Source organism: Rhodococcus jostii NBRC 16295 (assembly GCF_001894825.1).
In the GTDB taxonomy this organism is placed as follows: domain Bacteria; phylum Actinomycetota; class Actinomycetes; order Mycobacteriales; family Mycobacteriaceae; genus Rhodococcus_F; species Rhodococcus_F jostii.
The window spans coordinates 1-57,671 of record NZ_BCWY01000055.1 but is presented as its reverse complement, the minus strand read 5'-3'; the positions used below and the strand labels follow the sequence as shown (position 1 = coordinate 57,671).

General features: G+C 65.9%; 45 protein-coding genes and 6 pseudogenes (1 of these 51 running past the window's edge). 30 read left to right on the top strand and 21 right to left on the bottom strand.

What is annotated here, in order from left to right; all coding sequences use genetic code 11:
• The 7 genes from mftE to eat form a co-directional block, all read left to right on the top strand.
• Positions 1-666, top strand: partial view of a mycofactocin biosynthesis peptidyl-dipeptidase MftE gene (gene mftE, locus RJ1_RS29045; protein ID WP_073365970.1) — the 3' portion only. 57 nt of this gene lie to the left of the window's left edge; 666 of the gene's 723 nt are visible here — the last part of the coding sequence; the start codon falls outside the window, past its left edge; it ends in the stop codon at positions 664-666.
• 106 nt (positions 667-772) lie between these two features.
• Entirely contained in the window at positions 773-2,173 is a 1,401-nt protein-coding gene (gene mftF, locus RJ1_RS29040) for a mycofactocin biosynthesis glycosyltransferase MftF (protein ID WP_073365969.1), read from the top strand.
• On the top strand, positions 2,173-3,645 hold the full coding sequence (gene mftG, locus RJ1_RS29035) for a mycofactocin dehydrogenase MftG (protein ID WP_073365968.1): 1,473 nt from the start codon (positions 2,173-2,175) through the stop codon (positions 3,643-3,645). The genes mftF and mftG overlap by 1 nt, the downstream gene beginning before the upstream one ends.
• Before the next feature lie 66 nt (positions 3,646-3,711).
• Positions 3,712-5,028 (top strand): sigma-54-dependent transcriptional regulator family protein, encoded by a 1,317-nt coding sequence (locus RJ1_RS29030; protein WP_073365967.1) that lies wholly within the window; start codon positions 3,712-3,714, stop codon positions 5,026-5,028.
• Between the two features lie 78 nt (positions 5,029-5,106).
• Entirely contained in the window at positions 5,107-6,630 is a 1,524-nt protein-coding gene (gene adh, locus RJ1_RS29025; protein WP_073365966.1) for an aldehyde dehydrogenase, read from the top strand.
• Positions 6,630-7,172 (top strand): DUF779 domain-containing protein, encoded by a 543-nt coding sequence (locus RJ1_RS29020; RefSeq protein ID WP_073365965.1) that lies wholly within the window; start codon positions 6,630-6,632, stop codon positions 7,170-7,172. The genes adh and RJ1_RS29020 overlap by 1 nt, the downstream gene beginning before the upstream one ends.
• A gap of 152 nt (positions 7,173-7,324) precedes the next feature.
• A complete protein-coding gene (gene eat, locus RJ1_RS29015; protein ID WP_073365964.1) occupies positions 7,325-8,779 on the top strand; it encodes an ethanolamine permease in 1,455 nt (484 codons plus the stop codon).
• 32 nt (positions 8,780-8,811) lie between these two features.
• Here the strand turns inward: eat and RJ1_RS47960 are convergent.
• A pseudogene (locus tag RJ1_RS47960) lies at positions 8,812-9,543 on the bottom strand (RNA-guided endonuclease InsQ/TnpB family protein); the annotation flags it as partial.
• Between the two features lie 27 nt (positions 9,544-9,570).
• The gene (locus RJ1_RS47955) at positions 9,571-9,969 is read right to left on the bottom strand and encodes a hypothetical protein (RefSeq protein WP_240319965.1); all 399 of its coding nucleotides are present in this window, start codon (positions 9,967-9,969) and stop codon (positions 9,571-9,573) included.
• 110 nt (positions 9,970-10,079) lie between these two features.
• Between RJ1_RS47955 and RJ1_RS29005 the strand changes: the two genes are divergently transcribed.
• The 6 genes from RJ1_RS29005 to RJ1_RS46115 all read left to right on the top strand — a co-directional run bounded on the left by RJ1_RS29005 (position 10,080) and on the right by RJ1_RS46115 (position 17,641).
• A complete protein-coding gene (locus tag RJ1_RS29005; RefSeq protein ID WP_073365963.1) occupies positions 10,080-11,492 on the top strand; it encodes an ethanolamine ammonia-lyase subunit EutB in 1,413 nt (470 codons plus the stop codon).
• Complete coding sequence (eutC, locus tag RJ1_RS29000) at positions 11,489-12,256, top strand: ethanolamine ammonia-lyase subunit EutC (RefSeq protein ID WP_073365962.1); 768 nt, start codon at positions 11,489-11,491, stop codon at positions 12,254-12,256. The genes RJ1_RS29005 and eutC overlap by 4 nt, the downstream gene beginning before the upstream one ends.
• Positions 12,257-12,334: 78 nt before the next feature.
• A complete protein-coding gene (locus RJ1_RS28995; RefSeq protein ID WP_073365961.1) occupies positions 12,335-12,880 on the top strand; it encodes a hypothetical protein in 546 nt (181 codons plus the stop codon).
• Between the two features lie 118 nt (positions 12,881-12,998).
• Positions 12,999-14,339, top strand: coding sequence for an MFS transporter (locus RJ1_RS28990; protein ID WP_073365960.1), 1,341 nt, complete (start codon positions 12,999-13,001; stop codon positions 14,337-14,339).
• Positions 14,340-14,501: 162 nt separating this feature from the next.
• On the top strand, positions 14,502-16,145 hold the full coding sequence (locus RJ1_RS28985) for an AMP-binding protein (protein WP_073365959.1): 1,644 nt from the start codon (positions 14,502-14,504) through the stop codon (positions 16,143-16,145).
• Positions 16,146-17,293: 1,148 nt separating this feature from the next.
• Positions 17,294-17,641, top strand: a complete 348-nt coding sequence (locus RJ1_RS46115) for a hypothetical protein (protein ID WP_143169568.1) — start codon at positions 17,294-17,296, stop codon at positions 17,639-17,641.
• 151 nt (positions 17,642-17,792) lie between these two features.
• Here the strand turns inward: RJ1_RS46115 and RJ1_RS28975 are convergent, their stop codons facing one another.
• The 5 genes from RJ1_RS28975 to RJ1_RS28955 all read right to left on the bottom strand — a co-directional run bounded on the left by RJ1_RS28975 (position 17,793) and on the right by RJ1_RS28955 (position 23,105).
• Entirely contained in the window at positions 17,793-19,184 is a 1,392-nt protein-coding gene (locus tag RJ1_RS28975; RefSeq protein ID WP_073365957.1) for an amidase, read from the bottom strand.
• On the bottom strand, positions 19,181-20,287 hold the full coding sequence (locus tag RJ1_RS28970) for an LLM class flavin-dependent oxidoreductase (protein ID WP_073365956.1): 1,107 nt from the start codon (positions 20,285-20,287) through the stop codon (positions 19,181-19,183). The genes RJ1_RS28975 and RJ1_RS28970 overlap by 4 nt, the downstream gene beginning before the upstream one ends.
• Positions 20,288-20,479: 192 nt before the next feature.
• Positions 20,480-21,739: an amidohydrolase gene (locus RJ1_RS28965; RefSeq protein WP_073365955.1), complete on the bottom strand. Its 1,260-nt coding sequence runs from the start codon at positions 21,737-21,739 to the stop codon at positions 20,480-20,482.
• 38 nt (positions 21,740-21,777) lie between these two features.
• Positions 21,778-22,107, bottom strand: coding sequence for a DUF3263 domain-containing protein (locus tag RJ1_RS47190; RefSeq protein ID WP_174695032.1), 330 nt, complete (start codon positions 22,105-22,107; stop codon positions 21,778-21,780).
• Positions 22,108-22,541: 434 nt separating this feature from the next.
• Entirely contained in the window at positions 22,542-23,105 is a 564-nt protein-coding gene (locus tag RJ1_RS28955) for a flavin reductase family protein (RefSeq protein WP_240319642.1), read from the bottom strand.
• Positions 23,106-23,433: 328 nt separating this feature from the next.
• Here RJ1_RS28955 and RJ1_RS28950 point away from each other — a divergent pair, with 328 nt between their 5' ends.
• The 3 genes and pseudogenes from RJ1_RS28950 to RJ1_RS49360 all read left to right on the top strand — a co-directional run.
• Positions 23,434-23,898, top strand: a complete 465-nt coding sequence (locus RJ1_RS28950) for a hypothetical protein (RefSeq protein ID WP_143048842.1) — start codon at positions 23,434-23,436, stop codon at positions 23,896-23,898.
• Positions 23,899-24,097: 199 nt separating this feature from the next.
• Positions 24,098-24,286 (top strand): annotated as a pseudogene (locus RJ1_RS48955) (serine dehydratase beta chain); the annotation flags it as partial.
• A 436-nt stretch (positions 24,287-24,722) separates the two neighbouring features.
• Positions 24,723-25,099: pseudogene (locus RJ1_RS49360) on the top strand (L-serine ammonia-lyase, iron-sulfur-dependent, subunit alpha); the annotation flags it as partial.
• Positions 25,100-25,548: 449 nt separating this feature from the next.
• Here the strand turns inward: RJ1_RS49360 and RJ1_RS28940 are convergent.
• A complete protein-coding gene (locus RJ1_RS28940) occupies positions 25,549-26,907 on the bottom strand; it encodes an MFS transporter (RefSeq protein ID WP_162850302.1) in 1,359 nt (452 codons plus the stop codon).
• Positions 26,908-27,519: 612 nt separating this feature from the next.
• Between RJ1_RS28940 and RJ1_RS28935 the strand changes: the two genes are divergently transcribed.
• The 4 genes from RJ1_RS28935 (at position 27,520) to RJ1_RS28920 (ending at position 34,558) form a co-directional block, all read left to right on the top strand.
• Positions 27,520-28,734: a benzoate/H(+) symporter BenE family transporter gene (locus tag RJ1_RS28935; RefSeq protein ID WP_073365951.1), complete on the top strand. Its 1,215-nt coding sequence runs from the start codon at positions 27,520-27,522 to the stop codon at positions 28,732-28,734.
• 634 nt (positions 28,735-29,368) lie between these two features.
• Positions 29,369-29,941, top strand: coding sequence for a dihydrodipicolinate synthase family protein (locus RJ1_RS28930; RefSeq protein ID WP_073365950.1), 573 nt, complete (start codon positions 29,369-29,371; stop codon positions 29,939-29,941).
• 25 nt (positions 29,942-29,966) lie between these two features.
• On the top strand, positions 29,967-30,860 hold the full coding sequence (locus tag RJ1_RS28925) for an IclR family transcriptional regulator (protein WP_073365949.1): 894 nt from the start codon (positions 29,967-29,969) through the stop codon (positions 30,858-30,860).
• 413 nt (positions 30,861-31,273) lie between these two features.
• On the top strand, positions 31,274-34,558 hold the full coding sequence (locus RJ1_RS28920) for a protein kinase domain-containing protein (RefSeq protein ID WP_073365980.1): 3,285 nt from the start codon (positions 31,274-31,276) through the stop codon (positions 34,556-34,558).
• A gap of 29 nt (positions 34,559-34,587) precedes the next feature.
• Here the strand turns inward: RJ1_RS28920 and RJ1_RS49355 are convergent, their stop codons facing one another.
• Positions 34,588-34,662 (bottom strand): hypothetical protein, encoded by a 75-nt coding sequence (locus tag RJ1_RS49355; protein WP_439958218.1) that lies wholly within the window; start codon positions 34,660-34,662, stop codon positions 34,588-34,590.
• A 739-nt stretch (positions 34,663-35,401) separates the two neighbouring features.
• A complete protein-coding gene (locus RJ1_RS46875) occupies positions 35,402-35,587 on the bottom strand; it encodes a hypothetical protein (RefSeq protein ID WP_162850286.1) in 186 nt (61 codons plus the stop codon).
• A 129-nt stretch (positions 35,588-35,716) separates the two neighbouring features.
• On the opposite strand from RJ1_RS46875, the pseudogene RJ1_RS47950 reads away from it, so the two are divergent.
• The 6 genes and pseudogenes from RJ1_RS47950 (at position 35,717) to RJ1_RS28865 (ending at position 41,604) form a co-directional block, all read left to right on the top strand.
• Positions 35,717-36,203, top strand: a pseudogene (locus RJ1_RS47950) (N-formylglutamate amidohydrolase).
• Between the two features lie 529 nt (positions 36,204-36,732).
• A complete protein-coding gene (locus tag RJ1_RS47945) occupies positions 36,733-37,245 on the top strand; it encodes a hypothetical protein (protein ID WP_240319643.1) in 513 nt (170 codons plus the stop codon).
• A gap of 135 nt (positions 37,246-37,380) precedes the next feature.
• Positions 37,381-37,554, top strand: a complete 174-nt coding sequence (locus RJ1_RS47940) for a hypothetical protein (protein WP_240319644.1) — start codon at positions 37,381-37,383, stop codon at positions 37,552-37,554.
• Between the two features lie 586 nt (positions 37,555-38,140).
• Positions 38,141-39,574, top strand: coding sequence for an IS1380 family transposase (locus RJ1_RS28885; protein ID WP_073365946.1), 1,434 nt, complete (start codon positions 38,141-38,143; stop codon positions 39,572-39,574).
• A gap of 786 nt (positions 39,575-40,360) precedes the next feature.
• Complete coding sequence (locus tag RJ1_RS48945) at positions 40,361-41,146, top strand: PucR family transcriptional regulator (protein WP_083400398.1); 786 nt, start codon at positions 40,361-40,363, stop codon at positions 41,144-41,146.
• Positions 41,147-41,265: 119 nt separating this feature from the next.
• Positions 41,266-41,604, top strand: a complete 339-nt coding sequence (locus RJ1_RS28865; RefSeq protein WP_074872737.1) for a hypothetical protein — start codon at positions 41,266-41,268, stop codon at positions 41,602-41,604.
• Between the two features lie 370 nt (positions 41,605-41,974).
• Here RJ1_RS28865 and RJ1_RS28860 read toward each other — a convergent pair whose 3' ends face one another.
• The 3 genes from RJ1_RS28860 to RJ1_RS28850 form a co-directional block, all read right to left on the bottom strand.
• The gene (locus tag RJ1_RS28860) at positions 41,975-42,346 is read right to left on the bottom strand and encodes a YybH family protein (protein WP_073365942.1); all 372 of its coding nucleotides are present in this window, start codon (positions 42,344-42,346) and stop codon (positions 41,975-41,977) included.
• A gap of 20 nt (positions 42,347-42,366) precedes the next feature.
• Entirely contained in the window at positions 42,367-43,080 is a 714-nt protein-coding gene (locus RJ1_RS28855; protein WP_073365941.1) for an SDR family NAD(P)-dependent oxidoreductase, read from the bottom strand.
• Between the two features lie 184 nt (positions 43,081-43,264).
• Positions 43,265-44,176 carry a LysR family transcriptional regulator gene (locus RJ1_RS28850; protein WP_073365940.1) on the bottom strand — a complete coding sequence of 304 codons (912 nt, stop codon included), beginning with the start codon at positions 44,174-44,176 and terminating at the stop codon, positions 43,265-43,267.
• An 87-nt stretch (positions 44,177-44,263) separates the two neighbouring features.
• Here RJ1_RS28850 and RJ1_RS28845 point away from each other — a divergent pair.
• From RJ1_RS28845 to RJ1_RS28835, 3 genes and pseudogenes are all read left to right on the top strand, one after another.
• Positions 44,264-44,482, top strand: a pseudogene (locus RJ1_RS28845) (muconolactone Delta-isomerase family protein); the annotation flags it as partial.
• Between the two features lie 701 nt (positions 44,483-45,183).
• Positions 45,184-45,524 (top strand): annotated as a pseudogene (locus tag RJ1_RS28840) (metallopeptidase family protein).
• Positions 45,525-46,083: 559 nt separating this feature from the next.
• The gene (locus RJ1_RS28835; RefSeq protein ID WP_073365939.1) at positions 46,084-46,833 is read left to right on the top strand and encodes an alpha/beta fold hydrolase; all 750 of its coding nucleotides are present in this window, start codon (positions 46,084-46,086) and stop codon (positions 46,831-46,833) included.
• Between the two features lie 301 nt (positions 46,834-47,134).
• Here RJ1_RS28835 and RJ1_RS28830 read toward each other — a convergent pair whose 3' ends face one another.
• From RJ1_RS28830 to RJ1_RS28805, 7 genes are all read right to left on the bottom strand, one after another.
• A complete protein-coding gene (locus RJ1_RS28830; RefSeq protein WP_143048844.1) occupies positions 47,135-47,665 on the bottom strand; it encodes a hypothetical protein in 531 nt (176 codons plus the stop codon).
• Complete coding sequence (locus RJ1_RS46870; RefSeq protein WP_162850304.1) at positions 47,662-47,832, bottom strand: hypothetical protein; 171 nt, start codon at positions 47,830-47,832, stop codon at positions 47,662-47,664. The genes RJ1_RS28830 and RJ1_RS46870 overlap by 4 nt, the downstream gene beginning before the upstream one ends.
• A gap of 31 nt (positions 47,833-47,863) precedes the next feature.
• Complete coding sequence (locus RJ1_RS28825) at positions 47,864-48,157, bottom strand: hypothetical protein (protein WP_073365937.1); 294 nt, start codon at positions 48,155-48,157, stop codon at positions 47,864-47,866.
• Positions 48,158-48,666: 509 nt separating this feature from the next.
• Positions 48,667-49,197 (bottom strand): pyridoxamine 5'-phosphate oxidase family protein, encoded by a 531-nt coding sequence (locus RJ1_RS28820; RefSeq protein ID WP_073365936.1) that lies wholly within the window; start codon positions 49,195-49,197, stop codon positions 48,667-48,669.
• 166 nt (positions 49,198-49,363) lie between these two features.
• On the bottom strand, positions 49,364-50,461 hold the full coding sequence (locus RJ1_RS28815) for a hypothetical protein (RefSeq protein ID WP_073365935.1): 1,098 nt from the start codon (positions 50,459-50,461) through the stop codon (positions 49,364-49,366).
• A gap of 304 nt (positions 50,462-50,765) precedes the next feature.
• Entirely contained in the window at positions 50,766-51,782 is a 1,017-nt protein-coding gene (locus RJ1_RS28810; protein WP_073365934.1) for a S1C family serine protease, read from the bottom strand.
• A gap of 205 nt (positions 51,783-51,987) precedes the next feature.
• Entirely contained in the window at positions 51,988-53,961 is a 1,974-nt protein-coding gene (locus RJ1_RS28805; RefSeq protein WP_073365933.1) for a potassium transporter Kup, read from the bottom strand.
• Positions 53,962-54,966: 1,005 nt separating this feature from the next.
• On the opposite strand from RJ1_RS28805, the gene RJ1_RS28795 reads away from it, so the two are divergent.
• Positions 54,967-56,445 carry an APC family permease gene (locus RJ1_RS28795; protein ID WP_073365932.1) on the top strand — a complete coding sequence of 493 codons (1,479 nt, stop codon included), beginning with the start codon at positions 54,967-54,969 and terminating at the stop codon, positions 56,443-56,445.
• 689 nt (positions 56,446-57,134) lie between these two features.
• Here the strand turns inward: RJ1_RS28795 and RJ1_RS28785 are convergent.
• Positions 57,135-57,671: transposase (locus RJ1_RS28785; protein ID WP_143169566.1), on the bottom strand; the 537-nt coding region annotated here is incomplete at its 5' end.

Below are 57,671 nucleotides of genomic sequence, written 5' to 3'. Positions count from 1 at the left end.
TCGACGGTGGTGGTCCCGGTCGGCTCCCTCGAACAGCACGGCCCGCACCTGCCGCTCGACACGGACACCGCCATCGCCGACGCCGTGTCCCGCGCGCTGCCCCACGTGCTGGTGGCGCCCCCGATCGCCTACGGTGCGAGCGGCGAGCACGAGGGATTTCCCGGGACCGTCTCGCTCGGCGCGGAGGCGCTGGAGACCGTTCTGGTCGAGTACGGGAGGTCCGCGTGCCGGTGGGCCGACCGGGTGCTCTTCGTCAACGGGCACGGAGGAAACGGGCCCGCGCTGGTCAAGGCTGTCGCCTTGCTTCGTTACGAGGCCCGTGATGTGGCCTGGGTGCCTTGCGCGGTCCCCGGCGCCGACGCCCATGCCGGACGTACGGAAACGTCCTTGTTGCTGCACCTTTCGCCCGGTCGGGTGAGGTTGTCCAGGGCCGAAGCCGGTAATACGGAACCTATCGCGAGGTTGATGCCAAGACTGCGCGAAGGCGGTATGGTCGCCGTGTCGGCCAACGGCGTGCTCGGTGACCCGACGGGCGCTACGGCCGCGGAGGGGGCGCAGCTCTTCGGCGTACTCGTCGACGCAGTCACCAAGGCACTGGCCCGGTGGGAATCGGGCCCCGATGGAAGGCTCCGGTGGGAACCGGGCGCCGATGGGAGGCTCCAATGACCCGTACGGGCGTCCTCGGGCTGCCGGGGGCGAATTTCCGGCATGCCTACGCGACTAATTTCCGGCATGCCCTGTCAGCGGCCACCGATCCGCATACGATCGACTGATGCGCCAAGCTCGACTTCCCGATGGATTCGGGATCCGAATCGACCCCAAGGTACGCGCATACTCCGGGGGTCGAGTGCTCATCGGCGGATCGCCGACTCGGATGTTGAAGCTGGCGCCCACTGCCGCGGCCATGATCGGTGACGGCTACCTCGAGGTCGTCGATCCGCAGTCCGCAGTGGTCGCGCGCCGCCTCCTCGACTCGGGTGTCGCGAATCCGCGGCCCATGAGCACCCCCTCGCCGCGGGATGTCACCGTCGTCATTCCGGTGAAGAACAACGCGTCCGGACTGCACCGGGTGCTGGCGTCGCTCCGCGGACTCGAAGTGGTCGTCGTCGACGACGGCTCCGACGTCCCGATCGTCGCCCCCGCGCTGCAGAACGGGTGTGGTGGCCGCGTCACCGTCCTGCGCCACGAGACGGCCAAGGGGCCGGCGGCGGCGCGGAACACCGGTCTGCGTTACGCCGCAACTCCGTTCGTGGCGTTCCTCGATTCCGACGTCCTGCCCCGCACGGGCTGGATCGAGGTCATGCTCGGTCACTTCAGCGATCCCGCGGTCGCGCTCGTCGCGCCGAGGATCGTGGCGCTCGAACCCGAGGCCAGCACCCTCGCGCGGTACGAGCACGCCCGATCGTCCCTCGACCTGGGACGTAAGGAGTCCGCCGTCGAGTCCGGCGGCCCGGTGTCGTACGTCCCGAGCGCCGCGATGATCGCCCGGCGCGAGGTCCTCGACGAGTTCGGCGGCTTCGACGAGTCCATGCACGTGGCCGAGGACGTCGACCTGTGCTGGCGACTCCAGGAATCCGGGTGGCGACTGCGCTACGAGCCTGTGGCCCACGTTGCGCATGATCACCGTGTGACGTTCGGAAAGTGGTTCGACCGCAAGCTGTTCTACGGCACCGGTGCGGCGCCGCTCGCGGCGAGGCATTCGGGAATGGTCCCGCCGCTGTCGATGTCGCCGTGGACGTTCTTCGCCTGCATCGCCGCCGCCACCTGCACCCGGCTGGGTCTCCTCGGTGCCGTCGCCACCCTCGCGATGATGGTGCTGCGCCTGCGCCGCATGTTCACCGGCCTCGACCAGCCGACCCGCATCGCGGCCATCCTCGCAGCCCAGGGTTTCGCCGGTGGAGCGTGGCAACTGGCCTCCGCGATGTGTCGCCACTACTGGCCCATCACGCTCCTGGCGGTGCTGCTCTCGAAACGGATCCGCCGCATCGCTCTCGCCATCGCCGTCGCCGAAGGCGTCGCCGACTGGGCGACGCACCGCGAGCCGGGCGGCCTGGGACCGGTGCGGCACACGGTGTTCAAGCGGTTGGACGACGTCGCATACGGCGCCGGACTCTGGAAAGGCGCCATCGTCGCTCGTGACCTCGACGCATTGAAGCCGCGGTTGAAGTCGTAGTGGCCGATCCGATTCGCGCCGCCGACGTCGTGGTCGTCGGCGGCGGTTCGAGTGGATGCGTGGTGGCCGCTCGGCTCAGTGAGGATCCCGGACGATCGGTTCTCCTCCTCGAGTCCGGACCCGGTTACCGGTCGGCCCTCGACTGTCCCGTCCTCGACTACCGGACGCTGCCGGTCGGTCCGGGCAGCGCGTTCACGGAGACGTACGGTGTGGAGTTGGCGCCGAGTGTGCCCTCGACCATGGTGCGCGGTCGTGTCCTCGGCGGTTCGGGCGCCGTCAACGGGGCGTACTTCGTCCGCGGGACGGAAGCGGACTTTCGGCACTGGCCCGCGTCGTGGTCGTACGAGAACGTGCTGCCCGCCTTCCGGGCACTCGAGCGTGACGCCGACTTCGACGATGACCGGCACGGCACCACCGGGCCGATGCCCGTTCGCAGGCAGCCCGTGGAGCAGTTGAGTGAGATCAGTGCGGCGTTCCGCGCCGCGGCGCTCGGGGCGGGACATCCGGAGGAACCCGACAAGAACGGTACCGGCGTCGGCGGCATCGGACCCGTCCCGCTCAATGTCGACGGCGGCCGCCGTGTCAGCACGGCCGCCGCGTATCTGCTGCCGGCGTCGGGGCGTCCCAATCTGACGGTCGAAACGAACTCGGACGTCGTCCGAATTCTGTTCTCCGGTAACGAGACCGTCGGGGTGGCGGTCGAGGCCGGCGGCGTGCGGCGCACGGTTCGCGCAGGCCGGGTCGTGCTGGCGGCCGGCCCCGTCGAAACTCCGGTGCTGCTGATGCTTTCGGGAATCGGACCGGAAGAACACCTGAGGAGCAACGATATTCCGGTGGTTCTCGACCTGCCGGGTGTCGGTACCGAATTCAGCGATCATCCGGAAGTCGCTCTGCCGTATCGTATCCGGGACTCCCTCCGTCGCAGCGACACGAGTCCAGTCGTCGAGACGGTGCTGAATGTCGGCGATCTCGAGATCCGGCCGTACACGGCACCGTTCGACGTGCTCGTCCCCGGGTCCGGGCAGCCCGACCCGATCCTCGGGATCGGGCTCATGGTGGCGGACAGCCGGGGCGACATCCGGCTGACGTCGAGCCACCGGCAGGACCGGCCGCGGATCGAATACCGCTACGCGCAATCCGCCTCCGACCGCCGGGCGCTGCGCGAAGGACAGGCCATCGGACTGGAACTGCTCCACTCGCCCGACCTGCGCCCGCTGCTCGTGCCGCTGTCCGAGGACGTATCCGACCGCTCGGTGCTCGCCCACCTGGGAACGTCGCTACACCTGTGCGGCAGTTGCAGGATGGGCGAGAGCGGAGACGCGGCTGCGGTCGTGGACGCGCGGTGCAACGTCCGGGGAGTGGAGGGGCTGACGATCGCCGACACCTCCGTGTTCCCGGTGGTCCCGAGCCGTGGGCCGCATGCCACGGCGGTCATGGTCGCGGAACGGGTCAGTACCTTCCTGAGGGAGTGACGGAGGGGACCACACAGCCCCGTGTGACCCGGGTTACAGTAGGCAGAGACGCCGTGGAGGAGTTCGATGCAAAGTCAACCGCCCACAGGGGGCAATCCGTGGGTCGCCGTGCGCCCGGGAGACGACGTGGCGATGCTGGCACGCAGGGTGTCTTCGGCGCATCAGTTGTTCGTCGACCGTCACGCACCCACGGGTCCTGCCACGGAGGGGGAGGGAAATTCCGTCCGTTCCGTCATCCTCGACTCGTGGATGCGCAGCACCAGCAAGGGAGTCAGTCCGGACGGGTCGGCCCGGGCGGTCGATCTGGCGGCCGCGGATCTCGCCACGTACCGGGCGTCGCATCCGATGTCGATCATCCGGCCGGTGGTGCGCAAACTTCTCGTCGAGGACGCCGCCGACACGGGACTGCTCGTCGCCATCACCGACGAGAAGGGCCAGTTGCTGTGGGTCGAGGGCGATTCGTCCGCCAAAGACCGGGCACTGGAGATGAACTTCGTCGAGGGCGCCGACTGGAGTGAGGACACCGTGGGCACCAACGCCCCGGGCACCGCGCTGGCACTCGATCACTGCGTGCAGATCTTCGGGGCGGAGCACTTCAGCCGGTCGGTGCACGACTGGAGCTGTTCGGCGGCGCCCGTTCACGACCCGGCGACCGGACTGATCGTCGGCGCTATCGACATCACCGGTGGTCCCCGGGTGGCGGTGCCCGAGGTGCTGTCGCTGATCAGGGCCACCGTCGCCGCCGCCGAGGCGGAGTTGCGCCTCCACCTGCTGCGGTCACCGCAACCGCTCGTCGAGACGGTGCTGCGGTTGGAGGTGCTGGGCTCGGGACGCCCGACTCTGGTGCGTGGTGCCGAACGCCTCCCGCTGTCGCAGCGGCACGCGGAGATCCTTCTGCTCCTCGCGGAGCATCCCGAGGGGTTGAGCTCCGACCGTCTCGCGGTCCTGCTCGACGAGAACGAACTCGACGCCGTCACGATTCGTGCCGAGATGTCGCGCCTGCGTAAGGTTTTCGGTCCCGCGAACCTCGGATCGCGGCCCTATCGACTGCTCGCCGAACTGACGTCGGACGTCCGGCAGGTGCGCAGCGCCCTGGATCGCGGTGAGCTCGCCGCCGCCCTCGACGTGTACTCGGGTCCGGTGCTCCCCGGATCGGAGGCGCCCGGGGTGGAGGACCTGCGCGACGAACTGCGGGCACGCGTTCAGGCGGCGCTGCTGAGGGAGGGCGATCAACGGTTGCTCGCCAAGTGGACCACGTCCGTCCACGGCCGCGAGGACGTCGCCGCATGGGAGGCGTATCTCGCCGGACTCGACCCGCGTTCGCCCCTGTACTCGCAGGTCAAGTCCAGGATCGATCTGTTCGATCAGCAGTACGCAACGTAGTTGCAACGGTACGGTCCCTAGTGTTGTGAGTCACACCCAGAAAGTTCACCCGAGTTTCACGACACCAGGGAGTTATCGATGACCGTGTATGCCCGCCCGGGTTCGCCCGACGCCGTCATGTCCTTCCAATCGCGTTACGACAACTGGATCGGCGGCCAGTGGGTTGCGCCCGTCAAGGGCCAGTACTTCGAGAATCCGACACCGGTCACCGGGCAGCCGTTCTGCGAGGTCGCGCGGTCGACGTCGGAGGACATCGAACTCGCACTCGACGCCGCCCACGCCGCGGCTCCCGCCTGGGGCAAGACGTCGGTCGCCGAGCGCGCCATCATCCTGAACAAGATCGCGGACCGCATCGAGGAGAACCTCGAATCCATCGCGCTCGCCGAATCCTGGGACAACGGCAAGCCGATCCGCGAGACCCTGAACGCCGACATTCCGTTGGCGATCGACCACTTCCGGTACTTCGCCGGCGCGATCCGCGCCCAGGAAGGCGCCCTGTCGGAGATCGACTCCGACACCGTCGCCTACCACTTCCACGAGCCGCTCGGCGTCGTCGGGCAGATCATCCCGTGGAACTTCCCGATCCTGATGGCCGTGTGGAAGCTTGCTCCCGCACTGGCCGCGGGTAACGCGGTCGTCCTCAAGCCGGCCGAGCAGACCCCCGCGTCGATCCTGCACCTGATCTCCGTCATCGGCGATCTGCTGCCGGCCGGTGTGCTGAACATCGTCAACGGTTTCGGTGTCGAGGCGGGCAAGCCGCTCGCGTCGAGCCCCCGGATCCGGAAGATCGCGTTCACCGGTGAGACCACCACGGGTCGGCTCATCATGCAGTACGCGTCGCAGAACCTGATCCCGGTCACCCTCGAGCTCGGTGGCAAGAGCCCCAACATCTTCTTCTCCGACGTCCTGTCCTCCAACGACGACTACCAGGACAAGGCGCTCGAGGGATTCACGATGTTCGCCCTCAACCAGGGTGAGGTGTGCACCTGCCCGTCGCGGTCGCTGATCCAGGAAGACATCTTCGACGAGTTCCTGGCGATGGCGGCGATCCGCACCAAGGCCGTCCGCCAGGGTGATCCGCTCGACACCGACACGATGATCGGCGCGCAGGCGTCGAACGACCAGCTCGAGAAGATCCTGTCGTACATCGAGATCGGCAAGGGTGAGGGCGCCAAGGTGATCACCGGGGGTGAGCGTGCCGAACTGGGCGGCGACCTGTCCGGCGGCTACTACGTGCAGCCGACCATCTTCACCGGTCAGAACAAGATGCGGATCTTCCAGGAGGAGATCTTCGGCCCCGTCGTCTCGGTGACGTCGTTCAAGGACTACGACCAGGCCATCGAGATCGCCAACGACACGCTGTACGGCCTCGGGGCCGGTGTGTGGTCGCGGGACGGTGGCGTCGCCTACCGGGCCGGTCGCGACATCCAGGCCGGGCGAGTGTGGACCAACACGTACCACCAGTACCCGGCGCACGCCGCGTTCGGTGGGTACAAGCAGTCCGGCATCGGCCGCGAGAACCACCTGATGATGCTCGAGCACTACCAGCAGACGAAGAACCTGCTGGTCAGCTACGCCCAGAAGGCTCAGGGCTTCTTCTGATGGACACAGCCCGGGCGCCTCAGCGCCTGAAGGCAACCGCCGGGGCGGTGGAGCTTCTCCGCCGCGTCGGCGGTACCCACGGGGCGCTGATGATGCACCAATCCGGCGGATGCTGCGACGGCTCCGCGCCGATGTGCTACCCCGACGGCGAATTCATCGTCGGCGACCGTGACGTACTGCTCGGTGTCCTCGACCTACGGCTCGGTGTCGGGGAAATCCCGTCCACCCGGCCCGAGGGCGCCGACGCAGTGCCCGTGTGGATCTCCGGTTCCCAGTTCGAGGCGTGGAAGCACACCCAGCTGGTGCTCGACGTGGTGCCGGGCCGCGGATCCGGATTCAGCCTCGAAACCCCGGAAGGCTTGCGGTTTCTCAGCCGCGCGCGCGCCTTCACCCCGGAGGAGAACAGCAGCCTCGCCGCAGAGGAGGTCATCGTGGGTCAACGGTGGGAGCAGGGCTGGAGGCCCGCACCGTCACCCGAACCGCAGGTGGTCGCCGAAGCCGTGGAGGCGTGTCCCGTGCCCGCCCGCCGCGAGGTTCCCTAGCACCGCAGGTGCCGCTCGACCTCCATTTTTACGTCACGGTCACGTTGTGCTGACACGACGTGTACACAGCTCGTTTAACGTTCGCCTCGGCGCCTGAAGCCCGCTCCTCGAGCGGTCGGCGAGGCAACACTCGGATCGATGTAGGGGACGGAATGTCACTCGTAGAACCATCCAAGAATTCCGGAACCGGGCAACATCACGATGCTGCCGACTTCCACTCGGAAGACAGTAGTTACCTGGAAAAACGCACGCTCCGAAAGGGTTCGGCGGGCTGGGTGCTGCTCGCCGGCCTCGGCGTCAGCTACGTGATCTCCGGTGATTACGCCGGATGGAACAACGGCCTGGCCGAAGGCGGATTCGGTGGCCTGCTGATCGCCGGTGTCGTCATCGCCGGCATGTACCTGGCGATGGTCCTGGGCATGGCCGAGATGTCGTCGGCGCTGCCCGCCGCGGGCGGTGGTTACACGTTCGCCCGCCGCGCGCTCGGCCCGTGGGGCGGATTCGCCACCGGCACCGCGATTCTCATCGAATACGCGATCGCTCCGGCGGCCATCGCGACATTCATCGGCAGCTACGTCGAATCGCTGAACCTCTTCGGGATCACCGACGGGTGGTGGGTGTACCTGGCGGTCTACGCCATCTTCATCGGAATCCATCTCACCGGTGCCGGCGAGGCCCTCAAGGCCATGTTCGTGATCACCGCGATCGCACTGGTGGGCCTCGTGATCTTCGCGGTCTCCGCGATCGGCCTGTTCGACGCGACCAACCTCACCGACATCGCCGCGACCGACGCGGCGGGGGCCTCGAGCTTCCTGCCGTTCGGCGCATTCGGCATCTGGGCGGCCGTCCCGTTCGCCATCTGGTTCTTCCTCGCCGTCGAAGGCGTGCCGCTGGCCGCGGAGGAGGCCCGCGAACCGGAGAAGAACGTTCCGCGCGGAATCATCATCAGCATGCTCCTCCTCATCGTCACGGGGGCCACCGTCCTGTTCCTCGCGACCGGTGCACTCGGTGCGGAGAGCCTGTCCACGTCGGGGAACCCGCTGGTCGAGGCGCTCGGTGACGGAACAGCGGCGAAGGTGGTCAACTACATCGGCCTGGCCGGCCTCGTCGCCAGCTTCTTCTCGATCATGTACGCCTACTCGCGGCAGACGTTCGCGCTGTCCCGGGCCGGCTACCTGCCGAAGAACCTGTCCGTCACCAACTCGCGGAAGGCACCCACGCTCGCGCTCATCGTGCCGGGTGTCATCGGCTTCGTGCTCTCGCTCACCGGTGAAGGCGCGATGCTGCTCAACATGGCCGTGTTCGGCGCGGCCGTCAGTTACGTGCTGATGATGGTCAGCCACATCGTCCTCCGCAGGCGCGAGCCGGAGATGAAGCGGCCCTACCGCACGCCCGGTGGCATCGTCACCACGTCGTTCGCGCTCGTCATCGCGGCCGCCGCCGTGATCGCCACCTTCCTCGTCGATCCGGTCGCCGCACTGTGGACCCTCATCGCGTTCGCCGCCTTCATGGCCTACTTCGGCCTGTACAGCCGGCATCACCTCGTTGCCAATTCGCCCGACGAGGAGTTTGCTGTTCTTGCGAAGGCAGAGGAAGAACTGGATTAACGGCTCCCCGCGAGAGGCGGAGGATTTCACGCTCAGACCGCATGCACATCCGACCCGAAAGGGGAAGACGCATGGCTGACGTCGTCAACACGAGTGTGGCCCCGTTCTGCCACAGCCAAGATCACCCTGGCAGCGTTCCTGTCTCGGCAGTCGATGAATCCGCACTCCCGACACTGGAAGGTTCGTTCCGCGAGCCCGAGTCGCTGCTTGGCTCTCGCAAAACAACTCGAACACGTCATCCTCGTGTACGCGGGCGCGACCAAAACCACCTTCCGGCCGGCCCGCGCGGCACACTCGATCAGTTCCTGCTTCGATACGCCGATCGCTGCATCGGTCGCCTTTCGGGCCATCGTGGATTTGGCGAGGAACTTAGGCGTGAAGTCCTCGACCGCGATCAGATGGTGATTGTCGACAACACTTTTCGCCCAGGCGCTCGCATCATGCCGGGCCTGCCGAGCAGCCTTCTTCTGCAAGGTCGCTGCGGCCTTGCGGGCCCGCTGGTATCCCTTCGACTGCGGCCCACGCTTGCCGCTGTGTCGTCGGGCCATCTTCCGCTGCGCCTTGCCCAGCTCGGCGGCGCAGCGCTTACGATGTCCCAGATACGGCAGGTCGAACCCTGGACTCGTGGTCGTAGCCGTGACGGATACCCCCCAGTCGATGCCGATCCCACTGCCCTCATCGGCAGCGGGGGTGGCGACGACTTCGCGTCGCACCACGAACGACGCGTACCAGTGCCCGAGCGAATCTCGATGCACTCGCACACTGGTCGGCTCGGCTGGGAGCTCCCGCGATCACACCACTGGAATCACGATGCCCTTCGCCAGACACAGTCGACCGCCGCGGCAGGAAAATCCTCTGGAGCTGTATTCGAGCGACGGAAGCGTGTCCCGGCGCGTCTTGAACCTCGGGCGCCCGCGGCCCTTCACTGTAAACGAGTGCTCCAGAGATTGCGCATACGTGCGCAAGATCTGCTGCTGAGGAACCTGCGCACCCTCCCGCAGCCATGCATTATGGCTGCGGGCATCGGTCAGAAGTTTTCCGAGCTTGGCGAACGTCGGCTTGCGACCGGTCTTCTGCTGGCGCACAGCCTCGTTCCACAGATACCGGCAGCGATGCCACTCCGACTCGAGCGCGCGCACGGCCAACGCGCCTGGCCGAAGCCGAAAGCTGTACCGCACGATTTCCTCCACAGCATTACCGTAGTCAGGAGCACCGACATGAACAGACGTCACACTCGCCGCATCTGCCTGAGGAGCTGCATCCAGATTCGAAAAGGTGGGGCACACACCCGTGAGTCCCAATGACCACCTACAGTCACGGCGTCGCAGGAACCGGGTACACGTTCGACGGTCTGGTCGACCTCATGGCCAAGGCGACACCGCTGCGGAGCGGTGACGAGCTGGCCGGGTGCGCGGCGTCCTCCGACGCCGAACGCGCCGCGGCGCAGTGGGCGCTGGCCGACGTCCCCCTCGGCACGTTTCTGAACGACCTCGTCGTGCCCTACGAGGACGACGAGGTCACCCGGCTCATCATCGATTCGCACGACCGGGTCGCGTTCGGTGAGATCTCCCACCTCACGGTGGGCGGCCTGCGCGACTGGCTGCTGGACGTCGCGGCGCGGGACGGAGCGGCCGAGACGTTCCGCCGCGTCGCCCCGGGTCTGACGCCGGAGATGGTCGCGGCGGTCAGCAAGATCATGCGCAACCAGGATCTCATCGCGGTCGCGCGGGCGGTCACCGTCACCGCGGGGTTCCGGACGACACTCGGCGTGCCCGGGCATCTGGGAACCCGGTTGCAGCCCAACCATCCCACCGACGACCCGCGCGGAATCGCGGCCGCCACGCTCGACGGCCTGCTGCTCGGCTGCGGTGACGCCGTCATCGGAATCAACCCGGCCACCGATTCGCCGCACGCCACGGCCGAACTGCTGCACCTGCTCGACGACATCCGGCAGCGCTTCGACATTCCCGCGCAGTCGTGCGTGCTGTCGCACGTGACCACCACGATGGGACTGATCGAGGAAGGCGTCCCCGTCGACCTGGTGTTCCAGTCCATCGCCGGGACTCAGGGCGCCAATTCCAGTTTCGGCGTGGATATCTCGTTGCTCCGTGAGGCCAACGAGGCCGGCCGGTCGCTGAAACGGGGCACCGTCGGCGACAACGTCATGTATCTCGAAACGGGTCAGGGTTCGGCGCTCAGCGCGGGCGCCCACCTCGGGACGGGCGGCCGCGCCGTCGACCAGCAGACACTCGAGACCAGGGCGTACGCGGTGGCCCGGGATCTCGAACCGCTGCTGATCAACACGGTGGTCGGGTTCATCGGTCCGGAGTACCTGTACGACGGCAAGCAGATCATCCGGGCCGGGCTCGAAGACCACTTCTGTGGCAAGTTGCTGGGCCTGCCGATGGGTGTCGACGTCTGCTACACCAATCACGCCGAGGCCGACCAAGACGACATGGACACGCTGCTCACCCTCCTCGGTGTGGCCGGCGCGGCCTTCGTCATCGCGGTACCCGGCGCCGACGACGTCATGCTCGGATACCAGAGTCTGTCGTTCCACGACGCCCTCTACGCCCGTCAGGTGCTCGGACTCAGGCCGGCACCGGAATTCGAGGACTGGATGCGCCGGCTCGGCATGGTCGACGACGCCGGCCGGGTCCTGCCCATCGATGCTGCCGCGTCGCCGCTGCGAGCACTGACGGTGGCACGATGACCGATCCTGTCGTGCACGACTTCTGGGCCGAACTGAGGGCCACGACACAGGCGCGTATCGGTCTCGGCCGTACCGGCGACGCCCTGCCCACGCAGCGCGTCCTCGAGTTCCGGTCGGCGCACGCCGCGGCACGCGACGCCGTCCACCAACCTCTCGACGCGGAGGCGCTGGCCGAGCAGGTCGAGGCCGTCGGCCTGGGCAGGCCCGTGGTCGTGACCAGCCAGGCGTCCGATCGGAGCGAATACCTGCGCCGGCCCGATCTGGGTCGCACACCCGCAGACCTGTCCGCCGTTCCCGCAGGGACGGCCGAGGTGGGGTTCGTCCTCGCCGACGGGTTGTCGCCGCGGGCACTCACCGATCACGGCGTCTCCCTCCTGTCCGCGCTGGTCGACGAGTTCGGCGGAACGTACACGCTGGCACCACCGGTGATCGCGACGCAGGCCCGGGTGGCGCTCGGCGACCACATCGCGCAGGCCATGGGCGTCCAGACGCTCGTCGTGCTGATCGGGGAACGGCCGGGACTGTCGGTCGCCGACAGCGTCGGCGTCTATCTCACCCATCTGCCGCGGCCGGGACGCACCGACGCGGACCGGAACTGTGTGTCCAACATTCACCCACCCGACGGGCTCGGGTACGAACTCGCCGCTCGCGTCGTCGCGGGCCTCGTGTCCGGCGCCCGGAAACTGGGCCGGTCCGGAGTGGACCTCAAGGACACTTCGCGCGCAGATGCGCTGGCAGCCCCCTCGGAGATCCTCGAACTGTAGTCGTGTTATCTAAAGGGCGGCAGGTCCGACCGGGCCTGCGGAGAACCGCCCTGGACGGGGTGTGACGAGGAGAGATCTATGGCCTTCGCTGGCAATGTGGACGAGTTGGCCCTGCTGCAGGCGGTCCGGTTGAAAGAGCAGGTCAGCGCCGCTGTTCTGGCCGAGCATCTCGGCGTGAGCGCCGCGTCCGCGCAGGCCGCGTACGACGCGCTGCTTACCCAGGGCAAGGCGCAGGAAGTCTCGGAGGGCCGGATCGGTCTGACCGATGCCGGACTGTCGGAGCTCGAAGACCAGCTCGACGCCGAGCGGGTGTCCATCGACGAGGACTCCATCGCGGAGGTGTACGAGAGCTTCGTGCCGTTCCACGAAGAGTTCGTCGGACTGATCGAATCGGCCGACGCCGAGCAGCTGGCCGATCTGGACCGCCGTGCGTCCGTCGTGTTCGACGATCTGTCGGCGTTCGTACCCCGGCTGTCCCGTTACCAGGACCTGTTCGCCGACGCGCTGGCGAAAGCGGCTGCGGGGGAGTCGAAGTGGATCTCCGAGCCCGTGATCGACTCGTACGCCACCGTGTGGACCGAGCTGCGCAGGGAGCTGCTGGGGGCGTCCGGCACCGCCGAATGACGTGACACGGGTCACCACCCCCCATTCGGGGGTGGTGACACAGTGAGCCGGATCACTACCTTTCCTCTCATCCCGGATACGCCCACCAGGGCGTTCCCACGGACCACGGAGGAATCGAGTGACCACAGTCTCCACGTCGGGCGGGGGCGTACCCCACGCCCCCACACCGGTGCGCCAGGGCGGTACCAGCGTCCGCAAGGTGGCCATCGCGAGTGGCATCGGCACGACCATCGAGTTCTACGACTTCTTCATCTACGGCACCGCCGCTGCCCTCGTGTTTCCCACGGTGTTCTTTCCCGCCCTCGGCTCCACCGCCGGGACGGTCGCTTCCTTCGCGACATTCGCCGTGGCGTTCATCGCCAGGCCGGTGGGCGCCATGCTGTTCGGGCACTACGGTGACCGGATCGGCCGCAAGAAGACGCTGATCTCCACGCTCATCCTGATGGGCGTGTCGACCTTCATGATCGGATTGCTGCCCGGGGCGGCGACGATCGGGGTCGCGGCACCGATCCTGCTGGTGCTGCTGCGTTTCGGCCAGGGATTCGCCGTCGGCGGCGAGTGGGCCGGTGCCACCCTGCTCACCGCGGAGTACGCGCCGCCCGGCAAACGCGGCCTCTACGCGATGTTCCCGCAACTCGGTCCCGCCGTGGCGTTCATCCTCTCCAGCGCCACGTTCCTCGTCACCGGCACCCTCCTCGGCGACACCAACGAGGCCTTCCTCGATTACGGGTGGCGTATTCCGTTCCTGTTCAGCGCCGTCCTGGTCGGCATCGGCCTCTACATGCGCCTGGCGATCGAAGAGACACCGGTATTCCGTGCGGCCCAGCAGGCCGACCGCGCCGACGCGGCACCGCGGACCCTCCCGCTCATGGACGCGTGGCGTTACCAGACCAAGGAGATCCTCCTCTCCGCCGGTGCGCTCGCCACACTGTTCGCGTTCTTCTACATGGGCACAGCATTTCTCACCAGCTACGGCACGAAGACGCTCGGGTTCAGCCGCCCGTTCGTGCTGACGGTCGGCATCGCATCGGCGGTCGTCTTCGGATTCACGATCGTCGTGTCCGCGCTGTACTCGGACCGGATCGGGCGCCGGCGCGTCATCATGATCTCCTGCGGACTGGCCGTCGTGTGGGCTCTCGCGCTGTTCCCGCTGCTCGACACCGGTTCGCCTGCCGCGTTCGTGATCGGAGTGATGGTCACGCTCGCGATCTTCGGAATCGCCTACGGCCCCTGTGGGGCCCTGCTGCCGGAGATGTTCCAGACGCGGTACCGCTACACCGGCGCCGGCCTCGGCTACAACCTCGCCGGCGTGCTCGGCGGCGCCGTGCCGCCGCTGATCGCCGCACCGCTGGCGTCGGCGTACGGCAGCGCCGCGATCGGCGTGCTGCTCGCAGTCCTCGGCATGGTGAGCCTGCTGTGCACGAAAGCCCTGGTGGAAACCAAGGACGACGCACTCTGACAGGGCCGGTGAGGGGTGTCCGAACTTCGCACAGTTATCGGCGCCCCTCACCGCGCACTATGCCCTGGATCACGTCAACGAAGAGTAAGTTCGACCGCGGAAGGGCCTTCGGGTCTGCCCGTCCCGTAGGCCGCCCGAAGGGGCGCCTGGAGAGGAAGAGCGATGACAACCCCGCTTCCCAGCTACACCCATGGCGTGTGGGACGCCCCGATGCTGGGCGACACCATCGGAGACAACTTCGATCGGACCGTGGCGGCCCACGCCGATCGTGACGCCCTCGTCGACCGCCCGTCGGGGCGGCGGTGGACGTACGCCGAACTGGCCCGCGACGTCGACGCCGTGGCGGTGGGGTTGCTGACGCGGGGCATCGGGAAGGGTGACCGGGTGGGGATCTGGGCGCCGAACTGCCCGGAGTGGACGCTGATCCAGTATGCGACGGCGAAGATCGGCGCGATCCTCGTCAACATCAACCCCGCCTACCGGGCGCACGAGTTGAAGTACGTGCTCGATCAGGCCGGTATCCGGCTGCTGGTGTCGGCGCCCCAGTTCAAGTCCTCCGACTACGCGGCGATGATCGAGGAGGTCCGGCCGGAGTGCCCCGACCTCGAGATGGTGGTGCTGCTCGGCAGTGCCGAGTGGAGCCGCCTGGCCTCGGACGGGATGGCCGCGCACGCCGCGGATCCGTCCCTGCTGCCCGCCGCGCAGGCCGCGCTGTCTGCGGACGACCCGATCAATATCCAATACACCTCGGGGACAACCGGTTTCCCCAAGGGCGCGACGCTCAGCCACCACAACATCCTCAACAACGGGTACTTCGTCGGCGAGTTGTGCCACTACACGGAGAACGACCGCGTCTGCATCCCGGTGCCGTTCTACCACTGCTTCGGCATGGTCATGGGCAACCTCGCGTGCACGACTCACGGCGCCACCATGGTGATCCCGGGGCCGTCGTTCGATCCGAAGACGACGCTGCAGGCCGTCGAGGCGGAGAAATGCACGTCGCTGTACGGGGTGCCGACGATGTTCATCGCCGAACTCGCCGACCCCGACTTCGAGTCCTTCGACCTGTCCAGCCTGCGGACGGGGATCATGGCTGGCTCGCCGTGCCCGGTGGAGGTGATGAAGCAGGTCATCGAGCAGATGGGCATGTCGGAGGTCTCGATCTGTTACGGCATGACCGAGACGGCGCCGGTGTCGCTGCAGACGCGGTCGGACGACACGATCGACCAGCGGGTGTCCACCGTCGGCCATGTCGGCCCGCATCTCGAGGTCAAGATCGTCGATCCGGCAACGGGATTGACCGTTCGGCGGGGTGAGCCGGGCGAGCTGTGCACCCGGGGGTACTCGGTGATGCTCGGGTATTGGAACAACGCGGAGAAGACGGCGGAGGCGATCGACGCCGGCCGGTGGATGCATACCGGCGACATCGGTGTGATGGATTCCGACGGGTACGTCGCGATCACCGGGCGGATCAAGGACATGGTGATCCGGGGCGGCGAGAACGTCTACCCGCGGGAGATCGAGGAGTTCCTCTACACCCATCCCGACATCCTCGACGCCCAGGTGATCGGTGTGCCCGACGCGAAGTACGGCGAGGAACTGATGGTGTGGGTGCGGATGAAGGACGGCGCGACTCCTCTCGATGCCGCGGCGGTGAAGGAGTTCTGCGCCGGGAAGCTCGCCCACTACAAGATCCCGAGGTACGTGCACGTCGTGGACGAGTTCCCGATGACGGTGACCGGCAAGGTGCGCAAGGTCGAGATGCGGGAAGCGTCGATGGCCTTGCTCAACGAGGTCGGCCGGTAGCGATCGAAGGGTGTTCCCATACCCGTACCACTTCATCTGCCTGCACCACTGATCTGTGGTCGAGTTCGTTCCTAAACTCAATGCCTGAGCGGGCGCGGCCGCGGAGATGCGGTGAGTCCGGTTGACCGCAAATGCAGCATCCGACCAGAGAGCCGACCGCGTGACACTGTTGCGTAGCGAGGTTCCCACGCCCGGCAGGTGGGTACCCGTGGACCGCCAGGCAGAAGGACGAACGCGGCGGCCGGAGACCTTCCGGTTGTCAATCGTCAAGCGGAAGCGGACTGGCGCACTCTTCGTGAAGCTGTTGCGGAGCTTGGCTATACGGTGTGGATGACGAGTTCTCGGAGCAGGGTCACGGCTAGCTTATCCGTACACTTGACGTCTGAGCATCTCTAGATTTAGAAAGTTGATGTGGTCTTCGACGGGGGCCCGAACTGTGGAACAGGTTCAGCCCTGTCGTGACGGCCCTCGATCGGCGGCACATCGATCGTCAACTCGAAGAATCACTTACGCGCGGTCCGGATCCACTCCGCCTCGCCGCAATCTTCGGTATCAGCCCGGGCACCGTGATCCCGTTATGCCGCCGCTTCCCGGCACCTCCTCGGGACCCCTGCAGAACACCACGATCTCCACAGTTGATTGCGAACCCACGCACCATGCTGGTTCTGAGTCCATTCTGCCCTTGAGTTCGTGCCGAGATTCCTTCAGTTTGACTAACTCCGGGCCTTCAGGCGGTGCCGTAGGCACTACTGGGGCGTATAGCGAAGTCGTCTGTGCCGCCGACGCTATCTCGTCGATCTTCGGATCGGCCTCAAGGCGCCCGCAGCAGGGCGTCGAGGCCGAGGCGGCCCGAGGCATACGGGCGGCCGGCAACCGATCCGGCCGGCCATGTCCCACCGATCGCTGCGATCATCGCGCCGAGCATGGGTGTGCGTCGTGACCATGATCGGGTCAGACCCGGTGTCTGGTCGTCGAAAGTCTTTGCCGCGCAGTCGGTGGTGTTGCAGGCGAATCCGAGGCACCCGAAGATCGATCGTCACGGCCGGACCGCCGATCGCGGTGTCGGACAGCTTCTGGCGGTACCGGGGTGGTACTCGATCGGACTCGTTGTTGTCACAGCGCGGTCACCGGTCCTAGTCGCGATCTGGATGGTTGAACAGAACCTGGCGGATACCCGCGACAACGACACCGATCAAATGTTTAGCAATGTCGGTACGTTCTCGAAATCACACGCCGCCTACCGGTCCCCCACCGCAGTTCAGCGCGCATTGATGACACGCCGAACGGCGTCACGAAAAGTGCACCGCGTCCACTTGTTCATGGCCACGGATACGGGTGTGCTGCCATGGTCCCCGTCCGAGAACGTCGTCCAGGATTCGGCCTCCGACGTCGCCGACAGCTCGGCACTCGGACACGCATGCCGTCACCCGGTCACCACGCTGTCACGCATTCGTCCCCATGAGATGACATCGGTCATGCTTGCTGCCGTGGTCTAGTGGACACCAAGCACTCGCTGGGTCCACCCGACCACAGGCGTCTGTCTCTGCGCATTGTGCCGGTCGACTACCACTACGCAACGCATCTCGACGCGACACCATATCGACTCTGGCGCCGGTTACTGGCGGCTCGGGGCCCGGGGCCCGGGGCTCAGCCCAGCGTCGTTGACGTCAGCGGTGTGAGGATCTGTTCGAGATTTTGCGCGAAATCCAGACACGGGCCGTCTGCACGCCACGGTGCGATGATCTGCAGTCCCACCGGCAGCCCGTCAACGAAGCCGCACGGAATCGACACTGCCGGCCATCCGGTCAAGTTGGCCAGCAACACATCTGCCCACCTCCCACCCGGCCCGTACTCAACCGTTTTCGCGTTGATGGTCGGATGATCATCGTCGAAGGGCCACGCGGTCCGCGGGAGGGTCGGCGTAAGCACGAAGTCGTACGCGTCGATGAACTCGGTGGCCTGCAGATGGAGAGTCGAGCGCCTCTCCTGCACCATGAAGAGGTCTGAAGCTCCGACCTGCCGGCCGGCCTCGATCATCGCCGCGTGGGAGGGCGAGAACAGTTCCGGGTTGCGGCGGTAGGTCTCACCGAAGTGGTGATGCTCATGTGCGGTGTGCCAGACGTTCGCCCACGCCACAGGGTCGCTCCACCGGATGTCGGGCGACTTTACGACTATTCCCGCATCCGAGAGCATGTCGCCCACTCGACGGAGCAACGCCGCCACGCCCCGGTCGACCTCTTGCCCGAAGAGGCTGTCCACCAGTGCAATTTGCCCTCGTGGTTCGCGGGGTGGCGCTGTGTCCCAGACCGGATCGGACGGTGCGAGGGGATCGCGGGGGTCGCCACCGGCAACCGCATCCATGCAGATGCGGAGGTCTTCGATGCTCCGCGCCAGGAACCCGTGGTGACCGCGCGCGGCCCACAGATCGGACGCAGGTAACCTCGGGAGTCGGCCGTAGGACGGTTTGAAGCCGGCGACTCCGCACAATGCGGCCGGCATCCGGACCGAGCCTGCCGCGTCGGTGCCGTGTGCGACGGGACTGACCCCGGTGGCGACCAATACTGCCGCGCCCCCGCTGGAACCTCCGGAGGTGAGCGCTGGATTCCACGGATTTCGGGTCGCGCCGGTGATCAGGTTGTCGGTGACGTCTTTGTGACCGAAGGCCGGTGTACTCGTCTTTCCGAAAATCACGCAGCCGGCCGCCCGCAGTCGCGCGGCGAGTGATCCGTCCGCGCGGGGCGCCCGGGAGTCGACGAACGCGGCGCCGAATGTTGTCGGGAGATCTGCCGTTGGTTCCAGATCTTTCATCGACATGGGTAACCCGTACAGGGGTAGCTCGGATGCCGTTGGCGTTGTCATCTGTCGTGCCCGGTCGAGTGCGAGGTCGAAGTCGACGCACATGAAGGGGTTGAGCTCCTTCGGCAGTGCCTCGACTTTCCGCGCGGTTTCGCCGACCGCCTCAGCTGGCGAGATATCGCGCGATCGGAGGCGGTCGAGCAAGGACCGGAGTCCCGGCGATCGGGTGTCGTTCTCGTTCACGGCATCGTCGACGCGATCGCGTTCGCGGCGGATCTCCGCCCGTCCCGGGCGGCCAACTCCTGCTTGATGGCCGGCACGACTTCCTCGCCGAGGAGCCGGATACACTCGAGCAACTCCCCATGTGTGGCGTAGTCGATGCAGAAGACGACCTCGTCGATGTCGTACTCGGCTAGCCGCAGGATCTTTTCGATCGTGTAGTCGGGAGTTCCGACACAGAGCGGCGTCAGCTCCATCAGTCCGTCGAAGTTGTCGAAGAACTGGCCGGTCGTGTCCATGCCCTTCGTCGTTCCGTACGTGAGTTCGTGGTTGCGGAGGTCCTGCTTCATCGCGCGGTTGGTGTACTCGACGATTCCGTAGGCTGCCTGGTCGCGGGCTGCCTGCATGGTGGACGCGACGTGGGTCGGGACGAACATGCTGACGTCGGCGCTCGGAGTTGCGCCGGCGATCGTCGTGCCGGTTTCCCAGCTCTCCCGGTAGGCGCGCAGACGATCTTCGATTTGATGCCACTCGAGGTTGTTTGCCGCGCCCATCAGCCCGAGCCGGTGTTGGCCGGCGAGGCCACAGGCACCGACGCTCACGGCCGCGAGGGACAGTGGCGGGTGCGGACTCTGCACGGGGTGCGGGGTGACGCGGACCTGGTCGAAGTTCCAGTAGGTGCCGTGATGGTCGAACTCGTCGTTCGTCCAGGCCTTGATGATGACCTCGAGCGCTTCGAGGGTTCTGGCGTTTGTCTCGGTCACGGGTACTTCGAACGCGTCAGCGGTCTTGGGGGTGTTTCCGCGACCGACTGCGAAATCCACGCGCCCACCGGACAACGTGTCCAGGGTGGCCCAGTTTTCAGCGATGGCGAGTGGGTGGCGCAATGCCGGGACGACCGCGCCCGGCTTGATCCGGATGCGCTCGGTCGTCGCCGCCACCCACGCCAGCACCACGTCGATCGCGGCGGTTGTGTTGGTCGGGAACTTGAAGTGTTGCTCGGAAACTCCGAAAGAGTCCAGTCCGTACCGCTCGGTGGCTTGGCCCTCGAGCACAACTTGCTTGATGCGTGTCAATTCGTCTCCGTCCTTGCGAACGTAGCCCTGCGTCACCACTCCGAATTTCATGGAATTGGGTCCTTTCGTGTTGCTCGATAGGTTTCTTTCGCTGTGTCGACGGTAGGAATCGAGACCGTCGAGGTCTAGCGGTGTGGACACAACTACAACTGCACGCCTGCGTTAATTCTGGCGTGCCCGGTAAATCAGCCTGTGTCGGACTACTCAAGTCGACTCGACCCGGCCGCGCGTGCACGAATCCGTTCAGCCGGTGATGGAGTCGTCATCGTGGTCGACCATCGTGGCGCCGGTCGGCCGTAGGGCCGCGCGATGCAGCAGTTCGTTGCGCGCGTGGGGGTTCGACACGAGGTCGATGATCGTCCAGGCCAGGGCGGTCGCACCGGTGATGGCGCATTCGTCGCCCGCCTCCGATCCGGCCGCGTGGGCAAACTCCACGGTGTGGACCGGGCCTGCGGCCCCATCCAGGTTGATCATCGGGTGAATACTTGGCACTACCCGCGAGACGTTGCCCATGTCCGTCGAACCGCACAGACTCCTGCCCTCATCCGACGCGGTGGGCCCCAACTGGTCGATGTTCGTATCCCACGCCTGCGCGATCAGCGGATCCTGATCGATGCTCAGGTATCGGGGTTCCGATCGCCGCCTATCCCATGAGCACCCGGTGGCGATCGCGGCACCCTCAATACACGCGAGTAGCCGCCGTGTCGTGTCGTTCATGTCCGCCAGCTCCCGCGCCCGGACTTCGACTTCGAGTCGCGCGAAACCAGGGACAACGTTGGTGACGGTTCCAGCGCTGGTCGTGATCGCTGCGATACGAATTCCGTCCCGCAGCTGCTGACGCATCAGACCGATGGAGACCTCCGCGATGGTGGCCGCGGCCGCGGCGTTGACCGCTTCGTGTGGCGCGGAGGCGGCGTGGGCCGCGCGCCCGGTGAACTCCACGACGATACGGTCGACGCATAGCATGACGACCTCCGACGTCCGAGCCGGAGTACCACCGGCCCACGGATGGACCATTGCCGACATCACCGCCGACTCGAAGGCACCGGCACGCAACAGCGCAACCTTTCCGCCACCGTGCTCTTCGGCAGGGGTACCCAGGACCACTACCTGCAGACCGAGTTCGTCGGCGATCGGTCTCAGGGCCAGGGCAGCTCCAACCGAGATGGCTGCGATTACGTTGTGGCCGCAGGCGTGCCCTATCTCCGGGAGGGCGTCGTACTCCGCGCACAACACCACCCGAAACTCGCCGTTACCGTAGGTGGCCTCGAACGCGGTGGCCATCCCGTAGGCACGTCTCGTCACCCCGAATCCCATCGACTCCAGTTCGTCCGAGACTCGTTCGCAGGCGTAGTGCTCCGTGAACGCAACTTCGGGCCGTGAGTGGAGATCCCGACTCAGCCCGGCGATTCGGACGCGCTCGTTCTCGATGGTTCGGGATGCTGTGTTCTTGAAGTCCAGACGCGCCTCTACGACGTCGCCGGCTCGATTTGTTTGGGGCATCCGCCGATGGCCTTTCAGTCGGAGGGTCGTGCATTGCATCAACGGATTCGGGTGTTGTCCGTCGTCGGACCGAGTCCGTCGGCGTTTCCGGGACGCACCGACTTCACCTCGGCTTGGGCACCGGTATCTGAGAACCCCGTGCGATAGGTCGGTCCACGCTCGTGAAGCTTTGTAATGCAGAAGGAGCGGAGAGCCAGGCGCTCGCTGTCGTCGAGTTGAAGGTGACGTCGATGTTCCAGTATCGCAAGTACGCGCTGGTAGAATGTGGTCTCTGTAATCCCGAATTCGGGCATGATCTGGTCGTCGCAACCACCGTATGGATGCCATTCCTGCACGAAACGCAGCATGGCACGGGTATAGGTGTCCACGTTCCTTCTCCCTCCGTTGTTTTGGGGGCCACGTCTACTGCCCGCGACGGCTTCGAAGACCTTGGGTTGGGATCCTCCAGGGCAAAGGTTTCGCCGGGTTCGCCTTCGAAGTGGTGGACGACGCGGTGGCCGGTGACTTCGAACGGTGTCCGTCGACGCAGACGACGTTGAGCTGCCATTGATGGATCACATGGCCGTCCACATCGAAGATTCGGGAGCTCTTCGCGGCGACTTGCATCAGTCCAGCATCTGCGTTCACGACGTCGCCCGGCCAATCGTGTGGCCTGTTCGCGCCAGCGGGATCTGTCCGCATCCGCGGGCAGCCGGCGGCCTGTTGGCAAGTTTTGGTCGCCGCGGTGCTCTTCGGTTTCGGACGACGCGTCCGTTCTTCGCCGGTCGCGTCGGCTTCCGTCCAGAGGCCGCCGCCATCTTCTTTACTCCGTGGCCGTTGGATCGTTCTCGGAAATCGATCCGAATCGGCTGTTGTGGAAGATGATCGGCGCACAATCGGTGCTTCCGCCCGCAACGACCCGCAAGAGAACTATGCGGTGGTCCCCGCCGGGCACTTCCGATTCGACGACACAGTCGAGGTATGCCGCGGCACCGGTGATGAACACACCGCCCCCGTGCTGCGCGTGCCAGTCGAGCTCGGCGAACCGGTCACCCTCACGAGCGGCCAATGCGGTGCAGGCACCGCTCTGGTCTCGGGCAAGGACGGACACGCCGATCCGGGCGGCGGTACGCACGCGTGACCACGTACGAGATCCGTTCTGCACACAGAAGGACACGAGTGGAGGGTCGAGGGAGACGGGCACGAGCGAACTCGCCGCCATCCCGTCGGGCTGCCCGCCGATAAGCGCGCAGACGGCAGCGACACCCGAGGGAACGCTCGAGTACAGACCTCGTATCTGGTCTGAGTGAATGGGTTGCAGGGTTGGCGAAGTTTTCTCTCCCGCAACCAGGCACGAATCCATTGTTGTCACAGTGGTTGTCGTCATGACACGCTCCCTTCCAGGGTTGAAGTGCACTGGATGTACGACGACGTTAGAGTTGATACCGGCGCTCGCCGACCAAAGTGGAGGCATGCGCAACAGCCCGAGTATCCGTCGAGGATGTCGTGGCGAATACCGCAACGGTCCTGTCAGTGGCGAGTCCAACCTCGAATCATGGAGTATGTGCGCCCCAGTCGACCAGTCCGCGTGCCACACCCGGAGTGTCATGGTGCAGCGCGGCGCGGAGGGAGCCGAGGGAGTGGGTGAGTCATCTTGCTGCAATCGGCACGTGTGGGGAATGGATTCGCATTTTCCGGGAGAGGAGTTGACTCAGATGGAGACCGATACGCGGGTTCGGCCCAGGGATTTGTTGCGGTTGTTCATCGATCGAGCTGTGCCGGATCTGTCCGGAACCGAATGGCATGAGCTGACCAACAGCGATCGGGTACCCATTCGAGTCAGCGCGGCGGACTTGCGCCACGCCAAGTCCATCCGAGAGACCTACCGTTCCGAGATGGAGTGCAGTGGCAAAGACCCCGACAGCATCTCGGTTATCGTCGACATTTCAGTGCTGGTCGAGCGTGAGGCCCGTGATGCCCGGAGGGCTGTGAATGCGCTGGCGACTGACGAGCATCCGATGGACACCGGCTCGCTGACCTACATCGGGACGGAATCGGGGCTGCGAGGGCTGCTCGACGACATTCAAGCGGCGGGTGTCGCCGATGGCATTACGATCTCGTCGCTGGCAGGTCACAATGATCTCGGCATGCTGATGGAATTGATCCAGGCGCGACAATGACGCCACGGCTGCCTCTATCCGACTCCGCCATCGAAAGGGCCGGAGGACGTCTCACCTGGCGGCAGTAACACCTCGACCTGTCCGACTCCGATTGCCACGCGCCGAAGCCGCATTCCCCGCCCAGTGCGCTCATCACCATCGGGCGACCGGTAGATCAAGATGGAATGGGAGTTGCGGCGCATGACTTGGGCCGTCGAACTCGCACACGGTCGGCCCCATGCGGACGGCTTGCAGGTGTTCGTTACGCCGCGCAGCGAGGCAAGTGTTTCCGGGGTTCTGCGACCTTCGGGTGGACCCCTTCGGCTTGCTCGCCGCAGCTGACGCCGGGCACGGCACAATGCCCGGCGTTCCTCCTCGGCCTCGAGGGCTACCGCCCCTAAACCGCTGAGATCGAGGATACGGCGGCGCGCCTCTCCGAGATTCGGGCCGGCGACGACATCCGCCTCGGCGGGGCGCCCCCGCCGCCGGTGAAGCCATGACTCGTTGAGATCCCTCTCACCTCAGGTGAGCTGGTCCTGCATCCGGAAACCTCACCTGACTTCCCCACGTCATGACGTGACCGCGGACGGCGCGGCACGATGCACGCAGACCTGCTATTCGACCGCTGGCGGCTTCGTGGTCAAACGCTACCGAAAACGCTGTCGACACCGCCGGAGCAGTTCGCCAGTCGCACCGTTGTCATTAGGCGCTGCCGCCGAACTGAATGCGCTGACCCTGCCGTTACGGGTCTCGATATACGAGACCGTGCTCGGGTAGGAGCTCGCGCCTCAACCCGAGGATGCAGTCTGCGAACGCCGTGTCCGCATCGGTGACGCCACGGTGGCATGCCCGGAGCGCGGCAGGTCCTTGGACGGTTTCCTGACCTGGTGCTCGCGTTCGCTGAGGATTGGGTGAATCTCCTGGCACTCGCCGCGAACGAGGAAACCGCAGGTGGTCACGCCCCGATGGACGAATCCATCGGTATCACCCCGCCGTCCTCCGCTACGCCACGCCTAGACTAGACCCCTTGAGACACGATCGACCCGGACAACACAGCGATCCGGTGCTTGCTCGCGCCATTGTCCCATCGGCGGACTCGTGCAGCCTCCACGCATCGAACGCAGCGCAATACGCCGGCAAACCAATCAACGCTGCACGCATGGCGCTGTGCGGGGACGGGCTCCCCCGCGTCGACCTCGACCAGGTGATCGAGACGATGCGGGTGGTCTCGCCGTCACGGCGTCGGTCGGTTGAGCGCTGACACAACCTCGGCGGTGAATCCGCGTTGCCAGCCGTTGATGTGCCTTTCGGGTGATCACGCGTGGACGGCGTGTAAGTCGAGATGGCGGGCGTATGCGCGCGACAGAATCGACCAGAATCCCGCCCCCACGCCGTGACCATGCCACAGAACTCGGGCTCGATAGTTTTCGGGATCTGTCATCCGGCAGGTACGCAAGGTCAGTGAGATCTGTCTCATCACAACCGCATGATGGCATGCATCCGCTAAGGGCGGATGCATGAGAACATTTCTCGAGCATGTCAGCCATGCCAGACGCCGGCACGATGCAAGTCTGCCTCGAGTCCCGGTGCACAGAACCACCGCCTCGAGACAGACCCGCCCCTCTTCACCCGCTCCGATGATCAGCGCCGACGCGACGGCGTTGTCGTGCGCTACGTCTTTGTTGGTACCGCAGCGGTGGAGTTCATTTCGGCGTCAGCCGAACGAGACATAAGGCCGACCACGCATATAGCCGAAACAATCAGCGCAGCAACGAGATAGCCGGAGACCACCCAGACCGATCCGGTGATCTCGAATAGCCAGAGAGCGACGATCGGTGGGAGCGCACCGCCCACAACTGTGCCGAGTTGGTATCCGAGCGATACACCGGTGTATCGCACATCCGCATCGAACATATCCGTGAACAGCAAAGCCATCGGCGCCGATACGACCGCTTGAAGGACCGCCATCACCATGTACACGACAACAATAGGTCCAAACTGTCCTGAGGCCAGCACGCCCATCGCGATCGGCGTCATCACGCACATGGCGATGGTGGCGTAGAAACCCATTCGCGCGGCACCGATGCGGTCGACGTAGTTCCCCGCCGTCAGGGTGCCCACAAACATCGTGATGCCATACATGACTACGACGGTGGTCATCTGATCTGTCGTCAGTCCGGCATGCTGCACCGCAAACTTTTGGCCGAAGATGATGATTGCGTAGAACGCTGCGCCCGGCCCCATGTAGATGAACGCGATTCTCAGGAGGCGCAGTGGGAACTTCCTGATCACGGTCGAAACTGGGGACTCGTTCAACTTGCCACGATTGGCGAGAGTCTTGAACTCATCCGTTTCCGAGACACCCAGTCGGATTATTAAGCCGAGTACGGCGATCAACCCACCGACGAGGAACGGAATCCGCCAACCCCAACTCAGGAATGCGTCCTTATCAATTCGGGTGAGAATGAGAATCGACACGTTGGAGAGGATCAGACCCGCAGGAGACGCCGCCATGACCAGGCTGCCGTAGAACCCTCTGCGCGAGCCTGATCGTGTCGACGACTTTTTCGCGTTCTCGACCGCCATCAGCGTGGCTCCGCCCCATTCCCCGCCCGTCGACAAACCCTGCAGCAGACGGAGGACCACGAGGAAGAATGGTGCCCACATTCCAACTTGCTGATCGGTTGGCAGGACGCCGATGAGGGCAGTCGCCGCACCCATGAGAACCATGGTGGCAACAAGAACCTCCTTGCGCCCGCGCCGATCCCCCAATGCACCAAAGATCACGGCGCCGAGCGGCCGGACTACGAACGCGGCGCCAAATGTTGAAACGGAAAGGAGTGTTCCGACGAACCCGCTCTGCTGTGAGAAGAATAGGTGTGGGAATACGATGACGGCCATCGAGCCATAGAGGAAGAAGTCGTACCACTCCAGTGTGGTCCCAAGAGAACTTCCCCATAGGGCGCGTCGTCGGTTCATGGCGCTGGGATCGCCTGATTGGCTGTACTGCTCTGTAGGTTGAATCTTCATGTTACTCCGATTCCGGTAACGAAACTCTCGATCGCGTACGTCAGTGTGTGGCATCGGCCACATCGCAAGAAGATGAGTTGCGCTATTTGCATCAGAGCCGAAAGGCGCTGGAACCCCGGCAAACCCGGACGGAACCGAGGGTGGGTGCGACTACTTGCAGTCGCAGCTCCCGGAAGAGCCCGAATGTGTCTTACGCCCGGCCAGACAACCTGCCCACACGGTTGCACATATCGCAACTGTCGTTGGATCGGGGGTTGGTCGACGCAACGATCGGTACGACATACGGCCCCCGGGCCGACGCGGAGCCGCGCCGTGGGAATTGTCCACAGCCAGGTTTCTTCCCCGATCCACGTCGAGGCCATCCGTACGGATGGCCTTGAGGTGTTCCCCGCTGATGAAGCCCCCGTTACGGCATCCGTCTGGCCTGGCACTCTCCAGCCGGGCCCGGACATCGAACGGGTGAGTCGGCCGGCTCCATCCTCGCGATCAAAGAAGGACGTGACACGTTGACCGCAACGACGGCAATAGGCCCCACCGGGCTGCCCCCTGTCGAGAAGGCCCGCCTCTCCAGCCCGGGTCCGACGAGCCACCCAGGCCGGGTGTGACCGCAGCATGGCGTTGTCTCGAACCCTCGAACCCGTACCGACCGGCACCGATCCGGGCCTCGCGCTCCCGATTAGCGCCGGCGTGGTCACCGCGCTGGTCGGATTCACGACTTCATTCGCGGTGGTGCTCACCGGCCTGCGCGCGGTGGGGGCCAGCCCCGCTGAGGCAGCCTCCGGGCTGATGGCCCTGTGTGTCACCCAGGCCCTGGGCATCTTATGGCTCTCCCGCCGCCACCGGATGCCCATCACCCTCGCCTGGTCCACCCCGGGCGCCGCCCTGCTGACCGGCACCGGTCTGGTAGCGGGCGGCTGGCCCGCCGCCGTGGGCGCCTTCGTGGTGGTCGGCATGGCGGTGATCCTCACCGGACTCTGGCCTCCGCTCGGCCGGTTGATCGCCGCGATCCCGGCCGCGCTCGCCCAGGCCATGCTCGCCGGGGTACTGCTGCCGCTCTGCCTCGCCCCGATCACCGCCTTCCACGACTCCCCCGCGGCCGTCGCCCCGGTGGTGCTGGTCTGGCTGGTGCTGCAGCGGTACTCCAAGCGCTGGGCGGTCCCGGCGGCGTTCGCGTCCGCCGCCTTGGTGATCAGCGTCAGCCTGGCCACCGGCGACGGAACCCTCGACGGGGCAATGCTTCCGCGGTTCGAACTGACGGCCCCACACTGGACCTGGCAATCGCTGGTCGGCCTCGCAGTCCCGCTCTACATCGTGACGATGGCCTCGCAGAACATCCCGGGCACCACGGTGATGGCCTCCTTCGGGTACCGGGTGCCATGGCGGTCCGCGATGACAATCACCGGCATCGGGACCGTCGTCGGGGCATCGGCGGGCGGGCATGCAATCAACCTCGCCGCGATCAGCGCGGCGCTGTCCGCAGCCCCGACCGCGCACCCCGACCCGAAGCGGCGCTGGGTGGCCGCGTTCACCGCCGGCTGCGCCTACCTCGTGCTCGCGCTGTGCTCCACCGCGGTCGCCGCCCTCGTCGCGGTCGCCCCGCACGGGATAGTCGAGGCGGTCGCCGGCCTGGCCCTACTGACCACCCTCGGCGGCGCGCTAACGGCTTCCCTCGCGGATGAGTCCGACCGGGAGGCCGCGGTGCTCACCTTCCTCATCGCCGCCTCGGGGGTGAGCATCCTGGGTGTCGGGTCGGCGTTCTGGGCGCTGGCCGCGGGCCTGGTGATCCGAGTCGTGCTGCGGGGAGTCACACGGTCGCGAACTCCCTGAGAATCTGGACCAGCGCCGCGGGCCATGCAGCGCGGGCAAGTGCCCAGGGGCGGCTCACTCCGCCAGCCGGATCCGAGCTCGGCGGCGAATCCGCCCCGCCGCGCCGCGGGGAACTTCCGATCCTCCGACGTGGCCACGTATCCCTGCACGCGAGAACGTGCGCGGTGACAGCGCGTCCCGGTAGAGGCACGGGGACTCGACCCGGGTGACAGCGAACCGCAAGACGAGCCGGCCGACATCATCGCGGCCATCGAGATGCGGATCCGCTCCAACCAACTCCGAATGATACGCAAGAGAGTTCGCGAAGAGGACAGGGTGGAGCGCCGCCGGGGCCGGGTCCGATGGTGCCTCATCGCGCTTCCTCGGGCGGCGTGCGGTGAGCCTGGCCGTGTGGGCCGCACGATCGGACTGACCGAAAAGGCACACGGCGGAGCCGGGTTATGTTCTTCTGTTGCGTTTGGTTTGGGGTTAGGGGAACCCCCGTGCGGCGCCAGATGCGGTACTACCGCGAGCACCAGGACACCGTCGGCCTGATGAGGTCCGGGTGTGTTCGACGCGCTGTCCCCTGGCGAGTCCGACCGACTCATGCGATCCTCGGTGGAAGGACTCGACGGCGAAGGCACGGTGCCAGGCGGTGGGATTCGCGACCCGGGAAGCGGTGCAACGGGCGAAGGCCGCCGGTTGCGACGGCCTCGTGGTCAATTCCCCCTGCTACGTCCGCCCCTCACCGGCAGCATTCGCCGAGTACGTCCGCGCGATGACCGAGGCATCCGGACTCAACGCGGTGGTTTACAGCAGCACGTCGCTCGCCATGGACGAGCCGTACCTCGAGGCCTTCGTCGACGTCGACGGATTCCGCGGCGTCGTGGACGAACTGTCCTCACCCGAGGAATTCGCGCGCCGCGTAGCGCAGTGGGGCGATCGAGTCGACTTCCGGGTGGTCGGTGAATACAACGCCGCACCCTATCTCGCCGCCGGAGCCAAGACCGTCACATCGGCGCTCGCCAACGTGTGCCCGGAGGCCAGCCATGAGCACCTCGAAGGCCGTGACCAGACGGGCGAACCGGCGAACATGGTCGCGCGGCCCGGGCCCTCGGCCTCCGCGCCCAAAGTGATGATCGCGGCTCTCACCCCCCGGCCAACCGCGGTGCGGGCACCGCAGGCCACCGCGTCGGCGACGCTGAAGCGCGCGTGCCCACGTGCATGACGGCCCTGAAAGGCAGGTACCACCCATGACCGATTCCGGCCAGCACGCACATCCCCTCCACGATGCCGAGAGCGCAGCCCCGCCCTCCGCTTCCCAGCGCAACCTGGATCTGAGCACCCTGCGTCGCGGGATCGAGATCCTGCAAGTTCTCCAACAGTGGACATGGCGCGAGGACGTCCGAGGCTGGGGCAACAATCGCATCGCGGAGTATCTCGGTGCGGACAAATCGCAGGTGTCACGGACCCTGAAGGTGCTCATCGAGGCGGGCTTCGTCGAACGGGACGAGGAGACCAGGACCTACCGGTTGGGTCCAGGCATCTACAGCCTGGGAATGCGGGCCGGCGACCAGCACCTGATGCGCATCGGCTCGGCGGTCGTACGCAGGGTGGTGAGCCTGACCGGCAGCCGCGTGTTCCTCGTCGTGCGGCGGGGAGCGAGTGCGGTCACCGTGTGGTCCGACCAGCCCGCTCACGTCCGCCCGATCATCGACAGCATCGGCATGGTCTATCCCGTCGCTTCGACCGAGACAGGGCGGGCACTTCTCTACGGCAGCACCGCCGACGACATCCGGCAGATCCTCGGCGACGGCACGCGGGACAACCAGCGCGTCGAGGAGTTCATCCTCCGTGTGGGCCGCGAACGTGAGGCCGGATACTCCTACGGCGTGCTCCCCGACGACAGCGCAGGAGTCGTGGCCGTTCCAATCTGGACCTCCCGGCGCAAGGTCATCGCGGCACTCGGCGCAGCCAGTCCCGAGCTGGCACAAAAGGAGAACGTCACACCCGTCGCACGCGTCCTCCTCGCCGCCGCCGCCGAGCTGACCCGCCACCAGACCGCCGAGCTTCGCGCCGACGTGGCAGTGAGCGCGGTGCCGTACCAAGGATGGCCCGACCAGCCGGACGAAAGCGTCGCGAAATGATCTCAGCCCCTTCACCTCGCAGCGCACGCATCGACAAGGCCCTGCCAGAACACCTCCACCCGCACGTCTCGGAAGTGCGCGAGCTACGCCGCACTATTCCGAGTCGAGGGCGCCAACCGATTGATCGATCGGTATGATTCAGTGAATCTTGCCCAGAACCAGGCGCGCGCTCAACGTTGGCGCACATCTGCACACCGCGGAAACCCGTCCGAACCCCCGCGGCAATTCACGAAATGTCGCAGCTGCTTACTCACTGGAACGACCGGCAGCCGCTCACAGCACGACCCGGGCAACCCCCAGGTGACACATCAAGAGCCCCTACCCGCTTCTGGGCAAGGCATATTCTGAAACCGTGTTGAGAGGTAGGCGCAATGCTGCCCAGCTTGTCGCGAGCGGCGGTGAGCAAGTACCTGATGAAGGACAGCGATCCGCTACGAACACAACGTGACGTGGCAGCCACTGTTGCGGACGAGCTGAGGGCGGCCGGGTTCGACAACGCCGAGGAAATCGGGCGTGGCGGCTTTGGCGTGGTGTATCGCTGCAGCCAGCCCGCCCTGCAACGGACGGTTGCGGTGAAGGTTCTCACCGCCGAATTGGACGAGGAGAACCGGGAGCGTTTCTTCCGTGAGCAGCGGGCGATGGGCCAGCTGACCGGACACCCGAATATCGTGGGCGTCCTGCAGGTCGGAGCCACCGACACCGGTCGCCCGTACCTGGTGATGCCGTACTATCCGCAGGATTCGCTCGACGTCCGGGTCCGGCGCCACGGTCCGCTCTCGGGGGAGGAGGTGCTGCGGCTCGGGGTGAAGATGGCCGGTGGGCTCGAAACCGCGCACCGGCTCGGCATCGTCCACCGCGACGTTAAACCCGCGAACATCCTGATCACCGACTACGGCGAGCCTGCCCTGACAGATTTCGGCATCGCGCATATTGCCGGCGGGTTCAAGACCGCCACCGGCAGTGTCACAGGATCTCCGGCATTCACTTCCCCGGAGGTGCTCCGCGGGGATCCACCGACGCCCGCCGCGGATATCTACGGACTCGGCGCCACCCTGTTCGCCGCGCTGACCGGGCACGCCGCATTCGAGCGCCGTAGCGGAGAACAAGTGGTGGCCCAGTTCTTGCGCATTACCACGCAGCCGGTGCCCGACCTGCGCGAGCACGGCGTCGCCGAGAACCTATCTACAGTGATCGAACACGCCATGACCCGCACTCCGAGCGAGCGCCCCGCGGCGGTGGCCCTCGGCGAACAGCTCCAGCAGCTGCAAGCCCGCAGCGGGTTCCCGATCGACGAGATGGCGCTGGGGGGCGAACCAGATATCGCGCAGCACATGGGCGGCCCGATCCCGCCGGTACCGCTAGTTACCGGCCTCCGCCAGCCCTCATCGGCGGGGTCTTCGCTGGGCGCTACGGGGAACCTCCCCGTGGAGCTGTCCACCTTCGTCGGCCGCCGGACCGAGCTAACCGAGGCGAAGAGCCTGCTGGCGACGTCCAGGCTAGTCACGTTGACCGGGATCGGTGGGGTGGGCAAGACGCGACTGGCGTTGCGGGCTGCGACGAACGCCCGACGGGACTTCGCCGACGGGGTGTGGCTGGTCGAGTTGGGCGAGCTGCGTGACGGCTCACTCTTGGAAGTACTGGTCGCAGCAGCACTGGGGCTGCGTCCCCAGTCGACGCGGCCATTGCACACGACCCTGCTCGACTTCCTGGCACCTCGGAAATTACTGCTGGTACTCGACAACTGCGAACAGGTAGTGGATGCGGCAGCGAAGCTGTCCGAGACGCTGCTGCGCGCCTGCCCGAAGCTGCGGATTCTCACCACGAGCCGTGAGGCCCTGGCCATCGAGGGTGAAGCGGTGCTCCGCGTGCCTCCACTGACGGTTCCCGATTCGGACCGCGAACCATCGCCGCAAGGCATGCCTCGTTATGATGCGGTCCGTTTGTTCACTGAACGCGCCTCAACCGCGGTGCCGGGCTTCGAGCTCACCGAGGACAACACGAGCGCCGTAGCAAGAATCTGCCGGCATCTCGACGGGCTGCCGCTGCCAATCGAGCTCGCGGCGGCACGGTTACGGGCGATGTCTCCCGAGCAGGTTCTGCAGCGGCTGACCGACCGCTACACCCTGCTGACCCGCGGCGGCAGGGCCGCACCGACCCGTCAGCAGACCCTGCGCCACTGCATCGACTGGAGCTACGAGCTGTGCACACCGGCCGAACAACAGGTCTGGGCACAATCGTCCGTGTTCGCCGGCAGCTTCGAACTCGACGCCGCCGAATATGTGTGCCGGCGCGGCGATCCGGACGACCTACTCGACGTGCTTGCATCCCTGGTCGACAAGTCCATCCTGATCAGGGAGGAGTCGGGCACGGTCGTGCGGTTCCGGATGCTCGAGACGCTGCGCGACTACGGCCGCGGCAGGGCCCAGCAAGCCGGCGAGTACTCGGACCAACGCCGGCTGCACAGGGACTGGTACCGGCAGCTCGCGCTGGACGCCGACGCCGGATGGATCAGTGCCAGGCAGCTCGATTGGATCGACCGCCTCAGCCGCGAACAAGCGAACTACCGGGAGGCTCTGGAATTCTCCCTCACCGAGGACGTGGAATCCGACTCCGCGTTGGCCTTCGCCGCGGCCCTGCAACCGTTCTGGATGTCACGCGGCCTATTCGGCGAGGGACGCCATTGGCTCGACCGCGCACTCGCTATCCGGCCAGAAGCCGCGTCGGTCGTACGCGCCAAGGCCTTGTGCCGAGACTGCGTGATTGCCGATGCCCAAGGCGATTTCGCCGCGGCGACGAGGCTGGTCGCGCAAGCTCTGGCTCTCACCGAACAGACCACCGACCCGATCACGCACGCTTTCGCAGATCTGACCCACGGACGCCACGAGCTCTACACCGGCGACCTCGCCAACGCATGCGTACACCTAGAACGCACCTATGACGCATTCGCCGCGCAGGGCGATCGCTTTGCGCAGGTCTTGGTGCTCTTCAATCTCGGATTGGCTCGCGAACTTCAGCAGGACACCGCAGGGGCTCTCGAGTGCCATGAGCGGGCCCTCGCGATCACCGAATCCCACGGCGAATCAATGTATCGGTCATATGTGCTGTGGGCCATCGCGGTTGCCGTGTGGCGTCAGGGTGATCGCGATCGTGCGCTGAGGTTGCTGGAGCAGGGAATTCGTCTGGTCCGTCGGCGGAAAGACCCTGTCCTGGCCGCGATGTGCCTGGAGACATTGGCCTGGATCGCGGCCGCCGATGGTAGCGCACGTCGCGCCGTCGTGCTGATGGGTGCGGCGCAGTCCCTGGGCAAGATGGCGAGCACCTCCACCGTGGTGTACCCGAATCTGCTCGTTCATCACGAGGAATGCGAGCGGAACACACGCCGGGCGCTCGGCCAGCGGATATTCGAGGCCGCACACCGCGAAGGCGGCTCGTTGAACCTCGACGCCGCCATCGCCTACGCACTCGGTGAGGAACCCGAGACCGCGCCGGCCACGACGGGCCCCTCGACGGAACTAACCAAAAGGGAGCGGCAGGTGGCCGACCTCGTCGCCGAAGGGCTGACCAATAAGGCGATCGCCGCCCGCCTGGTCATCTCGCAACGTACCGCCCAGGGACACGTCGAGCACGTCCTGGCGAAACTTGGCTTCACGTCCCGGGCACAGATCGCCGCCTGGGTCGTGGAACAGGGACAACACTGATCACGAAGGAACAGCGTCTCTGCCTGACCCTATTCCTTCGCCTCGAACCGCAGCCCGCACTCCGGGCACCGCCACGGACAAGCTCGGGTGGCCCGGACCGTCACGGTGCGAAACGTCACCTCGTCGTTGCGTTCGTGGTCCCACCACTGCAGCGCCGGCGAGTCCGACTCAGACAGCAATAGCCGGCCAGGACGGGGACTGGCTGGGTTCGAGGAGGGGGCGTTGCGGGACAGTTGCAGCGCCAGCCGAAGTCCCCCGCGGCACGGATACGCCCCGCATCGGCGACATTTGGCCACGACGGGGCCATCCCGTCGTGGCTGACCTCATCGAGCGGTTCAATCAGCTCGTAGCCGCACTCGTCGAGGCGGCGGGCAATTTTCTCCCGATCGGGTGTGGCTCCCGGGCGAGGACCTGGGTTACCCGGCACGCTTACCAGTGGCATACGCTGCAGGTCGTGAGCCCGGCAACGTTCTCACTGATGATGTACTCGAGCAGTAATGGGCCTGCACCTCGCAGCTTCGGCAGGTGGTGAGCCGCCACGCGCTCGGCTTGGTGAACGGCTCTGCTGATACGAGGCCACCGGTGCGCACGATGGTGTCGATGCAGTCGAGGCACGAGGCGGGTTTGCTGCGGGTGGCGAAGGCGGCCGGCCTCCCGCTATCCGTGGTCGAACACTCCTGAGTCGTCACCGTCGCCGTCGCCTCGTTCTGTCAGCGGGACGCCCCTGCTCGCACCGATTTCCGTTCACCGCACCGCTCGCGGTAGCCGTGACGATAGCCGCGCAAGCCCATCCGCCGGGCGGGCACGCTCATCCACTGGACGGGGACGTGTCACCTCCACTGTTCAGGCGGCATTTCTTGTCGGGGTCAGGACTCGACCGGGACCAACCGCTCGAGGCGGGCATGGAAGGGGACCGACCGGGACGTAGTCGCGCACCGACTCGATCACCGCGTCCTCGCCGTCGATGCTCACGATGACGAACTCCGAGGTGGCGTCGGTATGCACCTTGACGCGGTCGCCTACATTCACCGGTCCAGTCCTTCCGTTAGGGGACCTGCCGTCTCTGCAGGTCAACGCTTCATTCGCCGGATCAGTCGCCGGTCGGGCGAATCGTCATCACTCCGCCGGCCGGGTATCGGCGGCCCGTACCCTTGCCCCATGTCCGCTGATCCCGGCAGCATCCGCGCCGACGGCCACCAGGCGCTGCCGAACCTGGCCGTACAGGATGCTTCGGCGGATCCCCACATCATCACAGCCGCGGCCCGTACCGGAACGGACATCGAGCTGCGGATCCACACGTCCGTCGCACCGTTCGACGTCACGGCCGAGGAGTGGTTCCCCGCGGCGGCCGGGTTCGCCGTCACGGTCATCGTGCACACCGTCGACGCGCAGACGGGCGCGCCACGGTATCTGCAGTCCACGGAGGCTGCCGAGTGGGCGCGGGCGATCTTCTCAACCGTCGACTCCGCGCACGGATACTTCCTCAGGCACCGGCAGCCATCGACGCGGGCAGCTCGCATACCGCCTCTACCTCGACACCGACCGTCAGGCGATTCCCGTTCCTCGGCAGGTGATCACCTGCCCGCATTACCAACTATCGGCCATCGACGGCAGAGCCGAGATCACCATTCCCACGACGGCCTGACCCGGCAGGCCGGGCCGGAAGCTGGACCACGGTCTGCGGGCGCCGCTTCCTCCGCTGTCCGATCTGCGCGACCTCCGAAGGGTGCAACCTTGAAGTCACGTCCACGCTGCTCACTCATGCAATTCCTCCATCCGTCTCGATCCGATCCCCCGACAGCTGGTCGCCGCTGCCCCACACGCGAGGACGACGCCCTGGGGCGGAATCGAGACGGTTGATCCACCCGGGGAGGGCCGCGGCACGTGGATGCACTTGTGCCACAAGCTCATTGCCACTTCTGAGGCCGACCACGACAGACCTCAGGAATCTCCCGGGTGGGAGCGCGGCGACACGACTACCAGCGCACCGGAGCCCAGGTCAGGGGACGTGTCATTTCCGCTGGTCAAAGAGCAATCCAGGGGCGGATACGACACCACCAGCACTGATGTCGGCCCCGCGCCTCCGATGCGAGCTCTCACACGGCCGGCGAGCTCGGTCGCGGCCGGCCTGGCGTCACAATCGTCGCCCTACCGGTCCGGTTGAGCTTCCCGGCATGGCGCTTGGACTCACGCTACGCACGCGCGCCCACCCCGTCGATCTCGAAGACCTCGCCTACGCTGCGTACGAGTTCCGGGAAGCGCTGATTCCGCTGCAGGGGATTACCCCCGACCGCTGCGATGCCGCAGCCACCGAGTTACGGGACAAAGCGCATCACGCCGAGGAACGATTCTTCGCAGCGGTCGCTGGGCTCCCCCGCCGCGAGCGCACACTCGCCGGCCACTGGCAGAACGCGGCGGTCCTGCGTTACCGGTACGGTCTGGAGGTCTTCGCGCGCGCCGAAGACCTCGGCGCCAACATGCTCGCCCAACTCGCCACCCACCGGCGGCCGTCGTGGCCCGCGCTCACCGAACTGTGTGACGCCTGTACCCATGCCCGCCTTGATCAGCACCAACGGCCCGAGATGTTCGGGGCCATACCGCGCAGGGCCACCCGACGGCGTCGCACCGCCCCCGCCGACTCGGCCGGCGCCGACCACCGAACGGTCCTCCATTGTCGATCAAGCTGAACTCCGGTGGCGGATCCGCCGCGATCTGACAAGTCTCCTCGTCGAGAACGCCATAGCGGCAACGGAATCACCCGGGAAGCCGAACGCCACCTCGTCCCGTGGCTGAAACTGGCGTGCGAGACCCTCGACAGTCCCATGAGCATCGACGGTCTCGAGGATGTCGCCGCGCAATGGCGCGAGCGCCGCCGGCCCTACATGCTCGCCGCCGCCGATCAGGCCGACGTGATCATCGTCGACCCGATCCCTCGTCTGCCCGCGACCCTGTGGTGGAAGCTCGTCCACGGGGACGAACCACCGCCGCCACTGTAAGGCGACACGGTGTGGTCGCCCCGGCCGGAGAGGGAAGCTCCGCGCTGGGGGCGCCTACTCCTCGGCAACAACCGAATCTCAGGAACACCCCCTACGAGATCGCGCCCCTGACGACATCGTCCACTCCAAGGACGAAAAAGTTCGACCCCTCGTCGTGGCGGACGTCACGTAGTTCGCCGAGTCGCCCCTGGTTGCCGCCTTGATCGCCTGGACCGTCACCTGGTCGGGGTCGCGCGCACCGATGCCGATCACGAAGAATTCACGCATGTGGGCTGGCTATCGCTCGTGCACCCTTCCGGTTGTTCCAGCTACCGAAAGGCGCACGGGCGCGAAGCGCCTAAACTAAACACCGTGACTGTGCCGACCCCGTACGAAGACCTGCTCCGCCGAGATCGGTCCTGACACAAGAAAAGCCCCGCCTTGCAGGGCGGGGCACCTTCTCGAAAACCATCCATCCGCGGCTTAGCCTGGATGCACCGATCCGGATGAATCCGTGGGTGGGTCGTAACGGCGAAATGCCCTGTCGTAGTGGAAGAATTGAACTTCTCACAGTAACAATTCGGCCACGACGAAGGGCATCTCGTAGATGCAACTATCTCACACCCGACCCGTCGCGGCGGCGAGGTTCGACGACCCGAATCTCGTGTCGACCGCGGGACTGATCCCGGTGATGGCATTGGCGCAGGCCAGCGGCCTGCTCACCCTCGCCGATGAGCACCTGAGCGTGCCGACCGACAAGGGCGCCAACCCGGGCCGCAAGGTCGGGTCGCTGGTCGGTGGGATGGTCGCCGGCGCTGACAGCATCGCCGACCTGGCGATCCTGCGGCACGGGGCGATGGGAACCGTCTTCGACCGACCCTATGCACCATCGACACTGGGATCGTTCCTCCGCCAGTTCACCTTCGGGCACATCCGGCAACTCGACGCCGTGGCCTCGCGGTTCCTGGGCAATCTCGCGGAGAAGACCGCGCTGGTGTCGGGGATCGACACCGGGCGGGTGCTGGTCGATATCGACGATTCGATCATCGAGGTCCACGGCCACCGCAAACAAGGGTCCGGATACGGCTACTCCGGGATCCGCGGGCTGAACGCCCTCATCGCCACCGTCACCACCGAGACCGCTGCGCCGGTGATCCTCACCCAACGCCTGCGGCGAGGAGCCTGCGGCTCCCCGCGCGGCGCCGCCCGCATGGTCTCCGATTCGCTGGCCACCGTCGACCGGCTGCGTTCGCAGACCGGCGGAGCGAGCGGGGACGGTGCGTCGAAACCCCTGATTAGGTGCGATTCGGCGTTCTACGGCCACCCCACCATTGGTGCGGCGATTCGCGCCGGCGCCGATGTGTCGGTGACCGTGCGCCTGACCTCCACCATCAAACGTGCGATCGCCTCCATCGGCGACGACGAGTCCTCGTGGACGCCGATCCAGTACACCGACGCCCTCTACGACGAGGGCACCGACACCTGGATCTCGCGGGCGGAGGTCGCCGAGATCCCGTTCACCGCGTTCGCGTCCCAGAAGAAGGCACACCACGTTGCGGGACGGTTGGTCGTGCGGCGTATCCCCGACCTGCGACCACCCAAGGACGAGGGACAGGGCACGTTGTTCGACGTGTGGCGGTTCCACGCGTTCTTCACCACCACCGACCCCGACGAGGTCGGTACCGTCGCCGCCGACAAGACTCACCGTCAGCACGCCGTCATCGAGCAGGTGCATGCGGATCTGAAGAACTCTGCTCTCGCGCATCTGCCGTCGAACTCGTTTTCGGCGAACGCCGCCTGGCTGGTCTGCGCGGTGATGGCGTTCAATCTCACCCGTGCTGCCGGCACCCTCACGGCTGACCCGAAGCTGACGAAAGCGACCACTGGCACCCTCCGGCGCACCATCGTCTCGGTCCCCGCGCGAATCGCGTCTTCGGCCCGACGGTTGACGCTGCACCTGCCGACCGACTGGCCGTGGGAAACAGCGTGGAACACACTGTTCGACAGAACGTTCGGTCCCAATCACCCGATCATCGTCTAACGTCCGCGACACCTGCCCGCCCTCGACGCGAAAGAGCAAGTGGAACAACCCGACACGAGAGGTCGGATGCTCAACCATGCCCACATACCGACCATTGCTGCACACCGAAACTCACCCCGACTGGATCAGCGAATCGGTGCATTCGGGCTTAGACATCCGGAGGTCCTCCATTCCGACAATACGCGCTACCCGACAGTCCAGCACCGCGCGCCCTCAGGTGCACGTCAACTCTGCCGCACTGTGGCACCGCTGCCTGATGCTTCTGTGCATCGCAGTTGTGTTGTGCGCCATCACCGCTGTGGTTCTCTACTCTCCCGCCCCAGAGGTAGGAGTGAACGTCCTGATCGTTCTCCTCAGCGGAGGAGGGTTGGCCGCTCTCGTGCAGAAGATGATGACCTAACCGTCCCGTGGAACGACGAAAGCCCCCACCCTTGAGTGAGAGTGGGGGAGTTCGTTGTGTGTGCCCTTACGGCGTGGCCTTGAGTCAGTTCGCGGTGGGGGGTCGACGATGCGGCGGTTCGATGTCGCAGATGGGGACGTGTCATATCCGCAGTTCATCACCACTTTTCGCGAGAACGGCGGTGCGATTGGACTCATGGGCTGCACCGTACGATCCGGGCCCGAGCCAATAAGCGGTACAGCGCATCACGCCCGCGCTACCGTTCTACCTCCCAAGAGGAGGTCGGCAAGCTCGGCCTGGTCGTCAAGAGGCAAACGGAGATCCTCATATAGGAGTCCGAGTCCCATGCCACCTGGGTTGGCGACGACCACACCGTCGAGACGTTCATGATTGAGATTTGTAGTTGGCATCAGTCAGATGTCAGTGAGGCGCGTATTTTGCGGAGTTCACGCCAACTGCACCTGAATCTGGCGGATCCCCGGGTTGTCCTTGTATTCGAGCAGGAGGGATCGATGGACGCCCACAGAACCATCGACAGTCGCCCCTCCTGGACTCAGGCCTCGCTCCTCTCTCTGGTCAGGCAGGAGTTCGGTCGTCGTCTGGATCTGACCGCGCCTGTCACGCACCGTACGGTCGTCGTAGCGGTACGGTGCGACGCCAAATCGGTCGCCGACGATGTTGAGTTCACCGGTCGAGTCGACCGGGTCATGGCAACTTGCCGAGAAGGAGACATCGACGCCAGGGTCGGGATAGGTGCCCTGGCGACTGCTGTTCGTTCGCTCGTTTCCTCGGCTCGCGACGGCCACGATGCGCTCCGACTGGGGCGAGTGTTTCAACCAGAGACTCGGGTGCACGACATCGACCTATTGCGTGTGCACCAGGCTCTTTCGGTAGTTCCCGTGGAGGCACGGGAACGCCTGTCTCAGTCGCTTCTTCGAGGATTGCGTACGGATTCAGAGTGGTCAAAACTGCGGGACACCCTGATCGCTTGGGGCGACAGCGGCTTCAGCCCCCCGGAAGCCGCCAAAGCCCTGCATATCCATCGCAACACACTGTCGTATAGGTTCGACAAGATATCGAAGATCCTTGGCCGGCGAGTAGACGACTCGGGCGTCTCGGTAGCCGTATATCTAGCGTGCATCCTGGACTCGGAAGACGACGCGCCCCAGTAATATCGATCATCGTCAGATTCCCTCATTCAGGTGGCGGGTACGAACACGGCCATCACGCAGATACCCGCCGTTTACCAGAGCTCATGTCGGACGAATGGATGCCCCTCGTTCGGCGAGTCGTGAAGCTCAGTGAAGAAAGCGCGGCGAACACCGGACTGGGAAGAATGATCGACGACGCGGACATCAAGCATGAAGGCATGATCTTGACCTCGTTCTATGCGGCGTTGAAGACGTTCGCCCTCGCCGACACCACAGATCCATTCGAACAGCTCGTGGGCCTGGCCACCGCTCTCGAGGGGGTAATCCTGGGCGGCAGCATGGACGGCGTCGGCTTGACTTCGCGGCTCAGCTCACGTGTATCTGCGTTGCTCGCGGCCGACCGCGCACGTTCGACAACGTATTCGCCCCACAGGACTGGTGACTTGGAGGAAAGTCGGAGAACGCGTCACACAAGATAGTCGTTTGAGGCGCTGGGATCACGTTGCCACACAACAGGAAAGCTTCGCGGAGGCAAAGGGATACGACTACGACCGCCGCTGGCGGTCGCTGCGTGGGCAGGGCATCACCCCACCCATCGCCCGACGCGGAATCGAGAGAACGACCGACTGGACTGCAACCGGTAGAAGATCGAATGCGCCATCGCTCAGCTCAGTAGCTACCGACGCCCGACCATCCGATACGAACACCTCGCCGGATACTCGTCGAATTCCTCCACTCGCTGCCGCACTCGCCACTTCGAGAATCTCCCCACGAGACACGCTCTGAATCGTTGGCGCAGAAGTCTTCAGCGACGGCGCATTCGGTTGCTCATCGGGGACGCAGGCATCTTCAGTTGAGCCGGGACACCTGGTAGTGGCTGATCCGATCGCCGTCGGGCGATTGCCTGACCAGCACGCTCAGGTTCACCGTCAGCGTCGGCCGGTCTATGAAGGAGAAATCGACGCTCAGGTAACCGAGCACCACATCGTCGGCGAGTCGACGGGTTTCGAGGATCCGATATTCGGCGGTCATCCCCGGCGGCTGGGAGTCGAAATAGTCGGCGACACCCTGCCGTCCAACGGTATAGGGATGCAGGCCCTGGAAAATCGCGTCCGCGGTGAACTCAGCGGCGACGCGCTGCGGCTCGTGCCCGTCGACAGCGGCCTTCCACCGGTCGAGCACCCCGCGCAGGACCTCTTCGTTTGCCGCTGCGCTGTTCATGATCTGTCCGCCTCCCGCTCTCAGTGCCCGGCGCTCTGGCCGCCGTCGACGTGCAGGATCTCGCCGGTGACGAACCCGGCGTGCTCGAGGTAGAGAATCGCGTCGACGACCTCGTCGATCTCACCCAGCCGGCCGACCGGGTGCAGGGCGGCGAGAGCCTCGTGCGTCTCGACCGGGTGCATCGAGGTGCGGATGACACCGAGAGCGACGGCGTTGACCCGGATTCCGCGGGTCGCGTACTCGACCGCCAGGGACTTGGTGACCGCGTTCAGCCCGCCCTTGGTCAGCGATGCGAGTACCGAGGGCACCTGCGAGTTGGCGTGGTCGACCAGAGTGGTGGAGACGTTCACCAGATGGCCGCCGCTGCCCTGAGCGAGCATCGCGGCGACCGCGCCGCGGGAGACGTCGAAGAAGCCCCGCAGGTTCACACCCGTCACGGCGTCGTAGTCCTCGTCGGTGTAGTCGGTGAACGGCTTGGCCACGAAGATGCCCGCATTGTTCACCACGGTGTCAATCCGTCCGAACCTCGCCAGCGTCCGCTCGACGATGTCGGCGCCGGTGCCCGGCTGGGACAGGTCGCCGGGCACCGTCAGCACCTCGGGATCGTCGGATGCGCCGATGGAGCGGGAGGTCGCAACGACGGCATAGCCGAGCTTGCGGTAGCCGGCGACCAAGGCTGCGCCGATGCCCTGGGACGCGCCGGTGACGATGACGACTTTCTGCATGGTGCTCATATGTCGACTTACTCGCTTTCGCAACGGGGTTGGTGCACAAGGACTCGGTGACCGAAAATCCTGGTAAGACCGTTGGGAACACGGGTGGTTTCGTTCACGAATCAATGATGTCCCCGAGGCGAGGGCTCGCGCCACGACCTGTTTGCTCCCTCGTAGGAGGCGCAGCCTCCCACGGCGCCCACGGTTAGCGGTGGGGGTCGTCCGCGGGCAGCCAGACACCGCTGTCACGGATGCCGGCATCGCCGACGTCCCGGGTGAGGGCGTCGGCGGCGGCGAGCACGACGGGGCGGATTTCGTTCCGGCGCCACACCAGCGACCACGTCCAGAACACCGCCGGGTTGATCACCGGGCGTGCGACGAGGTCGGGCGGCAGCGTCGTGGTCTGCCCCTTGGGTGAGTTGAGCACGGGGCGTCCCGCCGCGCGGACGTGGTCGAAGAACGCGGGACCGGTGATGCCGCCGTCGTCGATCCGCAAGATCCTCGCGCCGGTATCGCGGGCCAGTTGTTCGGCGAAGAGGTTCCACGACGACCAGGACGTCGCGTCGTCGTCGACGAGCAACGCGACGTCCCCCGCCCGCACCGGTGTGGCGTTCTCGCCGGTGGACACCGCGTAGAGCCGGTCCGCGCCGAGCAGCCGGGCCTGCAGGCCGAACTGGGCGAGATCCGCGTTCCGCACCCAGCACACGGCCAGGTCGAGACTGCCGTCGGCGACCCGTGCGGCCTGCGCGTGCGAGGGCACCACCCACGGGTCCACGTGCAGTTGCGCCACACCCGAGGCACGCGCGGTCAGGTCCGCGGGAAGCCAGTTGACGTAGCCGATCCGGACCGGCTCCGCCCCGGACAAGCGCTCGGCGCGGGCGCGCAGGTCGTCGGCACGCTCGAGCAGCGCGCGGACGTGCGGGAGCAGCTCCGTACCGGCCGGGGTGAGGGCAACGGAACGGCGGTCGCGGGCGAACAGCTGCACGCCGAGGTCCCGTTCAAGAGCCCTGATCTGCTGGGACAGCGAGGGCCCGGCGATCAGCAGCCGCGTCGCCGCCCGGCCGAAGTGCAGTTCCTCGGCGACGACGAGGAAGTACGTCAGCTGGCGTAGCTCCACGATCGCTCATGTTACGTGCGGTGAGAGGCTGCGCCTACCAGTCGGGAGCAAGGCGGTCGTGGCGGGCCGGCCGGACCCGGGCGCACGATGAGTTCCATGGTTTCAGACCCTGAACGGAAAACGACCCTGCGGGAGTTTCTCGTCGAGATCGTCACCACGGTCCCCGACCGCACCGCTCCCTCCGAAGTGGATGCACGCCGCGCCGCGGAAGCGTTGCGCGCCAAGGAACTTGCCTCTGCAGGGCGCCTGGTCCGGTTGTGGCGCCCGGTCGGTGAGCTGCGCAGCATCGGAGTGTGGTGCGCGGACGACGAAGCCGACCTCCACGCGAACGTGCTCGACACGCTGCCCCTGCGGCCGTGGATGCCCGCGATGATGCTCTGGCAGGCCGGGGTGCCGAACACGCAGGTCCAGCGCGAGAGAAGCCACGTCATGTCCGCGGCGATGAGATGCTCGGCGTCATCGTGTCCGACGGCACCGGAATACCTGCTGTCACAAACCCCCACGGTAGCCGACCCACATAACAAACAAGGACTGATCGGGCCTCGCCAGGGAAGCAAGGTGCGACCCGAAAATTCGCCGCCACTCCTGTGACACCACCGCGGTGATATGCCATCGATCAATCCCAGCCCCGCTGCCGCACATCGGAAGCGACGTTCGATGACACGGCCCCAGACCGCCGCCCGCGGGCCAGTGGTAGCGCCGAGCGCTAAGGTCCAACCCACATTCCCTCTAGGGTCGCTGCTCGCCCTCTCGTAGTGTGGGCAGCGCAATTGTGTGCGCCCGAAAGGGGTCAGCTGGTGGCGAGAAGTGCCACCGCGGCCACAGTTGGCGTCAGCGCACACCGAATCCTGACCCGCATCCGGTGTTCCCACCCGTGGGGAGGGACGTCGTGCCCGACAGTGACCTCGGCGCTCAGCTCACCTCCCTTCCTTCGGGGATGCGATCGATCATGTTCAGGACATGGTCGATGTCCTCCCGCCTTTCCCCGCGCGCCCGACAATGGAGTCATGATCGACATCGGAGACGACCGGTTCGAGGGCATGGCGTTCGGGCGCTCGACAGCTTGCCACAGGAGCTGGGTCGAGTGATGGCCAACGTAGAAGTCACCGTCCGACACGACGCCGGTCCGCCGGGTCCGCTCGGCCTGTACCAGGGAGTCCCGCTGACCAACCGCACGACGCGGTACGCCGGTGTGTTGCCCGACCGGATCACGATCTACCGCAAAGCGATCTGCGCCATATGTCGCAGCGACGCCGAGGTGGTCAATCAGGTGCGCCGAACCGTCATCCATGAGGTCGGTCACCACTTCGGCATCAGCGACGCACGACTACACGAACTCGGATGGTGAGCCGTGCCTGGGCTTGCGGCCACGACCGTCAGGGGTTGACGTGGCGCCGTGCGGCGTCGAGTTCGTCGGGGAGCACTCGAGGCCTTCTGGCAATACGAGACCTCGCCTGGCAGAAGGCCCCATATTCGGTATCGTGCTGGGCCCCAGTGAATGCTGTCCGGTCTCAACGTAATTTGCAGGTATCGCAGTGAGTCTTGCACCCGACGGAAGCGACCGCCGAGTCTCAGTGGAGTTGGCAGCTCCAAACCTTTCACCGCCGACCTAGGTGAACCACCCCTGTTGCGAGGAATGCTGATGGGCCGACCAAAGGGAATACGCTGAAATGTCCACCCGCTCTTGGGCTCCGCCGATGCCCCGGTCCCCCGCCGTCTGAGAAGGCTCAATTGCCGCGCGAATCAACTAGTAGCTCCTCGCCACGGTGTGAGCGATGCCGGTAGCAGCACGACTCCACCCTCTACATCGTGGCTTCCACCAAGGTGGGGCCCCGGGTACCATTCCAACTAAGTCATTCAGCTGTCGGCCGCCACCGATATTCGAGTTTGATGCAAAGGGGAAGCGCGTGACTGTGTGCCTCGTCCACGGCAACCCCGAGACCGCCGCCGTCTGGAACAGATTGGCTCCGCTCCTCGATCGCGGACCCGTCGTACGCCTGTCCCCACCGGGTTTCGGTGCCCCGGTGCCCCCGCGGTTTACGGCGACGGTGGAGGAGTACCGCCGTTGGCTGGTCACCGAGTTAGAGCGCTTCGGGCAGCCGGTCCACCTGGTGGGTCACGACTGGGGCGGTGCCCACGTGGTGAACGTCGCTATGACACGGCCAGAACTGGTGCACAGTTGGGTGTGCGACGTCATTGGCCTCTTCGACCAGGATTTCCGGTGGCCCGATCGGGTGCAGGTGTGGGCGACCCCGGGAGCCGGCGAGGAGGCGATAGCGGCGATGATCGACGCGCCGGTCACCGAACGTGCTGCGGCACTGGCGAAGAAGGGAATGCACCAAGACGTCGCCTTACCTGTCGCGGAGGGGCAGAACGCCGCCATGGGCGAGTGCATTCTTCGCCTGTACCGCGACGCCGCCCAGCCGACCATGGCCGAGCTAGGCCGCAATCTCGAGCGAGCCGCCGCGCGGCCAGGCCTGTCAATCATCGCCACCGAGGACTCCTACGCCCCCGGCGAGCAGCGTCGCCGCGCAAGCGCGCGCGCCGGTGCTGAGATCGCAGACCTCGACGGACTCGGCCACTGGTGGTTCACGCAAGACCCACAACGGGGCGCCGCGACCATCAATGACTTCTGGGCAGGAGTGGGACGAGAGTAATACCCACAAGATGACGATCAGCACCAAGCTCTCTGCGCGCTATCAGCATCGTCGCTGCGCCGTCGATCGCTGATCCCTCGCCACCCCCCAGGCGCCCAATACGACGGAATCAAATATGTGGCTTTACCGGTAATAGATATCGAATCGCGGAATCTGCGAACTCGAACCCCTCAGGGACACGTCCCGGCGGGCCTGGCCTCGGCATCGCGGCGTTCGGGCGGGCGGGTCGACTGATCGTCCCTGTGATAGCTGCGCCATCAGCTGCGGTGGCGTCTCCGTCGCTGGTTCCCGGACTGCCAATTCAGTGCCGCAACACTCGCGCCCTGGCGCGGGAATAATTGTCCAGCAACGTGAGCATCTCGTCGTCGGGGTGCACCATTTCCGGCTGCGGCCGGGCCGCGGCCAGTGCGGCATCGGCGGCGGTGACCGCCCTCCGCAACTCCTCGAGCACCTCCCCCGCCACCGCACCTGCGCCGAAGGGACGGCTGAGGTGCTCGGTGACGTCGGCGAGCCAGAGCCGCGGATTCCGGTCGTCACGGCCCCCTCGACGTTCGGCCACGATCGCACACCACTCGACCAGTTCGGCACGAACACCGCCGTCGTGCACCGCAGCACGCAGACCACGGCGGAGACCGCCGACGTCATCGAGGCCCTCCCCTTTCACACCGGCCCGCCCGAGCAGTTCGGTCAGTGCGCAATTAGCCAGCAGATCACCCGCACGCCACCACCGCTCCACCTCGGCGACCACCGCCCCATCCCCGCCGGCATAGTCACCCGCCCCGGGCCGGGTTCCTCCACGCCTGCGGTCCCCACCACCCGCCGGGAAGCTCACGAGCGGATCCCCGCCGCGGCCAGGAAGATCGCGGCCGCGAATCCGAAGCCGGTGACGCACCCCCACACGACAATGCCGTAGGAGTACCCGACCAGCAGGCCCATCGGCACCGCCACCCCGGTTACCGCTGAACATGCCGGGAGCGCGACAGCAATTCTCCGGAACACAGCCGACAATCTAACAAACCGATCGGTACGGTTACGGTCTACCGGTGGCACTGCGTCCGGGCGGGTTGGGCGAACGTACCGGCGGGTGCGCGGATTCGGCCTCGAGTTCGGGATCGTCGGCGAAGACCAGACGACCGTCGTCGAGGACGACCGCCCACCGGCGCACCGGCGCCCAGGTGCGCGCAAGATCCATCCCGGCCTTGTCGGCGAAGTCCTCGACTACCGTCCCCGTCACCGGGTTTCGCTCATCCCGCCGGACCCACACTCGGACACCGGGAACGATCTCCCGGCCGGACTCTGCGGATCGGCTCGCTGTGGCGGACATCCATGGATTGAATCAACAACCGGCAGTATTTGTCACTTCGAGTATCTGACAACCTCTCCTACGGGTACGTTCGCTCGCTGGTCGGCAGCGGCACCGGGACGAGCGGAGTGTGCCCCCAACGGTGGATCGAGGTGGTCAGCCATCGTCCGGCATTGGCAACGGGGTGTGGCCGTGCGTGTGGCACCAGGGCTCCCTCGAGCCGCCGCCACGCCGAGACGTAGGCACGGCCCGGGACCCTCGGACCGGGACTCGGCCGTCGACCGCCCGATCCGCGCCGCCACCGCCTCCGGGCAGATCCGGAAACACGACCGCACCGGCAGCGGACAGCTCGCGAGGCCGCGGGTCCTGGTCGATCATCATGCCGAGCACGCTGGCGGCACCCCCCGACAAATTTCGCGTCACTCGCGTGTCACTTTCCAGGTTTCGTGTCGCTCGGGACCGCTGGATGCGTGCCCAGGACCGGGACATGTGGGACATGCGGACTGGCCCCTGATGCGTTTGGTGCTGAATCAGGACCGGGACTCCGCAGCGAGCTTTGCGATATCGGCGGCGTAGACGGTGGTCCAGTGCGGATGCAGCCGGTAGTAGACCACGTCATTGTCCCAGTCGAAGGAGTCATCGCCGTAGAAGCCTTTGAAGTAGGCGAGTAGGTCCGGCCAGTCTGCGGGCGGCTCCGCGTCCTGGGGGTTGAGGATTTCCACCGTGCCGTGTGTGAACACGCCGAGGTCTTCCCCGCGCATGTGCGCGGCGCTGACGGCGGGCCGGGCGGCGAGGTGGCGGGCCTTGGCCGCGCCGCGCGCCGTGCCGAAGTGCCACTTTCCGTGCAGGAAGTGCCCGTCCACACCGCTGATCCGTGGTTCACCTTTGGCGGTGACGGTGGACAGGGCGAGGGTGCACATGCCGGTGATGACCTGGGTGAGCTGCTCTGCGGTCAGTGTGCGCTCGGTGTTGATGATCGAACGCAGATGGGTGGTGGAGCGGGACAGGGAGTCGTCGAGGAGGGCCTGGAGTTCTTTGAGCTCTTCTGGTGTTTCGCGCATGGAGGTCCTTGTCTGTGGTTGCGTCGATCCGAGGTCCGGTCCACGTCCGCGATCGTCGCCGAACGGTGGAACCATGCTTGCACCCAGACCCTGACATCTTGTGTCAGCTATTTTCGTCTGTCTTGCGGGGCGCCAGAACTCATGCAAGAGCAGCTGGTGGCCGCGATCATCGCGTCTCGTTCGACGGACTCCGCGTCTCCTCGATGCGTTGCCGCTGCCGAACCCCGTACGCCGCCTCCTTCACGGCGGCGTCGTCCTCGAGACCCGACCCGAGGGCCCCACCGATGGTCGCGATGGACGCCAGCAGCCAGGTGAGCGTGAGGTAATCGGAGAAGTTCACCCCGTGCCCGAGAATGGGGGACAGCAGTTCCGGGGGAAGAGCGAGGCACGCGGTGAACAGCAGCAGGCAGAACAGGGCCACGTGGAGGACGACGACGCCGATGACCAGGGTGACCACGGTTGCGGTGTTGTACAGCACCGAACGATCCCGCTCCGCCGGCGACTTCGGCCGCTCCCAGAGTTCATGATCGAGGATCAGCCACAGAATCATCGCCACGATCGACAAAATCGTCGCCGCACTCATACGCCATGGGCCCATCGTGTCGGCGAACAACCAGATCGTGTCGGTGGCCAGCGCGATCGCACCCGTGGCGAAGGCGCCGACGAGCACCTTCGACAGTCCGGTGACCAGTCGCCACGGCCGGTTGGCCCGCACCATCCCCGATAGCAACCGCAGCCGCCGCAGCCCCGAGGGCGCGAAGTACCTGATGCCGTCCTCGGTCTGCGCAGACCGGAACCGTCGCGCCGCGCCGGGGGGCATGAGTTCCGGTTCACCGAGGACGCGGGCGATCGCGAGTTCGGTGACGGTGCGGACGCGGCGCTCGATGCGGACGCCGCCCACGCCGGCGACCGAGATGAGCGCGAATTTGTGGCCGGCGCTGACGTCGGCCACCACCGGCAGGGTGTCCTCGCGGCGCGGCAGATCGGTGAGATACACGACGATGTCTTCCGCTTCGGAGGACGGATCGACCGTGTCGATGACATCAGCGAAATCCGCTTGCTCGTCGGCGAGGTACGGTTTGCGGCGCACGCACGTCGTCCACCGGCGCTCGGGGCGGTCAGGGCTGCGCAGGCGTTGCGGCAGGTACTCCGCGATGCGTTCCGCGAGAGCCGCAGGCGTGCCCGGATCCGCGATGAACAGCACCGAGACCTGCTCACCGGCCGCACCGGATTGTCCTCCCCGCAGGTGCTCGTTCGCCTCCACCGCCTTCGCGTACCCGCCCGGTCTGCCCCCAAACTCCAGGCAGTAGGTGCGACTCGACAACAGCGCGCCGCGGATCTCCGCTGCTTCTGTCCGGTAGAGACCTCCACCAGCGTCCGAGGATGCAACGTCCACAAGACCGGGCACAATCGGCGGGATCTGGTGCGGTCGGTGCGTCCCGGCCGAACGGCCCCAACCGGTCAGTGGGCGTGTTGGTTTCTCAATTTCGTGTCACGAGGACACGTTGACGGCGCTGCTGGTCAACGCCCACGACGTACCAGGATCGGTTCGCTCTTGGAATCGTCGTTCAGCTGGCGGGGCGGTCTGTGACGGTGACCGAGATCTGCTGGGTCTCGCCGCCGCGGAGCACGGTCAGTTCGACTCGATCGCCGGGGTCGAGGGCACGGAGCGCCGCGATGAAGTCCTCCGCCGACTCGGTGTCGTGTCCGTTGACCGCGGTGATGACATCGCCGGGCCGGATACCCGCGGTCGCTGCCGGACCGAGCGGGACGACCTCGAGGACGACGACACCGCTGGTGCGGTCGACCGCCAATTGTTCGGCGATCTGCGGGGTCAGCGTGCCGGGCTGAATGCCGACGTACGCATGCTGGGCGGTCCCGGAGGCCAGCAGCTGGTCTGCGACGTCGACGACATCCGCCGCGGGGATCGCGAAGCCCAGAGCCACCGCACCCGCCGCCGGGGGAATGTAGGCCTGGCTCATCCCCACGACCCGGCCTTGTCCGTCGATCAGCGCACCCCCGGAATTACCCGGCGAGATCGCAGCGTCGGTCTGGATCAGGTCGACCAGCGGCGCCCCGGTGGAGGCCGACCCTGGAATCTGACGGTGCAGTCCGGAGATGATGCCCGAGGTGACCGTGTCCTCGAACCCCAGCGGACTGCCCATGACCACCGCGAGCGCGCCGACCTCCGGCAGCGCTGTCTCGAACGTCGCCGCAGTCAGATCCGCGCGGTCCGCGTGAAGGACCGCGACATCGGCCACCCGATCGACGGCCCGCACGTTCGCAGACACCTGTTGCCCGTCCGCGAAGGCCACGCTCACCTGCCGGGCACCCTCGACCACGTGGGCGTTGGTGAGGATGGTGCCGTCGGTCTTGTAGACGATGCCGCTGCCCACACCGGACCCGGTGAGCACGGTGACAACCGAGGCCTCCACCTGCCGGACCAGTGCCGGCAGGTCCACGGCCGGCCCCGCTGAGGGGGTCGAGGTGGTGGGATCCGAGCCGCCGCATCCCGCGAGGAGGAGGACCACGACCGCGACCAGCAGCACCCAGATCGAGGAACGTACGGTCGACGGCACCTGCATCAGCGACCGCCTCCGTGAGGTATCGGTCTCCTACAAGCACCTGCCGCCAGCGGGCCCACCAGATCAACATACCCCTGGCGCCGCCCGTGCCGGCCACTGCCGAACCGCTTCAATTCCAGGACCAGCCGTGTTCGGAGATGTACGTTCGCCCGAGCCGGTCGGTTGTCGCGGCGTCGGACGAACCGGATTGGGCGGATCCGCTTCCCTACACATCGATTCGGGAACCCATGATCACCGTCCGCCCGCCCGGCAGGCGGAAGTACTCGGCAGCGTCGCCCGTGATGTAGGAGGCGGCGATGAACAGGCGCTTGCGCCATGTTGCCATCGTCGGTGCCGCCCCCATCGCCAGTTCGATCTTCGACAGGAAGTAGGAGGCGTCCTCGATCGCGATCGGACCCTCGGTGTCGGCGGGGTCGAGCAGGCACAACGCGTCCGGGATGTTCGGCGTTTCCATGTACCCGAAATACACTGTCACGAGGACGATCCCGTCTTCGGCGTAGCCGAGCGCATCGACCTCCGTCCGTTCCGTGTCCGGTACGCGCGGCACCGGCAGCGTGTCGATCGACAGGATCACCACGTGTTCGTGCAGCACGCGGTTGTGTTCGACGTTGGCCCGCATCGCCAACGGCGCGGTCTGCTTCCCGCGGTTGAGGAACACCGCAGTGCCGGGGACCCGCAGCAGCGGCCGCCGACAATCGTGCAACTGGTCGACGAATTCCCGTAACGATCCCTCCGCCCGTCCCCGCGCGCGGGTGACGATGTCCCGGCCGCGCTGCCAGGTGGTCATCACCGTGAACGCCGTGAGCCCGATCAGCAACGGCAGCCACGCCCCGTGCACCAGTTTGGTCAAGTTCGCCGCCAGAAACAGCAGATCGACCACCAGCAAGGCGCCGCCGCCGATCACGACCAGCCACAACGGCGTGCCCCACTTGGTGCGGGCGATGTAGAAGAACAGCAACGTCGTGATCGTGATCGTCGCGGTCACCGCCATGCCGAACGCGTACGCCAATGTCGCCGAACTCCGGAAGGCGAAAACCAGCGTGAGCACCGACACCATCAGCACCCAGTTGATCCACGGAACGTAGATCTGCCCGATCCTCGACTCCGAGGTGTGCACCACCCGCAACCTCGGCAGGTAACCGAGCCTCGCCGCCTGCGACGCCACCGAGTAGGCGCCGGTGATCACCGCCTGGGAGGCGATCACCGTCGCCGCGGTGGCCAGCAGCACCATCGGCAACCGCGCCCAGCCCGGGGCGAGCAGGAAGAACGGGCTACCCACAGCGCCCTGGTCACCGAGAAGCAGCGCACCCTGGCCGAGGTAGCTCAGCACGCACGCCGGCAAAACCAGCAGCAGCCAGCCCCGGGTGATCGCCGGCCGTCCGAAATGGCCCATATCGGCATACAGCGCCTCGGCACCGGTGACCGCGAGCACGACCGCGGTTAACGCGAAGAACGCGATGCCGAAGTGCCCGAACATGAAGTTCAGCGCATACGTCGGCGAGAGCGCCCGAAGGATTTCCGGATATCGGGCGATGCCGGCCACACCGCACGCCCCGATCGACACGAACCAGACGAACATCACCGGCCCGAACAACCGACCGACCGCCGCCGTGCCCCGCCGCTGCACGGAGAACAATCCCACGATGATCACCGCCGTGATCGGCACGATCAGCTCCTCCAACCCCGGCTGGACGACCTTCAGGCCTTCCACCGCGGACAGCACGGAAATCGCGGGTGTGATCACGCTGTCGCCGAAGAACAGCGCGGCACCGAAGACACCGAGACCGGCCAGCACCGCGGTCACGCGACGGCCCCGCACCCCACCCAGGCGCCGCAGCAGCGTAATCAGCGCCATGATCCCGCCCTCGCCGTGGTTGTCGACGCGCATCACCAGCAACACGTAGGTCACGGTGACGATGATCATCAGCGACCAGAAGATCAACGACACGACGCCGTAGACGTTGTTCGTGCTGATCGGCACCGGGTGGGGGTCCTTCGGGTTGAACACCGTCTGGATGGTGTAGATCGGGCTGGTCCCGATGTCACCGAACACGACCCCGAGAGCGCCGACCACCACGGCGAGCCGAAACGCTTCCCGACCGTCCACCGCGCGAACGAGCGGACTACCTCCGGACTCAGTGGCCACGGCGTGCTCCTCGTCTGCAGGTCCGGCTCCCATTGTCGTCCCGGACTCGCTAACCGCGGAATATCGAGCACCTCTCCCTGCGTGTCGCGGAAGCCAGGCACTGCACAGCGCGAACTGGTGGAGTGTCCGGCACACAGTCCCACTCAGCTCACCTCGGCCGCCCAGGCGATCACCGCTTCGCCACCGGTTGCCCGAACGCGGGGCATTCAGGACAGCGCCTCGTCTTCACGGTCGCTGACATCGACCACCACGCGGTCACCGCGGGGCGGCCTCGAACATGACCATGACGCCGGCAAACCGATCCCCGTGCCGCGCGTATACGCGGCAAGCATGTCCTCGACGCCCGGATCGCCGGCGGCCCGATCTCGGGTGCGGTCGAACAGCGCCGCGAGGGGACGCTCCCCGGGAGCCGGTCGTCAGCCCGCTACCGGGGCACCGCATCCAAGCTGATGACCGCGAACGTTTTTTCAACGCGAGATTGATGCGTGCTCAGAGATCGGTCGCGAGTCGCTCCCAGGTGCCACCGCCACCACCGTGGGCCACGTCCGGACATTTGTTGCTCGCGGCTAGTCGTCCAGGGCTGCCATTGACCAGCACCAGCCGGCAAGTTTCACGGGCTACCGCGGTGTTCGCGAGGTTGGGACGTTCCGTGCGCCTCAAAGCGCAGCCGAGGAAAGTGCAGTCGCCGGTTGTCCTACTGACCGCCGGCGGCGGGGTGGCCTTGCCCACCGTCTGCGCAGCTCCGCACTTCGGTGGTAGGACGGGCGGTGACGCCATGCAGCCTCGATCAGCAGCCGGAGGCTAACGGTCTTGGTGTCGACTCCGGCACACGCATTGTGCCGAAAGAGTGTTGGGGGCCAATCCCAGTAAAGTTCCGATGGCGCACCCGGTCAGCCGCTGCCAATCCCCGATTTCCACGGCCAGCCTGAACGCGGTCAGGGTCGAGATCCCGCGCAAACATCCGGGCCGGTCACAGCCGGCGGGGAGGTGCCGCCGAGCACTACCTGCGTGATCACCTGCGGGTTTAGGATTTCTTGCATGGCACATGCGACTGGCGACCCGGACGCCGCCGGTAAGCGCGATGAACTCAAACGGGTTCTGGGGCCCGGGTTGCTACTCTTCTTCATTGTCGGCGACATTCTCGGTGCGGGGGTCTACGCGGTCACCGGAAGCATGATCGAGAACGTGGGCGGAATGGCCTGGCTTCCGTTTATTCTCGCGTTCGTCATTGCAACGCTGACTGCCTTCTCCTACCTCGAACTCGTCACAAAATACCCCCAGGCCGCCGGCGCTGCCCTGTACGCGCACAAGGCTTTCGGCATCCATTTCGTCACGTTCATTGTTGCATTCGCCGTCATCTGCTCGGGCCTCACGAGTGCATCAACGTCATCGAACGTCGTCGCAGGTAACCTACTAGCCGGACTGCACGAAACATTCAGTGATGCAGACGGAGTGGGCTGGTTCGACATTCCGACCGGGGATACCGCACAACTCCTCGTCGCGCTGCTCTTCATGAGCCTGCTCGCTGTGATCAACCTCCGTGGCGTCGGCGAATCTGTGAAATTGAATGTGGTATTGACTCTCATCGAGATGACCGCGCTCGCAGTCGTCATCGTCATCGGCCTCGTCGCGGCCGGCAGCGGCAGCGCCGAAGGCGACATCGGGAATCTGGTGGTATTCGACGACCCGAATGAGAAGGGATGGTTCCTCGCGGTCACGGTTGCGACCGCCATTGCCTTCTTCGCCATGGTCGGATTCGAGGACTCGGTGAACATGGTCGAGGAGACCAAGCAACCCGAACGCATCTTTCCCAAGATGATGCTCACCGGACTCGGAGTCACCTGTTTGATCTACATCCTGGTCGTTGTCGCGGTCATCGCCGTGCTCCCATTGGACTACGACTCCGGAAGTGAGGGGATCCTGTTGCACGTGGTCCGGCTCGGTGCACCCGGCCTGCCGATCGATGAGATCTTTCCCTACCTGACGGTGTTCGCGGTCGCGAACACCGCACTCATCAACATGCTGATGGCGAGTCGACTGATCTACGGGCTGGCGAAGCAGCAGGTGCTCCCGGGTGTACTCGGGTCCGTCCTACCGGGGCGCCGCTCGCCCTGGGCGGCCATCGTGTTCACGACAAGCATGACTCTTGCGCTCATTGTCGTGGTCAACCAGATGTCCGGGAATTCGGTGGTCGGCGCCCTGTCCGGGACGACCGGGCTGTTGTTGTTGTGCGTCTTCGCGGTCGTCAACATCGCGTGCCTGGTGCTCAAACGGCGGGCGGACAAAACGTTCTTCCGGGCTCCCGTCTGGGTGCCGGTCGTCGCGGCGGTGCTGTGCCTTTTCCTCGTCGGACCGTGGGCACGTACCCAGGAGCAGATGATCCAATACCGGATCGCCGGAGTGATGCTGGTCGTCGGCATCGTGCTGTGGGCGATCACGTTCGTGATCAACAAGCGCAGCGGGCTCGACACGAAATTCTCCGACATCGACCACCTGGCCGCGGACGAGGGAGCCTGATCCCGCCCATCGCTACGACGGTAGACCGAAATCCGATCCATTCGTCCCCTAAGTCGTTTCGTCGTCGGTCGCGACCATGCCGTCCGAATCGTGCGAGCAGGTCGTACTCTTACTCCTGCTACCGCCGCACCTCCTCCTGCTACCGCCGCACCTCGCAACTCGTCGGCTCCGAAACCAGGGGCTGATGTCACCAAGGGCCATGCTGTCCCACTCACTCCCGTCCCCGCGTGGGTCGGGGTCAGGCATGGATCGCCTTGGGATGGGTCAACCGCAGTACCCGGCGTCGTACGTGGCGACAATCTTGTCGGTCTCGAGATTCCCGCCCGGGAACAACTATCGACCACGCCTGGTCTCCCGGCGACACTCATTCACATCGACTGCCAGGCTCTGGCCACCGGGGGCCCGTTGCTGTGCTGGCCGCAGTCACAATGGCGGTGGCGACCGGTAGACGCCTGCGATCCTCGATCAAGGGGATCGTCGCGATAGACTCGCAGACGGTGCAACCACTGTCGACTCGAAGGCGGCCGACGATGAGTGTCATCGTAGTTGCCCGGTTCACCATTTCAGATCTGGAAGCGGCCAAACAATCCATCAGAGATGGCCGCTGCGTTACTCGACGAGATCACGATACGAAAAAGTCTGGGATACAACACCATCGGTTCACCTAGATGATTGATTCCTTGAACGGATCAGTGGTCGTAGGCGATAAATGATCGCTTGGCGGCGGCGCCGATGTTCCAGTTGTGCCAGATGCCGGCGGCCATCGCCAACACGCGCTGGGCGACGCGGGCGAACACCCCGTGCGTGGTACGGCCACCGTGTTCTTCCAGGCCAAGCTGCCCTTTCAACGTGTGGTTGACCGATTCGATCCACTGCCGCACCCCGCCGAGATTGCCGTTCTTGTAGGTTTCGTCCTTGCGGTACGGTCGCAGCAGCCGCAGACCCATCGCGGCGGTGGTGGCGGCGAACTGTGCGCCGGAGAAGCCTTTGTCGGCGAGCAGGATCTGCCCCGACCGAATCAGGTGATGATCGCGTTCGAGCAGCGCGGTCACCACCTCACGTTCACCGAGTTTCGGATTCGCCAGGCACCACATGATCGGCATCCCGTCGCCGGCGCAGACCAGGTACAGCTTCAGCCCCCAGTAGAAGCGCGAATGGGAGGCGCAGTAGCCGTATCCCGCGTGCCCGGCCAGGTCCGACCGCTTCACCGTTTCACGAGACATCCC

Bases quoted from the DNA above. Each gene is read 5' to 3' on its own strand.
- RJ1_RS28825 (WP_073365937.1), bottom strand. From the start codon at position 48,157: ATGTCCGCCACAGCGAGCCGATCCGCAGAGTCCGGCCGGGAGATCGTT.
- mftF (WP_073365969.1), top strand. From the start codon at position 773: ATGCGCCAAGCTCGACTTCCCGATGGATTCGGGATCCGAATCGACCCC.
- RJ1_RS28935 (WP_073365951.1), top strand. From the start codon at position 27,520: ATGGCGTTGTCTCGAACCCTCGAACCCGTACCGACCGGCACCGATCCG.
- RJ1_RS48945 (WP_083400398.1), top strand. From the start codon at position 40,361: ATGATTGAGATTTGTAGTTGGCATCAGTCAGATGTCAGTGAGGCGCGT.
- adh (WP_073365966.1), top strand. From the start codon at position 5,107: ATGACCGTGTATGCCCGCCCGGGTTCGCCCGACGCCGTCATGTCCTTC.
- RJ1_RS28925 (WP_073365949.1), top strand. From the start codon at position 29,967: ATGACCGATTCCGGCCAGCACGCACATCCCCTCCACGATGCCGAGAGC.
- RJ1_RS28970 (WP_073365956.1), bottom strand. From the start codon at position 20,287: ATGAAATTCGGAGTGGTGACGCAGGGCTACGTTCGCAAGGACGGAGAC.
- RJ1_RS29030 (WP_073365967.1), top strand. From the start codon at position 3,712: ATGCAAAGTCAACCGCCCACAGGGGGCAATCCGTGGGTCGCCGTGCGC.
- RJ1_RS28940 (WP_162850302.1), bottom strand. From the start codon at position 26,907: ATGAAGATTCAACCTACAGAGCAGTACAGCCAATCAGGCGATCCCAGC.
- eat (WP_073365964.1), top strand. From the start codon at position 7,325: ATGTCACTCGTAGAACCATCCAAGAATTCCGGAACCGGGCAACATCAC.
- RJ1_RS28955 (WP_240319642.1), bottom strand. From the start codon at position 23,105: ATGACGACAACCACTGTGACAACAATGGATTCGTGCCTGGTTGCGGGA.
- eutC (WP_073365962.1), top strand. From the start codon at position 11,489: ATGACCGATCCTGTCGTGCACGACTTCTGGGCCGAACTGAGGGCCACG.
- RJ1_RS28855 (WP_073365941.1), bottom strand. From the start codon at position 43,080: ATGAGCACCATGCAGAAAGTCGTCATCGTCACCGGCGCGTCCCAGGGC.
- RJ1_RS28795 (WP_073365932.1), top strand. From the start codon at position 54,967: ATGGCACATGCGACTGGCGACCCGGACGCCGCCGGTAAGCGCGATGAA.
- RJ1_RS28950 (WP_143048842.1), top strand. From the start codon at position 23,434: ATGGAGACCGATACGCGGGTTCGGCCCAGGGATTTGTTGCGGTTGTTC.
- RJ1_RS28810 (WP_073365934.1), bottom strand. From the start codon at position 51,782: ATGCAGGTGCCGTCGACCGTACGTTCCTCGATCTGGGTGCTGCTGGTC.
- RJ1_RS28995 (WP_073365961.1), top strand. From the start codon at position 12,335: ATGGCCTTCGCTGGCAATGTGGACGAGTTGGCCCTGCTGCAGGCGGTC.
- RJ1_RS28920 (WP_073365980.1), top strand. From the start codon at position 31,274: ATGAAGGACAGCGATCCGCTACGAACACAACGTGACGTGGCAGCCACT.
- RJ1_RS28860 (WP_073365942.1), bottom strand. From the start codon at position 42,346: ATGAACAGCGCAGCGGCAAACGAAGAGGTCCTGCGCGGGGTGCTCGAC.
- RJ1_RS28965 (WP_073365955.1), bottom strand. From the start codon at position 21,739: ATGCCCCAAACAAATCGAGCCGGCGACGTCGTAGAGGCGCGTCTGGAC.
- RJ1_RS28885 (WP_073365946.1), top strand. From the start codon at position 38,141: ATGCAACTATCTCACACCCGACCCGTCGCGGCGGCGAGGTTCGACGAC.
- RJ1_RS29005 (WP_073365963.1), top strand. From the start codon at position 10,080: ATGACCACCTACAGTCACGGCGTCGCAGGAACCGGGTACACGTTCGAC.
- RJ1_RS28985 (WP_073365959.1), top strand. From the start codon at position 14,502: ATGACAACCCCGCTTCCCAGCTACACCCATGGCGTGTGGGACGCCCCG.
- RJ1_RS28820 (WP_073365936.1), bottom strand. From the start codon at position 49,197: ATGCGCGAAACACCAGAAGAGCTCAAAGAACTCCAGGCCCTCCTCGAC.
- RJ1_RS28805 (WP_073365933.1), bottom strand. From the start codon at position 53,961: ATGGGAGCCGGACCTGCAGACGAGGAGCACGCCGTGGCCACTGAGTCC.
- RJ1_RS47940 (WP_240319644.1), top strand. From the start codon at position 37,381: ATGAGCATCGACGGTCTCGAGGATGTCGCCGCGCAATGGCGCGAGCGC.
- RJ1_RS46115 (WP_143169568.1), top strand. From the start codon at position 17,294: ATGGTTGAACAGAACCTGGCGGATACCCGCGACAACGACACCGATCAA.
- RJ1_RS29020 (WP_073365965.1), top strand. From the start codon at position 6,630: ATGGACACAGCCCGGGCGCCTCAGCGCCTGAAGGCAACCGCCGGGGCG.
- RJ1_RS47945 (WP_240319643.1), top strand. From the start codon at position 36,733: ATGGCGCTTGGACTCACGCTACGCACGCGCGCCCACCCCGTCGATCTC.